This is a genomic window from Methylomonas rivi, from assembly GCF_024505165.1.
In the GTDB taxonomy this organism is placed as follows: Bacteria; Pseudomonadota; Gammaproteobacteria; order Methylococcales; family Methylomonadaceae; genus Methylomonas; species Methylomonas rivi.
Genome location: NZ_JANIBK010000024.1, coordinates 1 through 41,236, shown reverse-complemented (window position 1 = coordinate 41,236; position 41,236 = coordinate 1). Strand labels below are relative to the sequence as shown.

Below are 41,236 nucleotides of genomic sequence, written 5' to 3'. Positions count from 1 at the left end.
GGCAACAACGGCGCAATCCGCGCCAGACTGTCGGCGCCGGCTTGCGCCGTCAGCGCCGGCAAGCGGTTCAGCATTTCCCTGACCGGTTGCAGGGATGAGCCGGCCGGCAGCGTCCAACGTTGCTCCAGGCGCTGTCCGCAACCGATAAAACCGAAACTGTCGCCACACTGTAAGGCCGATTGGGCGGCGGACAGCACCAGCTCGGCGAGATTTTGGCGTTTGTCCTGCCGGCCGGCCAGAGTCATCGATGCCGACAAATCGGCAATTGCATACACGTTAAGCTTGCTGTGCTGCTGAAATACCCGCACCCGGTAGCCGCCGAACGGATCCAGCAGGCTGGCGCGCAAATCGATGCGGCGCGGATCGGGACTGGCCAGCAAGGGCTCGTGGCGCTTGAACAACTGGCCGCCGCCGGTCATTTCGCCGGGGTGGGCGCCGGGAAACACGCTGTAGCCGGGATGCGCCAGCCGGTAGTGAAAGGATTGAATGGCCTTGCTCATGGTGCTATTGGCTGACGATCAGATACAACATGATGCCGGCGGAGCTCAGATAAGCCGGCGCCAGATATTTGATCGGCGTTGCCATAATCAAGCCGACCACGCCGGAATAACTTTTGTCGTCGCGGTTATATATTGCTTCGCCGAGCAGCCATAAAAAGGAATTGACGAAGGCCAGCGCTAGTATCGGCAGCAGCCCGACATCGCTGAACAGGAAGGACTTATCCGCCAGCAGCGCCATTTTGTCGCTGGTATGCAGCCAATTGGCGATCAGGATGCCTATCATCAGCCCGCCTTCGTCGAAAGCCACCAGAAAAAAGGTGTAACTGAGGCGTCTGAACTGGTCGGTAACGATTTTGGCTTGCGGCACATGCAATGACAGATAAATCAGCGGCAAACTCAGACCGAACAACAACAGACCTATCACCGCCAGCAATATCCAGAAGTTGTAACCCACCGCGTCGTTGACGGCGTTGGTGTAATAGGCGGCGTAAGCCAGCTCGGCCTGGGCGTCCAGCGTCGTCGCCACGAAGGAGCCGACCAGGCCGACGCCGGCCCAGGTGAGGTAGGTTTCGGCGCAGTGGTTTAGGCCGGATTTGGGGATGATTTGTTTGGTTAGTTCTTTGATGTTCATAGGCTTTTATTATGTGTCGCTATCGCGACGGTTTTTTATGCCGGTTCGCGCACCGGCGGGCGCGATACTTTTCTTTGCTCCGCCAAAGAAAAGTATCCAAAAGAAAGGCGGCCCCGATGCCGCTTTGATCCTGCGCTCCGAAATGTTTAGCGGGGGTTGCTTGAAGGGGCTTCCCAGCCCCTGCAAGCAACGTGCGGCATCCTTGCCGCACCCCTTCGGGCGAATCCCGCCAAACATTCCGGTGCTCGGCGCGGCATAAGGGGAAGAAACCCCTTCTACTCCGACAGACCATTTCCACGCTGGTAACCAAGCTCCAGTTTGGGAACGAGAAAACAAGCTCAAAACATATCCCCTGTTCTTGCGCACAAACCGCCAGATCACCGGCCGAGGTTTTATCCCCTGATGCCGCGCCGCACCGGAGGGTTTGAACGGATCAGCCCGCTAGGGGCGATGCAGGGATGCATCGCGTTTTTCGCAGGGGCTGGGCCCCCCCTTCGGAAAACCCCGTTCAAAGCCTTCGGCGCGCAGGATTAACGCGGCATGGGGTGTCGTTTCTTTTGGCATTAAAAAACCGTCGCGATAGCGACACCAAACCGCAAGCCAACAATCCATAAAGCCTTCCCCCGGAAACGCCTACCGGCTTATTCCGGGCTACATACTCTAAAAATCCAACACCACCATCACGGCGCGGCAATCCCATTCAAAATCCCTTCTATCAACGCCGGCATCAATTCTTCCTTGCGGTAGCCATACATCGGATGTAGAAAAATTCTGTGCGCCATCGTCACCCGAAATACCGCCTGCATGTCTTCCGGCAGCAGCATGGCGCGGTTTTCCAGCCAAGCCCTGACCTTGGCGGCGCGGATAAAATAGCTCATGCCTCTGGGGCTGGCGCCAGCCTGTATCAATTGATCCATCTCGACATCGCTCAAACGAATGCCGTAAGCGCCGGGCCGGCTGCTGGCCTTCCATAAATCCAGCGCATAGCGGTGCAGGGTGGGGCTGGTTTGCACATGCTGTTGAATTTGCGCCGCCAGCCGGTTGAGTTGGTAATAGGCGATCAGGCCGCTGTCGATGCCGCCGATCAAGCTGTCGACATCGTGAAAGCGCGGGTTGAACATCAGTTCGTCCAGCACCGCGTCCTCGTTCGGGGTGTCGATGCTGATTTCCATCATGAAGCGGTCGCGGGCCGCGGCCGGCAGTTCGAAGGTTTCCTCGCGCTCGACCCGGTTGCGGTCGGCGAACACTTGCACATGCGGCATGGCGTAATCGCGGTTAAACGCATTGACGCTGCGCTCCGCCATGACTCTGAGCAATAGCGAATGCACTTGCGGGCGGGCGCGGTTGATTTCGTTGAAGAAGAAAATCGCCAATTCTTCGCCCTGCTTCAACAGCGGTCCCGGATCCACGCAGGGCCGACCATCGCTGTTTAAATAGGTGTAATAAATCAGGTCGGCCGGCATCAGGTCGATGGTACCTTCGATGCGCTGGTAGCGTCCGCCCAAACCTTGGGCCACGGCGCGCAGCAAGGTGGTTTTGCCGACCCCGACCTGGCCTTCCAGCAACACATGGCCGCGGGCGAAAACCGCCAGCAGCAGATCGCGCACGGCCTGTTGCTGGCCGATCACGGTTTGATTGATTTGCCGCTCGAAATGCAGGGCTTTGCCGCGCCAGTCGGTGAGTTCGGTTTCGCTTGTCATGGCTTCGGTTGCGCCGTGGTTATTATTCTGTTGTAAAAAAACTCCGGGGCAGGCCCGGAGCAAGAGTCTCAAACTTAGGTTTAGGGTTTGAAACCGCCGGTTATCCGTCACCGGCGGCATTCAACCATACGGATGCTGCGAACCCGTATGGCGTTACCGCCCTCCTTGGCGGCGCGTGGGGAGGCCGAAAAAGGTTATTCCTCGACGTCGTAAACGAACTTGCCGGTTTTAGCCAAGATCTCTGTGCGTTTGGCATTACGGGTTTCCATTTCCTTGATCGATTGCGCTTGCTTGTTCAGTTCGTTGGGATCGTGCTTGGGGTCGTATTTGCTGCCGGCCACTTTGTCCGGATAGCCGGGTTTGGGCTCCCAGCAGACGCCGGCTTCCTTGCATTTGGTGCCGTCGTAGGCGTTTGCGGTGCCGGACAGGCCCAATACCACTAATATCGCGCTTAAAAACAGTAATTTTTTCATGTTGATCTCCTGATAAATTGTTTCCTGGTTCCCACGCGCTGCGTGGGAATGCAGGGCTTGGCCGCGCCGCGGCAAATCTTCGTTCCCACGCAGCGCGTGGGAACGAGTCGAACCGGCAAAGGTCCAGGGTGCGGGATTTACTTCAACCAATCGGCCTTCTTCGGATCGCCTTTGTAGATGTGGCGGATGAAGGCCATGATGTGCAGCATGTCGTCGGTGCTGAAATTGACGTATTGCGGGCCCATCATGCCGTTGGCGCCGCCGAACAGCAGCTCGAACAAACCCTGGTCGGTGGCGTTGCGCGGATAAGTCCAGTAGTCGTCGGCCAGTCCGGGCCCCAGTTTGCCTTCGGCTTCGTGGCCGTGGCAGCCGGAACAGCCGGTCATGTACAGGCTTTCGCCTTTCTTGACGGCTGCTTCGTTACCGTTGTAGGGGTTTTTACCGGTTTGCATGAATTGCTTGAATTGCTCGGTATTGCCGCCTTTTTTGGCAAAGCTCAAATCCAGGGTTTCGCCGGTAAGGGCATGCCGCAAGGTGATGTCGGCCTGGACCGGCGCAACGGCTGCAACGGCCAGCGCGGCGACGGCGGCGCTTAAATAGTTGTTCAATCTCATTAAAATGTTTTCCTGTTTAGTTCATGGACAGGGCGGTCTCGGCTTCGTCCAGCAGCGGAATGCCTTCCGCTTCCAGCAATTCGTCGATTTCGTCCTGTTGTTTGCGGATGACGCGGTTCAACTGTTCCAACAAAGCGGTTTCGCCCTTGCGCACCCCGATGGCGGTGCTGTAATGGAAACCGACTTTCTGGCCGTCGGCGCGGTGGTTGTCGTCCGGTATCACAGTCATGGTTAAAGGTACGGCGGAGGCCTTGACATAGCGCGCCGCCGCCGGTCCCCACAGAATGGCGATTTCGGCCTTGCCCGACGCCACTTCGGTGACCAGTTTTTCTGTTTCGTACTTGATGTACTGGTTGCGCTTGGATTTAAAGCCCACCAGTTCCTGTTGGTAGTTGAACATGTCGTTGTAACGGCCGATGGCCCGCAACATGGTTTCCGCCGGGGTACCGGGAATAAAGGCGATGCGCTTGGCTTTTTGCAGCGCCGCGCTGTCCCAGTTTTGCAGATCCAGTTCGTCCTGTTCCCGGCTGATAAAGACATAGCCGGAACGGTAGTAAGGTACCGTGGTGTACAGTCTGGGATCGCCGTAATCGACGCCCATCACCACGTCGCACAAGCCTTTGTCGACATAATCGCGGATGAAATAGCGCGGATCGGTCCAGGTTACCGTTTCCAGCTTGCGGCCCAGTTGCTCGGCCAGGTATTGCGCCAGCTTGTTCTCAAAACCCTCGCCGTTTTTATTGGAGTAAGGCATCTCGTTTTCGGCGGTGCAGACTTTCAATGTCGGTTGTTCAGCTTGGGCCGTGGCAAACCCCAGGCCCAGCGCTAACGCAGTAAAAATGTGTATTTTTTTTTTCACGGATATATGTCCAGGTCGTCGGGTAGGCCGGAATAAGCCGAAGGTGTTTCCGGCTTTTTGCCGGCAACGCTATCGCTTATGCCGGCCTACGATTTGTTAGTTGCAGGGTACGCGCCGCAGACCGTTTTCGGTTTGACCCGATACGGACCCAACCCGGTTCGCGATGCGTGCCCTGCCGCCTTACCTACAGCGAGAACACCATCACGCCGCCGCCCATTTGGGTGTAGTGCGCCAATTCCTTGAACGCACCCACCGCACCCAGACCGGCAGTCGGATCGGCCAGGTCGAAGACCAAACCTACGCCAGGCCAGCCGCCGACACCGTAGTAAATCGCAACATACTGTTTGTTGTTGTGTTTATAGGTAATCGGGTGGCCGATGACGCCGGAAGGCAGTTTGAACTTCCACAACTCTTCGCCGGTTTTGGAGTGGCGGGCCTTGATGTAGCCGTCCAGGGTGCCGTAGAACACCAGGTCGCCGGCGGTAGCCATGGTGCCGCCCCAGACCGCGAATTTTTCCTGAACTTCCCATTCCATTTTGCCGGTCACGCCGTTCATCGCCTTGACTTGGCCCAAGGTGCCCTTAGGCCCGGGATACATGTTCAACGTCGCGCCAACGAAGAACTGACCTGCCCGATACGGCAGCATGAACGGTTCCCAGTCCATACAGATATGGTTGACGCCCATGAAGAACAGTTGCTTGTTCGGATCGTAGGATTCGATGCCCTGGTTGTGATAACCCATCGCCGACGGACAAATGCCGGTGGCTTGGTGGTCCATGTGGGTCGAATATTCCGGATCGCGCACCGGCAGGCCGGTTTTCAGATCGACTTTCTTGACCCAGTTGACGGTTTCGTCGATCTTGAAGGCGTTGATCAAGTCGCCGTTTTCGCGGTCCAGGGTATAGACCAAACCGTTACGGTCCGGGTGGGTCAGCAATTTACGCTTCTTGCCGTCCACCACTTGCTCGGACAAGCCCATGTAGTTGACGCCGGCATAGTCCCACTCGTCGTGCGGGGTTTTTTGATAGCCGAACTTGGCTTCGCCGCTGTTGATGTCGCGGCCCCAGATGGTCATGGTCCACTTATTGTCGCCGGGACGCATGGTTTCGTTCCAGGGCGCCGGGTTGCCGGAACCGTAGTACAGCATTTCCAGGTCGCTGTCGTAAGCGTACCAGCCCCAGTTGGTGCCGCCGCCGATCTTCCAGGCATCGCCTTCCCAGGTTTTCAGACCCAGACCGAACTGGCCGTAGTGCGGGTTGGCGCTGTTGAAGTCTTTCGACAATTTGATGTCTTCGTCTGGACCCGTGGCATAGACGCGCCAAGCTTGTTTACCGTCCTTGATGTTGTAGGCCGTGGCGTAACCGCGTACGCCCAGCTCGGCGCCGGAGGTGCCGACGATGACCTTATCCTTGGCGACGAAAGGCGCGACGGTCAGCGTCGAACCCATGGCGATGTCGGAGTTTTCCATTTTCCATAGCAGCTCGCCGGTCTTGGCGTTCAGCGCGACGACGTGGCCGTCCAACTGGTTCAGGAAGATGGTCGCCGGATAATCCTTGCCGGCCGGCGCATAGGCCAGACCGCGATTCACCACGTCGCAACAGGCCACCGCGCGGGCGGCCGGGTTTTGCTTGGGCTTGAACTGCCATAAAATCTTGTCCGGCTCGTCCAGGCTGATCGCGAACACATTGTTCGGATACGGGGTATGCACGTACATGACCCCGTCGACCACCAGCGGGCCGCCTTCGTGGCCGTTTAAAACGCCGGTCGAGAACGACCACGCCACTTTCAGGTTTTTGACGTTGTTGGCGTTGATGTCGATCATTTCGCTGAAATGGGTGGATGCATAATCCTTGGTCTGCATGACCCAGTTGGTGTTTTGCTTGGCGAGCTGCTCCAGCTCTTTGTTAGCCTGCGCCGGTTGCGCCACGCTCAGGATGCCGCCCGCCACTAATGCGGCGGTTTTCCCCACTACGCGCAAATCGAGTTGTTGCATGTTTCCTCCAGGATTTTTATTCTTTAAAAGAGGCGTGGCGCTGCCGGTTGAAATCAGTTTTTGCTAACCAGCGTTCTTGATCATAACCGCATCACGGGTAAGCAACCGGTCAGGCCACGCTGCCATAAATGGTATAGAAAGCGTATCCGGGCCCGTTACGGAAGAATCCCTCAAATCGCCGGGAAATTAGCAAGAAAAATCCCGGGGAACATTCCCGGTTGCGCCCGGCCCGCCGACAGTAAGAAACAGGAAAAGCTCCCATGGTTTAGGCGGGGAAAAATTGGCAAGATGGCGGGAGAAGAGCCGGACATTCGCCGGGTGTTTTTGCCGTTTATTTTGAATAAGGGAGCTATCGCGTGCCGGATAAAATCAATGTGTTACTGGTGGACGACCATGCCGTCGTCAGGGCCGGCTACAAGGCTTACCTGTCGCTGTCCGAGCATATAGGCCATATTTACGAAGCCGACCGCGGCGAAACCGCCTGCCAGCTTTATTCCCGGCAGTTGCCGGATGTGGTGGTGATGGATTTGTCGATGCCCGGCCTGGGCGGGCTGGAAAGTATTCGCCGCCTGCTCGGCCGGCACGGCAATTGTAAAATTCTGGTGTTCAGCATCCATAACGAATTGGTTTACGTCACTCGCGCCATCAAGGCCGGGGCCAAGGGTTACATCACCAAGAGCAATGCGCCGGAGACCCTGATTACCGCCGTCTGCACGATCGCCGAGGGCGGTACGTATGTCGACCCGGAGCTGGCCCAGCAGTTGGCGATCAACTCAGCCGTCGACCAGGACGAAACGGCTAAAATCAAAGCGCTGTCGCCGCGCGAATTCGATATTTTTTGCTTGCTGGCCACCGGCGTAACCACGCGGGAAGCGGCGGAAAACCTGTGTTTAAGCTATAAAACCGTCGGCAACCACAGCACCGCGATCAAGGAAAAGCTGGGCGTGAAAACCCTGTCCGAACTGGCCCTGTTGGCCAGCCGGCACGGCATTGTCAAAAATGCCTAAACTTGAGCATGCATGCGTAGGCCGGACCTCGACGCGCCTTATCCCAATGCAAACTTTTCCGGGAATCCGTTCCCGGCGGGTGTGTCGCGGAGTCGGCTGAACGGCCTTTAATTTTTACCGCTCGCCGCCCGTTTCGCCAAATATTTGCTAACGCCGGTGGCAGGCATGCTGTCGGTTTGTCTCGCCAGATATTTTTCCACGCCGGTTTTCTCGCTGGCTTGCTGCCTGGCAAGATATCTTTCCACGCCGGTAGAGGCGGACGCTGTTCCCAAGGTAGCGCCGGACACAACGTCCGCGCTATGTTGGCGCGAGGTTTTTTGTCGCATAAACCAAACGGCCGCCCCAGCCAAAACGGCCATCAGAAATAGAGCCAAGTTTGAATCCGATGGCGGCGGATTTTCGGCGACGGCAAGCTCCGCGCTATCGGCGGCCTTGGCTTCGCCGCCGACGGAGTTCTTTGGTGTAGGGCCGCTTGCCTCAAGCGTGGCCGCGGCGGTTGAGACAACTTCAGACATAGGGGCCGGTTGTTCGGTGGCGGTTTCGGGCACGGCCCTGGCGGGGGGCGTACTTGCCTCGGGTTCCGCATAGGAGATTTTGGGCTGGTATTCCGCCGGCTGATAGGCCTGTTCTTCGGCAAGCGCCGCAAAATGCGCTTGCAACAGGGTTATCAGGATAATTATTTTTGCTTGATGTGTTTTCATATCGCCTCCTCTAAATTCAAATAGTCAACGGCCCGAGACAGGGTCATTGTTCGGCTTTGCTTTTTAAGCCGTTCAGCGCATGGGTGAAGAATTGGTTCATGGCCTTGACCGCGGCTTCATCGTTTAACTCGGCGGGCGGCGTGTTGCCGGTGTCGCCGCGATAAAAGCGGCTTTTTAGAGTCACTACGCTGCTGTCAGGGGTATCGCCCGCGTTGACTTTCAGTTCGACCGTGTGCGAACTGGTCGGGAAAGCCTGGGGATTTTCGGTTTTTAGCCTGTAGCTGTATTCGTGTTCCTGCTCGTTGTAATAATCCAGCTCCTCCACCAGACTCTGGCCGTTTTGAAAGGTCAGGGTACGCTTGCCGCCCGATTGCAGCAGGCCGTCGCCGGTGCTTTGCTTCAAATCGGGCTGCCAATCGGCTATCGCGCCGAACTGTTTCGCAATTCCCCAGACTTTAGCCACGGGGGCGTTGATGGCGATGGCTTCCTTGGCTTTTTGCGGCGTGGGCCCATGGGCATGCGCAGACAGGCTCGAAAAAAACACCAGCAAAGATAGAATGAGATTTCGCATATCGTTTCCGCTTACAAAAAGCTGCATTATCGGCGGCTTGCTGCTTATGGCATCGGGATAAATCCACGACGTGCCGAAGGGATTTTTCACTTTTTGCGGCGTTGTTTCCCGGGCCGCCGTGGGCGTATCCCCGGCGCGCTCGGCTCAGCGTTGCAGCATGCCCAAATTGACGGCAATGTGGGCAAGTTCGGTGGTGGTGTCGACCTGGAGTTTCTTCTTGATCTGGGTGGCGTAATTGGCGACGGTTTTATGCCCAAGACATAGCTGGTCGGCGACTTTCTGCGCGGTCATGCCTTCCGCCAACAGCCTGAATACGTCGAACTCGCGCGGTGAAAATTCGGCCAGTATGGCCTGGTGGTCGTTAGAGGGTTGCGGATCCTGCTGGTTTTTCAGCAAGCCACGCTCAACAAAACATTCGCCGCGCATGATGGCGGCAATCGCTTCCGTTAAAAGCTCCGGCGCGCTATTTTTGGTGATATAACCCTTGGCGCCTGCATTCAATGCCCGGCTGACGTAGACTTGTTCGTGGTGTACGCTGAATACCAAAATCAAGGCTTCGCTATCGCGCTGCACGATGCGGCGTATGGTTTCCAGGCCGCCTATGCCGGGCATCGATAGATCCATGACCACGACATCCGGTCGGCATTCCTGATAGAGCTGAATGGCCTGTTCGCCCCGCGCAGCTTCGCCGACCACTTCGATTTTGTCGCCGCTAGACAACAGCAGGCGAAAACCAGCCCTTACCACGGCATGATCGTCCACTAATACGGCGGTTATTTTATTGTTCATGTGCAAGGAATCCCGGCGGCGCCGATTTCAGGTTGTAGCATGGGCTTAACGGTTTTATTGAGGCCGATTATCACCCGACGCGCCTTGGTTTGGCGAACGGTATTAACCAGCTCTCCGGCAATCGCCGAAATACCGGGATAGCGTCCAAATCAACCCCGTCCATTGGTATGGGCTGTTGGTTGAACCATGCAACCAAGGGAAAGCATGACATTTTCCCAACGGTTAATAAACAGGCAAAAATATCATGCCTGGCAACAATTAATTGGCCGTGGGGAAAATAAGGAACTTTTCCCGGTTTCGTCTCAAATGCGCGGCGCATTGCGTCGCGTTTTTAAGTCGATTTTGCCGGGCACGCCGGAAATAAAACCGTTTAAAAATCATGGCCGACAAGCCGGCCAAGTAACGCTGGATTTGTTGTTATTTGAATCGGGTCACATGAGGTATAACAATTCTGATAATTATCGCAAGGATTTTAAGAGGGAAATTAACCACACTATCCCCAACGTAATCAAACGAGGAGTATTAATAATGTGTGGCAAATTGGGTGTAAACGAAGTCGAAAGCATGCAAAACATGATGTCTATGGCGGTATATTTTGTGATTGCGGATACTTTCGATTTGGATGTTGATGAAGTATATCCGGATAGTGATCTGAAAATCGATTTAGGCATGACGTCACCCATTCAAAAACAGCTTGATGCGTCAATTATGGATATGTTTAACGATTTACATATCGATTTTAGCGAAGTTAAAACCGTTCAAGATGTTGTCGACCAAGTGGCTAAAGTACAAATCCACTAGATTAAGTTTGAGTCTTGGTGGCAAAAAACCGGGTAACACCGGTTTTTTTGTGTCCACGTTCCGTTCCCACGCATGTTTTCGATTACAGGAGAAAGCCGGAACACAAACCGCCTGTACCGTCTGGCCAACTCGCCCACGTTCTCCAGCATACCTTTGCCAGTCATTACGTGATGAGGGGTGGTAATCTGAAAAGCTTGCAACAATTGCTCGGTCATTCCTCCTTAACTGTAACCATGCGTTATGCTCACCTTTCCCCGAATTTTCATGATGAAGTTAGGCAGTTGAATCCGCTTTCCGGTCGTGAATTTTGATTACGTATGGAAAGAAAGTGGAAAGTTTACTTTTTCCGTTGATTGTTTAATTTTCTAAATAATTGAAAAATAAATTAAAAATGGTGCCGGCAATAGGAATCGAACCTACGACCTTCGCGTTACGAGTGCTTATTAGACGAATTGAAACAACGTGAAACTATAGTATATTCCTTAAATATCAATAGTTTCAAGTTGTTTTGTTTTGAGTGGGTATGATTAAGTTTGTTTAGGTTCGTTTGATTAGTGCGCCTAAATTTGCGCCTTGGCTACGATGTAAAAATTGACTCGATCATTTCCCTATAAGCCAGGATCATGCTTTCTTCGGGCACTCCGCCCCATACCAGCCAACGAAGTAGTTCATCCAGAATATCCATAGCATCCGAACTAAGTTTATAGTCGGATACTTTGTAGGCGTCGTGATGCGCGCCAAATGGTTGGAGATGATCAAGTCTAAGAATTGACTCGTCGGGGCCGTTGGTTAGGGGCAATTTATCCCAATGAAATTGTGAATACTCACAATGGCGAACCCTTTCTACAAATTCAGGGCTGTATCCCGAGCGTTTTACGTTTTTATCCACACCGTAAAACGGGGCGGCTAAAAATGTCGGGGCTGTAGCGTGATTTGGCTTGCCCTGAGTGAGCGTTTTATCAACAGATAGGCTTTCGACACTAAAAACTAAGCACGGTCGCTTCTTAGCTCGATAAGCCGCCCAAACTTCACTTTCATGTAGTGTCATCGCCGCAACTGGTAAGGCGGCTTTTTTTAATGGCTGACTAACCTTCAATGGAGAAACTAAAACAATCGCTGAATCATGTTCAGTAGCAGTTTTGCGTCCAATCGGCTCGAAGGTATAGGGAACCTGATCGACATGCGGAGCAAAAGAAAAAACAAGTGCTCCCCTGCATAATTTGTTGCTCTCGTTTTTTGTCCACCACGGACTTGGGGCAACAATTGACTGCAAACTATCTTCAGGGTACATCTTCACCTTTCCTTGTTGTCGATTTCCAAACATCGGTTGAAAACTCAACCGTAACCTCGCCGGGGTTAAGTTGTTCGCCGGACAGAGACTCCAACCAGGTAACACCGTCACGATAAACCTCGTCAAATCTGGGGTTTGGCACTGGATTAATTAGTCTTGGTGCGTCTGATTTACGTTGTTTATGTAGATCACGCAATGCAGCCATTTTCTGCTGCAACTGTTTTTGCTTCTTACTGGAAAGACTAGCCATCCGAAGCGTTGGGGCGCTTTCATGGCTCGTTGGGGAGTTGTCTAATTCAAGAGCAATATCTAAATATTCGTTAGGTGCAGCGGAAAGCATCGGCTTAGTTTTGTAAACAAAATCCAGCAAACTAGGAGTGTCTTTTCCATATTTGTGAACATAGCTCGTTAAATTGGTGGTGATTGTAGGGGGAAGCGTGCGCCGTTTTTCATCAAGTAGTCGGCTATCGTGCAAAGACCATCTTATCCATTCGTTTTTGTCCCCGTAATCGCTCGGAAACTCGTATTTGCTGGCATGAATGGCATTCAGCGCCGGCTCTATGCGGGCGTGAGCCGACGCAGACCAAGGGCCAAAATTGTAAAACTGCCAATCAATGCCGGTGAACGACTGCCCATTGTTACGTTTGGCATAACTCAGGTCAGCCAAATAAAGATACTTAATCAGATGCATAGGCCCCAGTTGCCGACTAAAGTTGTCATCCTCTTCGCCTGCTACCAGCAAAGAAAACTGAATGACTAAATCGACATGGTTTGTGTTAATCATTATTTTTCAGCATTTTCTTAACACTTTTATCAAAATCGCTCTCGAAATTGCGGTCTTGGATGACTCGGAATTTCTCGTATTCCTGATGCGCTAATTTTTCCGCGACTGCTCGGCTAACCTTACCGAGATTATTCAGGATTTCATAGTCGTTGAAAGCTAAAAATGCATCCAGTTTTTGAATCCAGTCGGCCATTTTCATTGGAATTTGCCGGGCCGCTTGGTTTTCCGCGTAATCCAGATACATGGTGACAATCCGTTCTAGCTCTTTGAGTTCCTTTTCCTGCAAATAGTTTTTCGCGACCGACACATCGGTTTTTAAAATTTTGCCGTTCGGGCCGTTTTTCCAAGTTTGCAAGCCCATGTTTGGATGATCGGCATTGGCGCGATTGTGGATCAACTCTGGCGCGGTTTGCCCGGTAATAGCCCATTCCAGCTTGTTTTGCACGGCTTTATAAAACCGCTGGGTTTGTTCGGCGTTTTCCAAATAGTCGCTGCTGCAATCGCGGTAAATGTCGGTAATCTTTTGATAAAAACGCCGCTCGCTGGCGCGGATTTCCCGGATTCGCTCCAGCAACTCATCGAAATAATCCTTGCCGAAACGTTTACCTTGCTTTAGTCGCTCATCATCCAGTACAAAGCCTTTGATGATGAATTCTTTCAGCGTAGCCGTGGCCCAGATACGAAATTGCGTGGCGCTATGGCTATTCACGCGATAGCCGACGGCGATAATGGCATCCAGGTTGTAGAAGTCAATTTCGCGGTTTACGTCGCGGCTGCCTTCGCGTTGAACTATTCGGAATTTCCGAATAGTTGCCGGCTCTAACAATTCGTTCGTTTTAAAGATGTTTTGCAAATGCTCGTTGATGGTTGGCACACTGACGGCGAACAACTCCGCCATCTTTTTTTGACTAAGCCAGAAGCTTTCATCTTCAAAGATGACTTCGACCTTCACCTTGCCGTGGGTGTCGGTGTAAAGCAGGATGTCATTAAATTCCATAGACATATTGATATTTACAACCCGATTACATCATCAAGCTGTTGAAAAACACCTTTCCCTTGGGCATCCTTCAACTCCGCCATCAAGAATAGACACTTGCCGCCGCTTTTTCGCGCCCACAACTCACCGACCGCCCGTTTTTCTCGGGAATCATCGTTGGTAGCGTATACCTTGCCTTTATATTCAACGACCAACATCCGGCCATCAAGCAGTTCCACGACAAAATCGGGATAAAACCAACCTTTAGCCAATGGGAAACGTAACGACGCGCCATCCCGATTGACTAAATTCCTGATCCAGTGCTTAACCTTCGGATGGCTGTCGATCAGCTTGGCGCATTCAAATTCTTCGCCGCTTTCTTTCAAATCCTCAATAACCGGATAGAAATGATTGGAAAACTGATAACGCCCCTCATACAACGGCGGGCGGGCTGGATAGTAGCCGGGCGAAAATTCGAAGACATGATCGAAGCGCGTTTCCAGACCGTCGTTATCCTCAAACAAGGCATATTGAAAACCCTTGTTGGCAGCTTGTTGCCGAAAAATTTCTATCTGCTCGCGCACCGCTCGCGCCAAGGCGTATTTACTGCGTACCAAACCGGTCAGCGGCAAACCTTGTGATTTAGTCAGATTTGCAATCAGTTTGACCAAAAAGCTACGCAACTGCGCAGGAATCAGGCCGATTTGCCTAACTTGCGGTTCCAACCAAAACAGAAGATCGTTTTCACTGAAAGCGTTTGGCACCCAATCCCAGTTATATGCCTGATTCTGATCTGCCAGACGGTATACCAGTTTTTTGCCGGCCATATCCACTTCAAAGGTATGCTCGGTTTGTACCAATTTAAAATGCGGCAGTTCCGCCGGAAAATCTAATAACGACCAATCGCCACGCCAGTGCAAAAAGGCTTCGTTATCCAATAACTGCCAGAAATTATCTTGTTTCCAACACAGTTGCGGCAAGGGCGCGAAAACCTCGCCGCGTTGCGACGGCGCACGGGCAACGGCCACACGTAAATTATGCTGTTCGATTTGGGCGCTTAGCTGTTGCTTTTGCGACCCGGTGACAGTTTTTAACAACTGCGCCTTGGTTTCCGCCGATACCTCGCCCTTGATTTCGATGGCATAGGTATTTTGCTTGGTTTCTGTTACCACCACGTTGGCGAACAAATCCGGCGATAACTCGGGCTTAGTATCCAGCTCGAGCCGCAACGCGGGTTCGGTACGGACAAATGACGCGTTCGCTCCATCAAAAATATCGTTTTGATTGGGATTGCCCTGCACTAAATTTTCGGCAACCTCCATTGCCTCAAATCCCATATCGATCAATTTGTCAGTCAATTGCTTGGCAACCACGGCAAAATCCGGCGACGCCAAATGTGCATAAGCCCGGTTTAATGCCTCACTATTGCGCCGTTTGGCATACGGCATCCGCAACACTCTGCCCAACAATTGTTCGGCATCCTTACTGGATTTAACATCCTTCACCGAACAAAATACATAGGCAAACGAGCAATCCCAACCTTCTTTCAAGGCTTCGATGGTTATGATGTAATTGATTGAGCAATCGCGGGCAAACAGATTTATGCCATCTAATCCGCGTTGATTGCCCGTGGCAATCGCAATTTCCCGTTCGTCGATCTTGAGCTGTTCGATCAAATGTGTTTTCAGCACTTCAACCGTCACCTCGCCATTTTTCGCTTCGGCCTGGTACAGCACAATAGGCCGTACATAATCGCTTTCATTTCCCGCTTCCGCAGCCAGCTTTTTACGAGTCAAATAGGCATCCCGCACCGCCGCTTGCCAGTCTTTATGCTCAGTCAACACAATCGGCAGCTTGATCATGTGTTCGGCTTTTAATTCAGAAGCCGAACAGCGATACAGCACGTTCGATGCCGATGTCGCACTAACATCCGGCGTGGCGCTAAATTCGACTATGCAAGCCGGATGCAAGCGTTTTAATGTATCAAAGGTGAGTTTAGTGCGGGCATTATGAGCCTCATCCATGATCACCAGCGGCTGATGCAAAGCCAGCAAGTTGGCAAACGACGCTTTGATTTTGCCAATGTCCTCAATGCGTAATCCGTTTTCCTGCACATCTTTTTCGCTGATTCGATCCAGCTTGTTTTCAGGATCAGTAGCACCAACAAAATGCGCTTCAAAATCCTCGTGATAGGCATACACCTTGCGCCCGCTGGTATCTTCCACCCGCAACGCGGCCAAAGTGCCGACAATCACCAGCGTTTTGCGGCCTATGTCCTGGCGGCGAATCTGCGTCACCTCACCAACATCAAACACCCGCAAACGATCCAGACCAAACTCGTTTTCCAGCGCTTGCCGATATGGATGCCCCACGGTTTTCAGCGCTTCCAAGGTTTGTTCGCGGATTGTGTTGGTGGGCACTAGCCACAACACCACCGGGTAGTCCTGTTCCAGATAGGCTTTCTGCACCACACTCACGGCATAAGACGCCAGTACGGTTTTACCGCCGCCGGTTGGCAAGCGCAGGCAGACATAAGGCAATTCGCCGAAGTCATAGTGGCGATAGGCAATTGGCGGCAAACCTTGATCAAGATAGCTTTGCTGAAATGCCTCGGCTACCGAACCGCTGCGGGCATCGGATAAGAAAGTCGACAAGGCAGACAAGGCGCGGGTTTGGTAATCCTTTAACGCAAACATTACACCGCCCTCACATCATAAGGAATCTGCTTAAAGACAATGTTTTCTACCTCCAGTCTAGCTTTTTGGAAGCGACTGGCTTCGCCGTAAATGATCTTGCGGCCATCATGGCTGGGCAAGGCATCCAGCACGGATTGTGTCAGTACATTACCGCTTTGTGGCCGACGGTCGCCCAAAATGCCGTTGTACAGCAGGTAATAAGCGGTATTGTCATGCACACCCAGCAACGGCGTATCGGCAGGCTTGGCCAGCGGCACACGGGTTTCACAAAACCAGATATGCGCAGCCAGTGCGGCAAAACGCACATTATGATGAATCGAGCCGTACTCGTCGAATATGGTTTCACCCAGCCGGAAATAATGAAAGCCACCGCCACCTTGCCAATTGACGGCTTGGGAAATGCCACCTTGCTCACCTTCGACGACTTTTTTCAGGCGCGGCTGGCAATGAGTTTGCGCATGCTCGCCCATTTCTATGCCGATGTAACGACGGCCCATTTTGTGGGCTACAGCGGCGGTTGTGCCGGAACCAAGGAAGCTGTCAAGGATTAGATCGTTGGAATTGGTTGCTACTTCAAAAATTCGTTCAATAAGACTTTCAGGTTTTGGTGTTGAAAACACGTCTTCCTGATTAAAAGCCATCACTTCTTTTTTCGATATTTGATTATCACCAACTTCTGAGCGTAACCAAATTGTTGTACAAACGATTCCGTCTTGTACTTCAGATAAAAAACGCTTTATGCGTGGAACGTTACTACCATTCTTTCCAAACCAAATACGGTTATCTTTATAAAGTTCCAAAAATCTTTCTTCAGTTGATCCCCAGCATCTGCCCTTGGTAGGCCATAACTTTCGCCCCGACGGCGTAGTAATTTCGAACAAGTTGTTGCTTTGGCCTGTTTTTGCAAATTGCGCCCCACGTTGTCCGCCAGTCAAGCTAATCGTGAAATCACCAGAAGTCCAAACACCTCGAGGGTCATTATCAGGATTAGAAAAGCGGGCATCAGCTGCTTCTGTGCGCTTTAAAAGTTTTGGGCACCAAGCGTCTTTATTTTTCGCGAAACAAATTATGTGATCATGACTATCCGAAAGCCAAACCGAGTTGGCTTGAGGGGAAGCCTTTTTCTGCCAAATAACATTTGCTACAAAATTCCCCCGCCCAAATACTTCATCCATCATCACTTTTAAATAATGCGCTTCGTTGTCGTCAATAGATACCCAGATGCTACCGTCTTCGGCTAACAATTCACGCAATAGCTCCAATCGTGGATACATCAGGCTCAACCATAGCGAATGCTCCAGATTGTCGTCGTAATGGGTAAACGCCGAGCGGGTGTTGTAAGGCGGATCGATATAAATGCACTTCACTTTGCCGGCATACAGCGGCAGCAAAGCTTTTAAAGCTTCCAGGTTGTCGCCCTGAATTAACAAGTTTTCGGCATTGGCATCGCCCGCACTCAGTTCTGGCACCGCTTCCAGCAAGCGATAAGGCACTTTCTGCACCGTGCGCACAGCATCCTGTTTGTTTAACCAGTCGAGTAAGGGCATGGGTTGGTTTTAGTCCGTTAAGGTTGATTGAGTGCTGGCGGCAAATGCGACTTGAAAGCTAATAGCGGAATCACTTCTTTTGAATATGAACAGAGGCATTCAACAAAATCCGCTTCACCGGTTTCGCTCTTTATGGCAAAACGTAGCATGCCGTCGGGCTTGGATGAAGTCAGCAGCGGTGAAGCGAGAATTTTAGATTTAACGATAGCAAAACCTAATTGATTCATCGCCAACAATAGCGCAGTTTCAAAAGTGACGACTGAATCTTGCAGTGCTGAAAATACGGTGGGAATAATCTCTTTGTTTTCCAGCACAGCTCGCAAAGCAGTCCTATCGCCTGTTATTACTATCGGATTTTCCAATTCAACGGCAGCGGCAAATAACAATTTTTCGCCGCCATTGTCACCGTGGATGTCTTCAATATTATCCAGCTTGTCCAATAATTCTTGATCTTGTGCAGCTGTCAGGACTTGTGCTTGTGCAAGAAATTGGGTTAAACGATCTAACGTTTCCTGATTGCCGCATTTACTGAGCGCTTTACCTGTTTTTTTTGGTAATAGTTGGAATTTAGCGGTTGGCGTAATAAAAAGCTGGCTCCAAGTTTGACCGAATATATCGGGCAGGACTTGCAGCAAATCACATTGCGCCAGCTTTAGAATGATGTCGTTGTCGGCTAGAACAATCAATCGGCGTTTTCCGACAAATGGGTTTGCAATAGCGCGTAGTCGTCTTCACTCAGTTCGTCAAGCTCCAAAGTGTTAAGTAAAGCTTCTCGCAAAATTTGTTGATCAGTTGGTGTGTCATTGGCAATCAGTTTTATTGCGGCAATGGCAACTGGCCAACGCTTTAGATTCAACGATTTTTCAGAGGTATGTGCGTAATTAAGAGCGATATGCGTTGGATCGATGTTGTGCTTTTCACCAAACATGACTGCCGATTTGGCAAGTTCATTCGCTCTAAGATTCCGCCCATTTGGCACACTTCGGCAGGTGGGATCACCGGTTATCAATTCCAACGCAAAACGGTTGGCTGCGCGTTCATCATCATCTTCGGCCTCGGAATCAATTTCCCGGTCAATGACCGAGCGCTCGGCAGTAACGTGACGCAACGTGATATGCCCTAATTCATGAGCTAGATCGAACAACAGGTAGCCGTGGGTGCGCTTGCCGGTTAACACAATAACCGGACGGCCATTATGTTGGAACGCCAAGCCCTCCATTTTTTTAACCTTTTTCGGTAAATGGCTTAGGTGAATTACCGGAATACCTAAATCTAAGCAATGTTGCAATAAATCCTGAAAGCTAATCCACGGTTTGTTTATTAACAATTGCTTGCGTAGTTCACCAGCATCAGGATAAAAATCAGGTAGTGGCCTTGCAGGAAAAGCTTTTAAAACAATCCGTGCCAGTGTTTGAGCCAAGGCACAAGCAATAGTTAAATCGTCGGTTTCGACATTGTCACGATGTTTGAAGCGCATGCCTTGTGGAAGGCGATAGTCAAGCTCTGCACTATCCGTCCATAAAGTTTCGGAGCGAATACCAAAACGCTGCCCCAAAATCAGGCTGGCTTGTTGCAGACCGGCAGGTGTATCGGCAATAGCGTCATCCCACCAATCAGGCAACAGAGATTCAATGTATTTTTTGTTGTAGCCGACTGTTTGTAACTTGCTGTACAGGCGCTTCATGTGCGAAGTTGCTGTCGTCATGATTCACCTCTTTTGTTTGGATTATTGAAATTTATTTCCCATGCGGCAAAGTTTTAAAGCCGAATTCGATTGCAGATTATAGCTTTTATATGCTTTGCCGACTATCTATCAGCTATTGATTTTGAGTTTTCATCAAACACCTTGTTGTTGTATTTGTTGATTAGCCATTGCCTTGACGACAGCTCGGGCAAATTCTTCAGCATTTTGGTTGCTCGAAGAGCGTGGCAATTTCAATTGCTGAATAATCTCGCCTTGCCTATGTTGTTGCACCTCGCCATAGCTGTACAAGGTGGTTAATACGTCGTCGTGGCCCAAGTTTTGGCTCCAGGATTTGAATTCTTCTGGTGTTTGGCAAAGTTGCTGCCCAAGTGTGACCAAGGTTTTGCGGAAGCTGTGCGGATTAAAATAAGCCAAATCTGCGGATTCAAAGGCTTCACGAAAAATACTGCGGATTGGCGTAGCATTGCTCCAGTGCTCAGGTTTGATACCCGAAGCAATAAAGACCCGGTCCTCGCCATTGATGACATTGGTTTTTGGAAACAAGGGGTCATCATTGCCCCACAGCAATTCTGATTTCAGGTAACTAACCCAGTCCACCACGAGTTGCTGAATCTCATCGCCGACAGGAAAGAAATAGGTGGTGAAGGTCTTGCTGAACTTCGTTTTGACCTCTCTAGCATCCTGAAAGATACAATTTGCTGTCAGATCGACATGCTTTAGCTTCATTGATGCTATCGCGCTGTCTCGGGCGCCGGTCAATAAGGTAAAGGCCAGCAATGCACGGTTACGCTGCTCGATGAGTGAGTCGCCCGGCATCGACGCGATGACATGCTTGATTTGCTCAAGGGTCGGCACGCGGGTTTGGCGCTTGGCTGTGGCGATGCGCACCTCTTTTTCCGATAAGTTGAAATATTCGGTGTCGGTATACCGCACACTGGATTTATAGCCCGGCTGCATGGCTAACCATTGGAAAAAGGCTTTCAACTGCCCAAGCGTCGAATTCATGGTCGATTTGCTCAGCGGCTTGCCGGTTTGCTGATTGCTCTGTTTGGCCAGATCAGCTTTGAAGCCAACGGCTTGCTGATAATGAAAAGCCTTAAAATCGCGGTATTTTGTGTAGGTTTCAAACCGACTGATGGCCTTGGCCACGGCATCGACTGAGCACTCGTTCTGGCGCTTGGCTTCTTTTAAAAAGATGAAGTATTGGCGCTTAATACGTTCGTTCTTGGCATTGTGTTTGGTCATGGTTTTAACTCACTATTTGAAGTCACTGTTTAGGAGGGGTTAATCGCTCTCGCTTATGTGTTTCAGTGCTTTCGTTTGTGTGATGTCCAGATGGTCGCGAATTTCGTCCAGACGGATGAAATTGACAAACTTGTTGATGATGCTGCCGCAGTCTGGACACAGTCCAATCAAACGTCCGTTATCCGCAGTGAGTGGTTCGTAATCAGCCATGTTTTCAGCCGGGCGTTGTGGTATCCGACAGCGCAGGCAGTAAATTTCATAGGGCTGACATTTACGCTTTTTGCTTACCCGTTTGTTTTGCCAATAACTGCGCAGGTCAGCTCCACTGATCAGGACAGGGCGCTTTTGGTCAATCGTCGGCAAGCCATCTTTTAACCATAATCGCACGGTATTTTTGTGGACCGAGAACAACGTGGCCGTTTCTTCTACTGTGTAGTTGCGGTGGATTTTGGCCCGGTTGGGATTTTGCAGCTTAGCCATTTAGTTTTGATCTGGTAACAAAAGGGGCATGGTTAAAGTAGGTGTGTCTTAAAACGCATCATGCAGCGACTAGCTAACGCGTTGAATTTGGTTGTCAGCGTGCCGGTTTTTAAGACACAAATTAATTCCGAGCTTTTTTCTGTATCAAAATGCAGCACACAAATGCAGTCTGCGTGCTTCAATTTGATACGGTTGGTTTGTTTTTAGCATTCCATTTCTCCCAGTCGTGGGTTGGATTTCGGTGTTCAAATGGCATCCAGGTCAAACGCCATTCGCGCGCTTTGCTGCCAGTTTTGCTATTGAATAAGGATTCGTTTTCGCAGACGATGAATCCCCGTTCATGTAGGATGTTGAACGATCTGGAAGCCGTATTGACGGCGCAACCGATTTTCTTAGCCGCTTCTCTTACGCCAAAGGCAACGGGCCTTTCGTTTCTCCATTGCATCTGTAGTAAGTCCATCAATACTTTGGCCTCGGACGGCATCGTTTCGTAGGCGTATGACTCGCGCATTGCACGAGAAACCACCATGACGCCGCCGCGCTGATCAAAATCAAGTTTGAGCTTGTTCTTTCGCTTTGCCATATTTGCTAGTCGTGATCGGCGCAATTTCCCTTCGATTTGCCCGTCGAGTTGAAGTCTTTTTGTTAAAAACCGGGAAATTTGCGCCTAGATTTACGCCTTATCGAATAAGGGCCGCGTCAGAACTGGCTTTGCATCGCATTTCTTATGCGAATCAATCCGCAAGCTGCGAATCGATGCACTCGGCCAAAACTTGGGTATTTACGAAAAGCTGTTTGCCGACCTTGCGAAAGGCTCTAGCAAGTCCGTTGTGTTGACGTTGTTTGACGACCCATTGCCAGCTTTTACGGCTGTACAAGTGGGGGAATTTATCGGGAACAGACTGGTATGGAACCAAGTCGGTTAGGGTAACTGCGGGTTGGTCTTGCATGGTATAGCCTCATGTTGTTTCACAATTTTTGGCTATTAAATCAAGGGAGAAGAATTATAACGAGGGAAGCGATCTGCTGATTTTCGCACCGGTATCACATTTAAAATAATGAATACCGGCATTAAAAACCCAATTTACTGTGTCGCTAATTTCTAGACGCTTGAAGATAACTGGAGGGCTAATGCATTAATAGTCGATTCTTGCATAAGCCATTCAGCTTTGGGTTTTATTGTTCTGCGTATTCGTTCAGTGGTATCCACTATCTCATCAGGAAAGAGGACGTTGCCTAGAACTGGTTGTGTTATTTTTATTTCGTTATATTTACTCCATATAATTAAATCTAGGTAAGGTAATATCATGTATTCAGCCCACTCTTTAAAATCAACTTCGTTAAATAGTTTTTTGGGTGCGACTAAATTTTTATCTTGCCTTACCTTTTCTAACCATTTTTTAAAGTCCGCAATTATCTGTTCATCATTCGCGTAAAGATTCACTGTGACTCGAGTGTGACTTGTCCTGTCTCTAAAATCGCTCTGTAAATATTCTTTTGTATTTTCATCAAAAAGTGATCTACGTGAATGTCTAACCAAATCTTTGTAATCCTTTATGGACAGAACAGACTGAGGTGCTGTGAATTTTAGCGTCTGAGCAATAGTGCACGCGCCTAAATTGGTTAAAGTAGAAACTGCGCTAGATGGCTGTAATCCTTCAGCCCAATATCTTTTGTTTCGCAAAGGATCAGTTATTATTCCTTGAAAATACTTATCAGCGAATGAGGCGTCAATACTACTTGAATATTCAAGGCTTGATAAAAAAAACTGTCTTTCAGAAAGGTTTTCCAGCCATTCTTTGGGGGTTAATGTCTCCATGCCATAATAGCTTTCAAGCTTAAACCAGTTAGGTAAATTTGGAGATTTTTTCATTAACACCCCATTGAACGTAAATAAATTTATAGCGGTTAGTAAAGCAAGCCTATTGCCTTCAGGTTTTGATCAAATCTGACAGGACTATTGAGGCTCGATTATAGTTTAAAGGCTTGAGCAAGCTCATTTACGATCTCCCGCTTTTGGTCTCGCCCTTGATGAATGTAGCGCATAGTCGTTTGAATACTCTTATGGCCAGCGAGTTTGGCAATCTGATTGATTTCCTTGCCGGAGTCGGACAGCGCAGAGCAGAACCCATGCCGTAGGCAGTGGAAGGTGAATTTTTCCAGTTTGACGCTACCATCTGAGTTCAAAATATCTTTTTCGGAAATGTCGGCCATTTTTAAAGCTTTGCTCCAGGCTTTGCGAAAATCCATCGGCTCTGAAGGATTGCCTCCCGCGAAGATCAGACCACTGCCGATTTCCTGTAAGCATTTCAGTTCAACCATGACTGCCGGCGGAAAATGCAATTCCTTGGCTTCACCGTTTTTGGTGTCGGCAAGATAGGTCGAATTATTTTTAAAATCGATGTCGCACCAACGTAGTTTTAACAGCTCGCCTTTACGTGCGCCGGTTGTCATAGCCATCAACACCAGGAGATAAAGTTTATCCCAATGCGATTCACGGCAAGCATTCAACAGCCGTTGGCGCTCATCCGCGCTCAAGACGCGGTCACGTTGTTTGGTATCGTTTTCGACCACGACATCACGAACAACATTGGTATCGATGTAGCCCCGACTTACTGCATATTTGAAGACGCTGGATAACACAGCCTTTTTCCGGTTAATGGTGGTGCCGCGTATTCCATCGTCGATCATGCCGTCGATATGTTCCCGGATGTCAAAAACATCCAGGTCGGTCATAAATCGGTCACCGAATATTTCGCACCAGTAGTTAACCCTAGCCATTTGGTTGCGATAATCCTTTTTGTTCCATTTGGACAAATATTCCCCGCAGACTTCGCGGAAGGTTTTGTATCGGATTCGTTTGCCGGCTTGTAGGAATAATTCAGCGCCGCCCATGTTTTCGATTTCTTGCGGTGACAATTGCAACAGCTCTTTTTTGGATAAGGCATTGATCACTTCCAATCGAGCTTGGTTACGAATCGTGAATAGATCAACACCCAATTGTGTGAAAAGTTCTTCTCCGCCCATCGCCTCGATGTCTGTGTCGGATAGGGCAAGTAATTGGGCAGCTTCCAGATTCGGAATTGTCTTGATGCTACGCTCAATCTTATCCGCCCAGGCTTGAGCAAGTTTTTCGGAAGGAAAGGTTTTGTTTTTGACGATGCCTTTCATGCGGACATCTGCTCTAAAGTTTCCGTTTGCCAAAGGTCTGATGTATGCCATCACACACCTCCAACAACGAAAATTGAAATCGAATTGGATAATTTTTTGGGGTTCATGCGCCGCCTCATTGAGCAAAGTTAAGCAGCACTGCGCCTAAATTTGCGCCTTGCTGCGGACTGTTGCTTCAACTCGACGGGCAATCTTGTTGAATGTTTTTACAAATCAACTGCTTAAATGGTGCCGGCAATAGGAATCGAACCTACGACCTTCGCGTTACGAGTGCGCTGCTCTACCTGCTGAGCTATGCCGGCTTTAGGCTTTTATTTGTAGATGGATTTAGGGTCTTTCAGGACGGGGTCTTTGGTTTGCCATTCGCCGTCTGCCAGGCTGCGGTAAAAGCAGCTTTCGCGGCCGGTATGGCAGGCAATGCCGCCTTCCTGGGCTATTTTAATCAAGATGACATCCGCATCGCAATCAAGTTGTATGTCCATGACTTTTTGCCGGTGGCCGGATTCCTCGCCCTTACGCCACAGGCGTTGGCGGGAGCGTGACCAATAAACGGCATAACCTTCGCTGACGGTAAGGGCCAGCGATTCGCGATTCATCCAGGCGAACATGACCACCCGACCTGTATCGTGCTGTTGGGCGATGACAGGCACCAAGCCGTCCTCGGTCCATTGAATTTCATTCAGCCAACTGTCGCTCACAGGCGCACCTCTATGCCGCGCGCTTGCATGTGGCGCTTGGCTTGTTCGATGGTGTATTCGCCGAAATGAAAAATACTGGCGGCCAACACTGCGTCGGCCTTGCCTTCGAGGATGCCGTCGGCCAGATGGTCCAGGTTGCCAACGCCGCCGGAGGCAATCACCGGTATGCCGACCGCTTCGCTGATGGCGCGGGTCAGAGCCAGGTCGAAGCCGGACTTGGTGCCGTCTCTGTCCATGCTGGTCAGTAAAATTTCGCCGGCACCGAAGTTCATCATCTTTACGGCCCATTCCACCGCGTCGATGCCGGTCGGTTTGCGGCCACCGTGGGTGAAGATTTCCCAGCGGTTTTCTTCGCCCTCCGGGCTGACTTTTTTGGCGTCGATGGCGACGACTATGCATTGCGAGCCGAATTTTTCCGCGGCTTCTTTGACGAATTCGGGGCGAAATACCGCCGCGCTGTTGATGCCGACTTTGTCCGCGCCGGCATTCAGCATGCGGCGAATGTCATCCAGCGTGCGGATGCCGCCGCCAACCGTCAGCGGAATGAAGACTTCGCTGGCGACCTGTTCCACCACATGCACGATGGTATCGCGGTTGTCGTGGGTGGCGGTGATGTCCAAAAAGGTGATTTCATCGGCGCCTTCCCGGTCGTAGCGGCGGGCGATTTCCACCGGGTCGCCGGCGTCGCGGATATCGACGAATTTGACGCCTTTAACCACGCGGCCGTTATCGACATCCAGGCAGGGTATTATACGTTTGGCGAGGCTCATGGGTTATGCTTGATGGTGTATTGAGCTGGCAACATTAGGCGCCCACGTCGGCATAGGATTCGGCGAGTTTTTCCGCCTCGGCAAAATCCAGAGTGCCTTCGTAAATGGCGCGGCCGGTGATGGCGCCCATGATGCCTTCGTGCGCCACTTCGCCCAGGGCGCGAATATCGTCGATATTGGTGATGCCGCCGGAGGCGATGACCGGGATGGTAATTTCGCGGGCCAGTTTGGCCGTGGCCTCGACATTGACGCCTTGCATCATGCCGTCGCGGGAAATGTCGGTGTAAATAATCGCCGAGACGCCTTGGGCCTCGAATTTTTTAGCCAAGTCTATGACGTCGTGGCGGGAAAGTTTCGACCAGCCGTCGATGGCGACTTTGCCGTCCTTGGCGTCCAGGCCGACGATGATATGGCCGGGAAATTCGATAGCGACATCGCGCACGAAGTGGGGTTCGCTGACGGCCTTGGTGCCGATGATCACGTATTCGACGCCGGCTTCCAGATAGCCCTGGATGGTGTCCTCGTCGCGGATGCCGCCGCCGATTTGCACCGGTATATCGGGATAAGCCTGCACGATGGCATGAATAACGTCGGCATTGCGCGGTTTGCCTGCAAACGCGCCGTCCAGATCGACCAAGTGCAGGCGGCGGGCGCCGGCTTCCACCCAGCGGCCGGCCACGGCGACCGGGTCGTCGGAAAATACCGTATTGTCGTCCATCCGGCCTTGGCGCAGGCGAACGCATTTCCCTTCTTTCAAATCAATTGCAGGTATCAGCAACATAGTTCAATCTCAACGGTTAAATCATTTCTCAAAAGGTTAAAAAAGCCGGTGCGCGGCGCGCTTCGGCGCACGGCATTAAGCAGCGCCGTCCCAGCGCAAGAAATTTTGTAACAATTGCAAGCCTACCTCCTGACTTTTTTCCGGGTGGAATTGCACGGCGAACATATTGTCTCGGGCCAAGGCGCAGGTGAACGGATCCGGGTAATCGCTGGTCGCGATACTGTCTTCCTCTCTATCCGGCGTAACGAAATAACTGTGCACGAAATAAAACCGGCTGTCCTGAGCAATGTTATGCCACAGGGGATGGGATTTTTGTTTGACCCGGTTCCAGCCCATGTGCGGAACTTTTAATATCCCGCCGTGCTGGTCGCGCAAGCCGTCGGTAAACCGGCGCACGTGGCCGGGAAACAGATTCAAGCAGCCGATGCCGCCGTTTTCTTCGCTGTCGGTCAACAAAGCCTGCATGCCCAGGCAGACGCCCAGGAACGGCTTTTCGCGCGCCGCTTGCATGATCGGCTCGACCAAATTCAATGCGCGTAAAGATTGCATGCAATCGCGTATGGCGCCCACGCCGGGGAAAACCACCCGGTCGGCATCCTGAATCACTTTGGCGTCGGCGCTGATCTGCACCTGGGTTTGCGGGTCGGCATGCTGAAGCGCTTTGGCGATGGAGTGCAAATTACCCATTCCGTAATCGATAACGGCAACTGATGACATAAAAACTAGAAAATTAGGAAGAAAAACAGCTAAAGGGGATTATAGACTACCTTTGGTTGAAGGCATGATGCCCGCCATGCGCGGGTCCGGGCTGATGGCCATGCGCACGGCGCGGCCAAAGGCCTTGAAAACGGTTTCGGCAATATGATGGGCATTACCGCCTTTCAGGTTATCGATATGCAGGGTGACGCCGGCATGGTTGACGAAGCCCTGGAAAAATTCCTTGAACAAGTCGACGTCGAAACCGCCGATAAAGGCGCGTTTAAATTCTACTTCGTAAAACAAACCCGGCCGGCCGGAAAAATCCACCGCCACCCGCGACAGGGACTCGTCCAGCGGGCAATAAGCATGGCCGTAGCGGTAGATGCCTTTTTTATCGCCCAGGGCCTTGGCAAACGCCTGTCCCAGCGTAATGCCGATGTCTTCCACGCTGTGATGGGCATCGATGTGCAGGTCGCCGTTCGATACGATGTCCATATCGATCAAGCCGTGCCGGGCTATCTGGTCCAGCATGTGATCCAGAAAAGGCAGCCCGGTGCGAAAAGTAGCCGTGCCGTTGCCGTCCAGATTGACGGCAATCTTGATCTGGGTTTCGAGCGTATTACGTTCGACCTGTGCGGTACGTGGGTTCATGCTGGCTGCGAATGGGTTATTTCGGCGCTAGTTTACGTGATTGTGACCACTACGCCAAACTCTTGCTGGCAATTTCATAAACATCCTTCGAAAGCGCTTCGGTGGCGACGATGCGATGCAGCTGCTGCTTCATCAATTCCTGGCGCTTGCCGTCGTAGCGGCGCCATTGCGCCAAACCGGTCACCATGCGGGAAGCGATTTGCGGATTCAAGGTATTCAGAGCCAAAACCTGGTCGGCCAGAAAGCGGTAACCTTCGCCGTTTTTGGCGTGGAAGTGCAGCGGATTGGCTTGGCTGAAGGCGCCGATCAAGGCCCGTACCCGGTTGGGTGTGTGCATATCGAATGCCGGATGTTGCATCAAACGTTGTACGGTGGCAAAAGTGTCGGGCATGTGGCTGGAGGCCTGCAAGGCAAACCATTTGTCGATAACCAGGGCTTCGCGTTGCCATTGTTGGTAAAAACGGTCCAGACACTCGGCTTTGTCCGGGTGGTGGCTGTTGACGATAGCCGACAAGGCCGCTATTTGGTCGGTCATGTTGCGGGCTTGTTCGAATTGCGCTTTAGCCAGCGCGTAGCTGGCGCCGGATTCCAGTTGGTTGAGATAGCTCAGGCAGGCGTTTTTCAAGCGCCGTCTGCCGATGGCATCGGCACTGAACTTACCGGATTCGTCCCGGTGGTGGATACGGTAAACCCGTTCGAAGTCGTCCAGCAAATCATGGGCCAGGGTGGTTTTGACGAATTCGCGGGCATGATGAATGGCATCCACGTCGATTACCGGCATTTGCCCGGCCAGATAGCTCTCGTCCGGCAGCGCCAGCAGCAAGGCCTGATAGGACAAATCGTCGCCTTCCTCGGCCAACAGGCCATTGAAAGCTTTTACCACCAAGGCATTCAGATGCAGCGGCCGTTGCTGGTGTAAATCTTCGATCAAATCGAAAATCACTTTTACCGCCAGTTGTTGGCCGGCTTCCCAGCGGTTGAAGGTGTCGCTGTCGTGTTGCAGTAAAAACGCCAGCTCTTCCAGGCTGCGCGGCATGTTTAAATTCACCGGCGCGGAGAAGCCGCGTAACAGGGAAACCACCGGCTGCCGCGCCAGTTTGTCAAACACAAAGGTTTGCTCGGATTGGGTCAAGTTTAGCGTGATTTCCTCATGCTGCCTGCCGTCGAGGACGATGGGCGCCGGCGAGCCGTCCGGAGCCAGCAAGCCCAGTTTGACCGGAATATGCAGCGGGGCCTTCTCCGGCTGGTTGGGGGTGGGCGGGCAGCTCTGTTGCATGGTTAAACGCAGTTGTTGGGCCTGGGTATCGAATTGCTGGCTGACAGTCAGTACCGGCGTGCCGGCTTGCGAGTACCAGCGGCGGAATTGGTTCAGTTCGACGCCATTGGCGGCTTCCATGGCGTTGATAAAGTCTTCGCAGGTAACGGCTTGGCCGTCGTGGCGGGCGAAATAGAGGTCGCAGCCTTTGCGAAAACCCGCCGCGCCCAGCAAGGTATGCAGCATGCGCACCACTTCCGCGCCTTTTTCGTAGACGGTCAGGGTGTAAAAGTTGTTGATTTCGATGTAGGCTTCCGGGCGGATCGGATGCGCCAAAGGCCCCGCATCCTCGGCAAACTGGCGGGTTCTTAGGGCATTGACGTCTTCGATGCGTTTCACCGCTGCCGAAGTGCGGTCGCCGGTGAATTGCTGATCGCGGAAAACGGTAAAACCTTCCTTCAAACTCAGCTGGAACCAGTCGCGGCAGGTGATGCGGTTGCCCGACCAGTTGTGGAAATATTCGTGGCCGATCACGCCTTCGATATGTTCGTAGTCGCTGTCGGTGGCGGTGTCGGGCCGGGCCAGCACGAATTTGGTGTTGAACACGTTCAACCCCTTGTTTTCCATCGCGCCCATATTGAAATGATCGACGGCGACGATCATGTACAAATCCAGATCGTATTCCAATCCGTAGGTTTCCTCGTCCCAGCGCATGGCATTTTTCAAAGACTGCATGGCGTGGGTACATTTGTCGACATTGTGTTGTTCGACAAAAATTTCCAGCGCAATTTGGCGCCCGCTCATGGTGGTGAAGTTGTCCGCCACGCATGCCAGCTGTCCGGCCACCAGGGCAAACAAGTAACAAGGCTTGGCGAAAGGGTCTTCCCAGCCGACCCAATGCCGGTTGTGTTCCAGCTCGCCTTGGCCGATTTTATTGCCGTTGGACAGTAAAACCGGATACTGGCTTTTATCGGCGGTTAATGTGGTTTTAAAACGGGTCATCACGTCCGGCCTGTCCAGAAACCAGGTGATTTTTCTGAAACCCTGCGCCTCGCATTGAGTGCATAGCATGCTGCCGGACAGGTATAGGCCTTCCAGGGCAGTGTTGGCCTTGGGGTTGATACGGTTCTCGATATTGACGACGAAGGGCCGGTCTTGCGGCACGCGATGGAGAGTCATCGCCTCCGGGGTAATCGCAAAATCGGCCTCCGCCAGCGGCTTGCCGTCCAGGCTAATGTTTACCAGCTCCAAGTCTTCTCCGGCCAGTATCAAGGACATGCCTGGATCGGTGCTTTGCGGATTGCGGCGCATGCACAGACGGGATTCGACCAGGGTATTTTGCTCGTCCAAATCGAAATTCAATTCGACACTGTCGATCAGGTATTCCGGCGGGGTGTAATCTTTCAGGTAAACGGTTTGAGGGGTGGCGTCGCGCATGGTTTATCGCTCGGTTTGAGGGGCGGGTTTGGGTTTGTAGGAGATCAGCCAATAAGTAAGTCCCAGCGCAACGATGACCGCCGCAATGGCGACAATGTAGGGCCAGTCCAGATCCTTGAAATCCAACATAATGACTTTTCGCGCTACCGCCATCAAGGCGGTGGCGATTACCATCCTGATAGGCAGTGCATCGTATTTGAGGTAGACGGTGATATTGATAAAAATTTCCACGGCGATCAATACCGATAGAAAAGAGCCGAAGATCGCCAAAATGTCGGTGACGGTCAGCAACATAAAGGGTGGCGTCATCAGCCGTTGGTAGATGACATAAAACACATCGGCCACGCCCCACAGGATGACTAGAGTCATCAGGACCGCCAGCACCTTTATTGCAAAATGAATCACATAATGCAGAACTTTAATCAAGCCGTCTTCCGCGACTGGCGGTAATTTTTCCTCGACATTATCCGGGTCGCGTAAATTGCGGTTGGCAGGTGGGCGGGAAGGCGTGGCGGTTGTCGGGCGAATGGGCGGCTTATCCATGAGTTGAACTCCGGTGATGTTGAAACGCGACATGGGCCAGCAGCCCCCATGCCAGTAAAAAAGCCAGTCCGCCCAGCGGGGTGATCATGCCCAGCCAGCCGATTTTCAGAATCGCCAGTAAATACAAACTGCCGGAAAATAGGACGATACCCGCCACCAGGGACCAGCCGGCCCAAGTCAGGCATGGTTGCCGCGGGAGAGCGGCTATCAGTGCCAGTAGCAGCGCATGCCACATTTGGTAGCTTACCGCGGTTTTGTAGATGTCCAAATAGTGTTCCGACAGGACGTTTTTCAAGCCATGGGCGCCGAAAGCGCCCATGGCCACCCCCAAAAAGCCGGCCACGGCGGCAAATAACATGAAACGCGCTTGCATCATTTCTCCAACAGGCGCGGCATCAATTGCACCAGATTGCAGGGGCGGGTGCGGAAGTCCAGTTGATCCTTGATCAGGTTTTCCCAGGCGGTACGGCAGGCCCCGGAAGAACCCGGTACGCAAAAAATGTAAGTGCCGTTGGCCACGCCGGCCAACGCCCGAGATTGCATGGTCGAGCTTTTAATGTCCTGGTAGGAAATCATCCGGAAAACTTCGCCGAATCCATCCAGCATTTTGTCCAGTAGCGGCGTAACGGCTTCCGGGGTGCCGTCGCGGCCGGTGACGCCGGTGCCGCCGGTGCTGATGATGGCGTGAACGGCTGGGTCGGCAATCCATTGGCTGACAACGGCCCGAATCCGATAGATGTCGTCGGGCACTATTTTTTTATCGTGCAGGCGATGGCCGGCTTCCGTCAGGCCGGAGACCAGGGTCTGGCCGGAGGAGTCGTTCGCCTCGGTACGGCTGTCCGATACGGTCAACACGGCCAGATTTAAAGGCAAAAATTCTCGAGCTTCAGTCATCGGCGTCTCCTGAAAATGGTCTTGCATTCTAAGTAACCCCTAAGCGGCAGGCAAGCGGCGATTCAAGATTGTTTCCGGGATTGAACAATGCGCCGGCCTTGGCGGGCGCAAGGCGTTCCGAGCGATTGGCCGTCATACGGTTGTCATTGAGTCAAATGCCTTGATGTAAAGTCTGAGTGCGTGGGATATGACGTAATTATTTCCGGGTATTTTTAGTGTGGGGCGCGATTTGTACTTTAGGGCAGTATTTTACCGGGATTAAGATTGGTACTATACACGGTGGTGCGTGAAATGCCGTAAGTGTTGTCTTAATTTTGTTTCAAAACACTTATATTTCTGTCATCAATGCGTAATATGCCTCATGTATAAGTCATATCGCATTTTTAATGCGCTATATGACGTAATTATTTCACAGACAATTTCATTCAGGGAGAAAACGGATGAGAGCAAGCGTTAATCGGTTTATGGCTATCGGCTTACTGGCTTTTTCCAATCTGGCTTCCGCCAGCATTTGGGAGCCGACGGCCAATGTAGTCAATTTCTTTAGTTTCCCGGCGTTTGCGGTCGGCCCGGTTAGCTGGTCGCCAACCAGTACCTTAGGCATTTTCGAGGATACCGAAACCGCTTTCACGACTACACCCATTGCCCAGTTCAGCAACGGTGCGAATATCTCGTTTAGCCAAACTCAAGGCAGCCAGGACTGGACCATCACGGTGGCTTCGCTAGTTAACGGCGCAACCGTTTCGTCTGCCGGCATTCTGACGGCTTCCAACCGCTTTCAAGTGGCCTGGCTTTCCAGTGCGGGTACCGCCAATGAAAAATGGGTGGTGCAAACCGGTAGCACTTCCAACCCTTGGACACCGAATTTTTGGCAGTTGCTTTTTACAGACACGTCATTGCTCAGCAATAACGTCTCCATTGCCTACGCTACTAACATAAAACCCTATGAGGGTTTGGATGCGGGCGGTCCGATTAGCGGCGTGCCCGTGCCGCCGGCGGCGTTGAGCTTTTTGACAGGGATAGTCGGTTTTTTAACCTTGCGTAAACGCCGTACCGTTTAACCTGATCCTCCGTTGAGATTCCACTCCTGGTTTCAAGCGCCGCTTGGTCGTATGGAGACGGGTGGGATCAACCCCGGAGGCTTTGTTTTTAAAGTCGCGGCTTGCTACAGCATCAACTTTTCCATAACGTGCGCTCTGGCTTGAGTCGGTTGTAGGTTGAGACCGGCATTTTCAGCCAGTTGGTGGAAATTATCGGAACGTTCGGACATAAATGCCGCGGCCAGCATCAATTCCAATTCTACTCGCGGCACTTGTCTCATGAAGCGGCTCACCAGTTCCGAATCCACGCCGTCACCCCCAAACTCGCCCAGGGCCAGCGAACGGGAAAAACCGTAGAACTGGCGAATACGGTTTTCGCACAATTGGGCATGGCGGGCCCGATAGGCCGGATTTTGCAAGGATTCCGCGATGGCCAAGGCGGTGATGCAGGCGTTGTAAAAGGCGTTCAGCACGCCGTGGGAATATATAGGATCGACAAACGAGGCGGCATCGCCGATACAGTAGAAATTTTCCCCACACAATTTACTGGAGTAATAGGAATAGTCCGGCCGTTGGCTGAACGAGCTTTCCAGGTATTCGGCCCCATCCAGCAGCCGGTCCAAATAAGGGGCGGATTTCAGCGTGTGCAGAAAATAGCCTTCGCGTTGATTTTTATCCATGGCGCGAGCCCGGTCGGTGTTGATGACCAAGCCGACGCTGGCAACTTGGCGCATGGCAATATGCCAGATCCAGCCGTCTTCAAACGACGTAACAAAGGTGACCGGCCGGACTTTAACGACCTCGCGGGCCGCATAACTGCGGCCATCGGCGCCGACATAGCGGGCGTTTTTGAAATGCCCCCACAAGGATAAAAAACGCATGCTCGAATCGATCAGGCGTTTGGATTTGAACTGTCCCGCCAGCACGGCGGACGAACCGCTGGCATCGATCACAAACCGGCAGCAAATCGCGCCTTCGCAGGTGTCGCCGCCGCGTTTGTCCAGATAATTGACTTCCGGCTGCTCCAATTCCAATCTAGCTTCCCGCACGGTTACCTGTTGAAAGACCTGCGCGCCTTGCCGTTCGGCGTGTTTTATCAACAATTCATCGAAAATGTCCCGTTCTACATGCAGAGCGGGGCGGGTGAAGCCGAACTCGGCAAAGGCGATCCTATGGATTTTGCCGTTCCACACCGTAATGCCGCCGGCCTTGGCGACAAAGCCTTGCTGTTCCATCAGCGGCGCGGCGCCGGTCAGCTCGGCATATTTCCAGACATGGGGAATCAGGCTTTCCCCCACTTGCGGGCGCGGGTGTTGGGCTTTTTCCAGCAACACCACATTTATGCCTTGCTTGGCCAACAAGGCCGCCACGCTGGAACCGGCCGGGCCGCCGCCGATTACCAGCACATCGCAACGCCGTGGAATACCGTTGCTAGTCGACAATATTTTCCACCTTGTCGTTTTTGAAATGTACGACGAAGCGGTCGAAACGATGCTTCCAGTAGACCCAGTCGTTGCCGTTTAGCGAGGGTGTTTCATTTTGCGGCGGATAACCGATGGCTGCCAAAACCGCCTTGCGGCTCATGCCTTTTTTGACCTGTCCGGCCAGAATGGCGTCTTTTTCGGCCGCGGAAAACTGGTTCATATCGACTTTGCCGGTGCCGGCGATTTTTGTAAAGGCGGTTTGCATGTCGTCTATCGTGTGCTTGGGGACATTCTCAATGCTCAGCGGCTGGCCGCTTTCCACTAATCTGAGTTCGGCTTGGCCGCTGTTGATGGCCTGCAGGCTAACGGCGGTATTGATCGGAATCAAGATGCCTTTGCGGTAGTTGGTGGTGCGGAAATTGTTTTTTTCCTGAAACAGGCTGAACTGGGTGTAATAGATCTGCCCCGGTTGTACGCCTGGAGCCAGTTGATCCGGTTTCAGTTCTTTTTTACAACCTGTCAGTAAAACGGTCAGGCCTAGCAAGGCCAGTAAGAAAGTTTTTCTGTGCATTGGCATATCCTCATGGATGGATTATGAAAGTGCTGGCGGGCGATCCAGATAACGTTTAGACCGGTACATAGAATAATACACGCAAGAAAAACCCAGGAACAGCGCGATTGCAGCCAGGCCCAGTTGCGGAGTCAGCGGAATCAGGATCAGGGACGACAGCAATTCCAGCCCAATCAAGCCCAATAAGGTATAAACGACCGCCACTCTGGACATGCGCGAACACACGTAAACACCCAACGGCGCGCCCATGACGACGATAGGGATAGCGGCCAGCCAATATTCCGTTACCGGCGGTACGAAACGGTCCGACCAATAAATCATCGCGAAAGCCGACCAGGAAGTCAGCACCATCATGACGATGACCGTCGGTGTCGCGGCTTTCTCGCAGAGCCGAAACCATAACACCAATACCGAAAATACAATGATTTCCAGGCCGCTGCCCAGCAAGCCGCTGATCAGGCCGCCCAGCATGCCGAAGCCCAGCAAGGTTAGCTTTTCCGGACCGCCGAAAGCAGGCAGGCTATCATGCCGGTCGCGGTCCGGATCGCGATTATGCCACCACAGCGCCAAGGCAAAGCTGCTTTGAATGACGGTAAACACCATTCTTACCGCGCTGGCGGGTAACTGCTCGGCTATCTGGAAACCCAGCCACAGCATGGGCACCGATCCCACTACCACCCAAAACACTGCCCGCCATTCCACCCGGATGCGTAACAGCAAAATGGTCAGCAAGGCAGAGCCCATGCCTACGCTCTGCGTGGCCAGCGAAAACAGTTTGGCTTGCATGGCGGGAATGGCCAGTATTTTGGTGAATACCGGAAAAGCCACCGCGCCGCCGGCTTCGCTGGTGGCGCCGGCGACAAACGAACCGAAAGCCATGGTCAATGAAATAGGCCAATGCTTGGCGATGGCCCAAAAAGGCGGCGAATCGGGCAAAAAATACCACGCAAACCAGGCCAGCGGCGGGATCAGTAGCGTGAGTTTTTTATTAAGACGCATCGGGTTTGATCCCGAGTTTGTCCAGAAAGACGGCCGGCGAGGCGAAACTCATTTCGCCGCTGGCGCTATCGACCGCTGCCTGCACGGTGTGACCCTTAGCCAGCACTTCGCCGGATTCGGCATCGGTAATGCGGTATTTGATTTTCATGCGGTATTCCCATTCCACCAATTCGGCCGAAACCTTGATGCGTTGATCGAATCTGGCCGGCCGTACATAGCGCAATTGAATGTCGACGATCGGCCAGACGTAGCCCGTGGCGCGCATGGCCATATAGCCGTAGTCGATTTTGTCCAGCATCGCGCAGCGGGCGATTTCGATGTATTTGCAATAGTGGCCGTGCCAGGCAATGCCCAGCATGTCGATATCGAAGAAGGGCACGGTTAATTCCACTTCGGCGCGGATCATGGCGAGTCGTTCTCCTGTTGCCGATTATTGCCCCCGGTTTCGGCCGGGGTCTGCCAATACGGATAAAAATTAAACCACTGCAAGGGGGCGATACGGCAATGGGTTTCCAATTGTTCGGCATAACGCCTTGCCAATGTTTTCAACATATCGCGGCGTTGCGGCTCGGCGCGTGGAATGCGGATGGTGTCGGCAAAAGGTTGCAGATCGATTGTATAGCGGCCCTGGCTGGCGTAACAAAACAAGGTAAACACCGGGCAACGCAGCAGCGAGGCCAGCAAATAAGGGCCCTGAGGAAAAGCGGCGTCCGCGCCCAAGAATGGAACGGTTATGGTGCGGCCGCCTTGTACGGGTACTCTGTCGCCCACCATCACCAAAAATTCGCCGCCTTCGATTTTTTCCTGCAGTTCGATAGCGATGGCCGGGTTCAGTTCGGTAACCTGAATCAGTTTGATGGTGGCGCTGCCGGTAGTGCCGCCCAGCAAGCGGTTGAATTTTTCGGCATGGCGGGTGTGCACCAGAATGTTCAGACGGATGTGGCCGCGCAGATTGGCGATGGCCTGGCAAATTTCCAGATTGCCGATATGGCCGCTGACCAGCATGGCGCCGCGTTTTTGTTCCAGTAGCTCCAGCAAAAGCGGCCGGTTGGGAAAGTCGATCCGGCCGGCATCGATATAGCCCATCCAGGCGATGATTTTATCCAGCAGGGTCTCGCCGAAACCGAGGAAATGCCGGTAACTTTGCCACCAGCCGCTGCCGATGCGCAAATCGGGGAAATAGCGGTTCAGGCGGCGCAAATAATCCCGCGAGGCGTCGCGGGCGATGGCGCCGGTGAAAAAGTAAAAACTGACCACCGGCATTAAAATCAATCGAAACGCCCAACGGCCGAAAATCCGGTAAATCCACACCAGGGCTTTGATCCCCCACACCAGGCTGGTTTCTTCCAGCGCGGCCCAATGTTTGGGCGGGTTATCCGACATCATGGCCAATGCCGCGCCACGAGTTGCGGCAGGCGCGCCAACATACCGAAAAACAAGCGGGCATGGGTCAGGCTGATACGCAGGTTGTCTTCCCAACCGCGAAAATGCGAAACGCCGTCTTGCGGATATCCCACTTTTGTGGGTATGGAAACGATGCGCAAACCCTGCCAATACAGACGAACCAGAATCTCCACATCGAAGGCCATGCGATCTTCAAGGACCGTGTTGCTAATCAAGCGGGCGCAAGCATCCAGCGGATACACCCGGTAGCCGCACATCGAATCCCGAATTTGTAGGGATAAGGTGTTGATGACCACCCAGATTTGTGTCAGATAGCGGGCGTAATAGCGCAGCTTGGGAATGGAGGCGTCGAAAATCGGCTGGCCCAACACAACCGCTTGCGGGTCTGCTTCGGCCGCAGCGAGAAATTGCGGTAAATCGCTCAGGTCGTGCTGGCCGTCGGCGTCGATTTGCACGGCATGGGAATAGCCCAAGTCATGGGCATGCAGCATGCCGGCCTTGACGGCGCCGCCCTTGCCGCGATTTTCGTCCAGGCGCACAGCTTGCACCCATGGGTATTGCACGGCCAAATCGCGTATCACGTCGGCGCAGGAAGACCGGCTGCCGTCGTCGATCAAAATGCAGGTTAAGTTGTATACGGCCAAGCGCGCCACGATGCCGGGCAACGGTTGCTCGTGATTATAAACCGGGATCAGGATGCAAGGCTTAAACGGAAGCGTCATGGAAGTAAATCCTGCCGGAGCTGTATTCTCGGGTTTCGGAGTGGTATCGAAACTCCAATTTACAAGCTCGCGGCGGATAACGCAAACTCAGATCAAAGTGCTGTTCCGGCAGCAGCAGTTCCTTGAACTTCACGGCTTCCATATGGCTAAACACCGCTTGCAAGCCTAAATACCGTTGGGCGTAATGCACGGCCCATTGGATTTGCACCACCCCGGGCACGATAGGGACTTGCTCGAAGTGTCCGGCAAAATAAGCCAAATCCCGCGGGATGCATAAAGACAGAATAATCCCCTCGCTGCTTGGGTGGCTGCCGATGAGCTCAGGGTACAGCACCGGGTTTTGTTCGAGCGGAGCGGAAGGGTTCAATAGCTTGCCTTCACTTTACGGCGAACCAGCATTTCGCCGGCCATTAACAGACCCATCAAGATATAAAACAGGCAGCCGTTGTACAAGCTCCACAGCCAGGGATCGCCGTACCAGAGGGTGGCCAGGGAAATGCCGGCGTTGCAAAGGAAAAACACACTCCAGACCAGGGTGACTTTGCGAGTGTACGCCACGCCTTTAGGCGGCAGATCCGGGTCTTCCAGCCGGGCCAGCCGCTCTACTGCGCTAGGCGGGTAGACCAAGCTGTAGGCAAAAACCGCAAAAAACGCCAGACTCACCAATACCGGGTAGCTGAGTAGCCAGCGGGTTTCGTTAAATAAGGCGATGGCCAATAAAAATACCAGACAGGCAGGCGCCAGCATCGCCGTAATGCCGGCCGGTTTTGGGCCTGGTTTTCGGGCCAACAGGCGCAGCAGAAAAACCGCCGCTAAAGCCAGCGCGATTGCGCGGGGCTGAAAATAATCCAACGAATACCAGACCAGAAACGGGTAGCCGAGCGTGGCGGCCCAGGCCAAGCCGTTTAGGCCGATGCGCAGCATGGCGGCAATTCCGTTAGCGTTGCGGCTTTGGCTGCCGATAGGTTTTGCCGCGGCGACAGCCGTTTGCGGTTGGGCATGGACAATTAAGCAGAGGTAATGCGATGCACCGTATCGACGACATCCTGTATGGTGCGGGCGTTTTTGAAGTCTTCCGGGTTAATGCGCTTGCCGGTCAATTCCCGCAGCCGGACCATCAAATCCACGGCATCGATGCTGTCGATGTCCAGATCCGTGCTCAAGTTTGCGGTCGGGACGATGTCGGCGGGCGACAGCTCGAACATGTCCGCCATGATTGCTTGCAAGAATATAAAAACATCTTCTTGGGTTTTCATACTGATTTATTTTCCTGTTGCGATGCCACAAAACCGGCCAGATTTTTCACCGAGGCGAAATGCTCGGCCAATCCGGTTGCATGAGTATCGATATGAATATTGTATTTTTTTTTCAAGGCGACGCCCAGTTCCAATGCATCGATGGAATCCAGGCCCAAGCCTGCGCCGAAAAGCGGCGTATCGGAAGCAATCTCAACCGGAGTGATGTTTTCGAGTTCGAAAATGTCGATAATTAAACGTTTAAGCTCGGCTTCAAGATTTTCCATGCTGTGCCAATTGCTCGATAAAATACGCTTCCAATTGCCGGGTCAACCGCCTTGTCGATTGCGAGCGGCAGCTGTCCCCGGAAACTGGCGTTAACCGTATATGATCCCCTACATGCAGGCTTAAAGTAAACCTCTTTTCAGGTATCCGATACCATTTTTCCCGCTTGGTCAGGGTGGTTGGATGGCAGCCGATGGCGACCGGCAAAAGTTTGGCCTGGGCTTGTAGAGCGATGGCGGCGGCGCCGCGTTGAAATTTGACGGGTTTGCCGGGCGTGGTGCGGGTACCTTCCGGAAAAATGATCAGCGAGCCGCCCGCGTTCAGTTCTTCCGCGCAGCGCGCCACCAGCATTTCCGGATCCTCGGCATAGATATAGCCCATGGCGCGGATGGGAATGCGCATGAACGGATTGCGGATCAATGCGGGTTTCACAATACAGGTGGCATTGGGGATTTGCGAAATCAGAAACACGATGTCCAGCAAGCAAGGGTGATTGGCGATAACCAGATTGCCGTCGGCGGCAAGCAGCTCCCGCCGGCCCCGCACTTGGTAATTCAGAATACCGATCAGATGCATGAAATCCATGTAAACCCGGAAAATACCTTGCATCAGCCTGCGGGTGCGGCGTTTTTTAGTTTCCCCCCGGCCCAGGAAGGGCTCGAATACAGGAAACAACAACCCCCAAACCAGGATGCCCATGGCGCCGAACAGAAAAAAACTCAACCCGGTGCCGAACAAACGCCAGCAGTAATCAAGGCGCTCAAGCATAGTCTAAATTCCAGTGCCAGCACGAGCGTTCCAGCCGGCAGCTGCCGTGACGGCGATTGCTTAGCATGGCCGGCAACAGGCCGGCTTCGTCGTCACTGTTCGCGGTATTGTCCGCCGCTTCTCGGAACAGATTCAGTTGCGGGCCGGTTTGGCCGGCTTGGCTCAAAACCATGGCTAAGGCCCAAGTTTGGCCGGAGGGTGCGGAATCGCTTAGCCAAGCTTCCGGTAGGGGTTGTTCGTACCAGACGGCCAATACTTGCGGGGCTTCCAGCAACAAGCCGGCGGCTTCCAAAAAAGGAGTGAAAAAGCCTTCGCCGCCGCCGGCCAAGGCGACATAAGGCTGGAAGCTTTCGCTGTGCAAACTGTGCAGGCCGCCGATGGCATTGTGAACCGAGAGGCTGAAGCGGCTGGGCGACACGCTGCCCTCGGCGGCTAAACCCGACAATATGTCGAAATAATACTGACTTTCGCCGTGGCGGGAAAAAAATACCGCCGGCATGTCGCCCCGGGCCCGCCGGCAATGCCA

General features: G+C 52.4%; 48 protein-coding genes and 1 tRNA gene. 4 read left to right on the top strand and 45 right to left on the bottom strand.

Annotation, left to right across the window (positions count from 1 at the left end):
* From NP596_RS06875 to NP596_RS06845, 7 genes are all read right to left on the bottom strand, one after another.
* On the bottom strand, nucleotides 1–500 hold a 500-nt coding region (locus tag NP596_RS06875), incomplete at its 3' end, for a DUF58 domain-containing protein (RefSeq protein WP_371927912.1).
* 4 nt (nucleotides 501–504) lie between these two features.
* The gene (locus tag NP596_RS06870; protein ID WP_256614554.1) at nucleotides 505–1,131 is read right to left on the bottom strand and encodes an MxaP protein; all 627 of its coding nucleotides are present in this window, start codon (nucleotides 1,129–1,131) and stop codon (nucleotides 505–507) included.
* Nucleotides 1,132–1,811: 680 nt separating this feature from the next.
* Entirely contained in the window at nucleotides 1,812–2,831 is a 1,020-nt protein-coding gene (locus NP596_RS06865) for an AAA family ATPase (RefSeq protein WP_256614553.1), read from the bottom strand.
* 194 nt (nucleotides 2,832–3,025) lie between these two features.
* Nucleotides 3,026–3,304, bottom strand: a complete 279-nt coding sequence (locus NP596_RS06860; RefSeq protein ID WP_256614552.1) for a methanol dehydrogenase [cytochrome c] subunit — start codon at nucleotides 3,302–3,304, stop codon at nucleotides 3,026–3,028.
* Between the two features lie 137 nt (nucleotides 3,305–3,441).
* Nucleotides 3,442–3,918, bottom strand: coding sequence for a cytochrome c(L), periplasmic (gene moxG, locus NP596_RS06855; RefSeq protein WP_256614551.1), 477 nt, complete (start codon nucleotides 3,916–3,918; stop codon nucleotides 3,442–3,444).
* 16 nt (nucleotides 3,919–3,934) lie between these two features.
* On the bottom strand, nucleotides 3,935–4,777 hold the full coding sequence (gene moxJ, locus NP596_RS06850; protein WP_256614550.1) for a methanol oxidation system protein MoxJ: 843 nt from the start codon (nucleotides 4,775–4,777) through the stop codon (nucleotides 3,935–3,937).
* Between the two features lie 184 nt (nucleotides 4,778–4,961).
* Nucleotides 4,962–6,770: a methanol/ethanol family PQQ-dependent dehydrogenase gene (locus NP596_RS06845; RefSeq protein WP_256614549.1), complete on the bottom strand. Its 1,809-nt coding sequence runs from the start codon at nucleotides 6,768–6,770 to the stop codon at nucleotides 4,962–4,964.
* Nucleotides 6,771–7,126: 356 nt separating this feature from the next.
* On the opposite strand from NP596_RS06845, the gene NP596_RS06840 reads away from it, so the two are divergent.
* A complete protein-coding gene (locus NP596_RS06840) occupies nucleotides 7,127–7,777 on the top strand; it encodes a response regulator (protein ID WP_256614548.1) in 651 nt (216 codons plus the stop codon).
* Nucleotides 7,778–7,884: 107 nt separating this feature from the next.
* Here the strand turns inward: NP596_RS06840 and NP596_RS06835 are convergent, their stop codons facing one another.
* The 3 genes from NP596_RS06835 to NP596_RS06825 form a co-directional block, all read right to left on the bottom strand.
* Complete coding sequence (locus NP596_RS06835; RefSeq protein ID WP_256614547.1) at nucleotides 7,885–8,478, bottom strand: hypothetical protein; 594 nt, start codon at nucleotides 8,476–8,478, stop codon at nucleotides 7,885–7,887.
* A gap of 43 nt (nucleotides 8,479–8,521) precedes the next feature.
* Complete coding sequence (locus NP596_RS06830; RefSeq protein ID WP_256614546.1) at nucleotides 8,522–9,049, bottom strand: SRPBCC family protein; 528 nt, start codon at nucleotides 9,047–9,049, stop codon at nucleotides 8,522–8,524.
* Between the two features lie 144 nt (nucleotides 9,050–9,193).
* A complete protein-coding gene (locus NP596_RS06825; protein ID WP_256614544.1) occupies nucleotides 9,194–9,838 on the bottom strand; it encodes a response regulator transcription factor in 645 nt (214 codons plus the stop codon).
* A 204-nt stretch (nucleotides 9,839–10,042) separates the two neighbouring features.
* Here NP596_RS06825 and NP596_RS06820 point away from each other — a divergent pair, with 204 nt between their 5' ends.
* Both NP596_RS06820 and NP596_RS06815 read left to right on the top strand, forming a co-directional pair.
* Complete coding sequence (locus NP596_RS06820) at nucleotides 10,043–10,639, top strand: acyl carrier protein (protein ID WP_256614543.1); 597 nt, start codon at nucleotides 10,043–10,045, stop codon at nucleotides 10,637–10,639.
* 17 nt (nucleotides 10,640–10,656) lie between these two features.
* A complete protein-coding gene (locus NP596_RS06815) occupies nucleotides 10,657–10,950 on the top strand; it encodes a tyrosine-type recombinase/integrase (protein WP_256614540.1) in 294 nt (97 codons plus the stop codon).
* Nucleotides 10,951–11,216: 266 nt separating this feature from the next.
* On the opposite strand, the gene NP596_RS06810 is transcribed toward NP596_RS06815, so the two are convergent.
* From NP596_RS06810 to moaB, 23 genes are all read right to left on the bottom strand, one after another.
* Nucleotides 11,217–11,930: a hypothetical protein gene (locus tag NP596_RS06810; protein WP_256614539.1), complete on the bottom strand. Its 714-nt coding sequence runs from the start codon at nucleotides 11,928–11,930 to the stop codon at nucleotides 11,217–11,219.
* Complete coding sequence (locus tag NP596_RS06805; protein WP_256614538.1) at nucleotides 11,920–12,714, bottom strand: Panacea domain-containing protein; 795 nt, start codon at nucleotides 12,712–12,714, stop codon at nucleotides 11,920–11,922. The genes NP596_RS06810 and NP596_RS06805 overlap by 11 nt, the downstream gene beginning before the upstream one ends.
* The gene (locus NP596_RS06800; RefSeq protein ID WP_256614537.1) at nucleotides 12,707–13,711 is read right to left on the bottom strand and encodes a virulence RhuM family protein; all 1,005 of its coding nucleotides are present in this window, start codon (nucleotides 13,709–13,711) and stop codon (nucleotides 12,707–12,709) included. Before NP596_RS06800 ends, NP596_RS06805 begins: the two co-directional genes overlap by 8 nt.
* A gap of 14 nt (nucleotides 13,712–13,725) precedes the next feature.
* Nucleotides 13,726–16,386, bottom strand: coding sequence for a DEAD/DEAH box helicase (locus NP596_RS06795; RefSeq protein ID WP_256614535.1), 2,661 nt, complete (start codon nucleotides 16,384–16,386; stop codon nucleotides 13,726–13,728).
* Complete coding sequence (locus tag NP596_RS06790) at nucleotides 16,386–17,933, bottom strand: site-specific DNA-methyltransferase (protein ID WP_256614534.1); 1,548 nt, start codon at nucleotides 17,931–17,933, stop codon at nucleotides 16,386–16,388. Before NP596_RS06790 ends, NP596_RS06795 begins: the two co-directional genes overlap by 1 nt.
* Before the next feature lie 17 nt (nucleotides 17,934–17,950).
* Nucleotides 17,951–18,619 (bottom strand): hypothetical protein, encoded by a 669-nt coding sequence (locus NP596_RS06785; protein WP_256614532.1) that lies wholly within the window; start codon nucleotides 18,617–18,619, stop codon nucleotides 17,951–17,953.
* Complete coding sequence (locus NP596_RS06780; RefSeq protein ID WP_256614531.1) at nucleotides 18,616–19,638, bottom strand: ImmA/IrrE family metallo-endopeptidase; 1,023 nt, start codon at nucleotides 19,636–19,638, stop codon at nucleotides 18,616–18,618. Before NP596_RS06780 ends, NP596_RS06785 begins: the two co-directional genes overlap by 4 nt.
* Before the next feature lie 132 nt (nucleotides 19,639–19,770).
* The gene (locus tag NP596_RS06775) at nucleotides 19,771–20,883 is read right to left on the bottom strand and encodes a tyrosine-type recombinase/integrase (RefSeq protein ID WP_256614530.1); all 1,113 of its coding nucleotides are present in this window, start codon (nucleotides 20,881–20,883) and stop codon (nucleotides 19,771–19,773) included.
* Nucleotides 20,884–20,922: 39 nt separating this feature from the next.
* Nucleotides 20,923–21,363, bottom strand: a complete 441-nt coding sequence (locus tag NP596_RS06770; RefSeq protein ID WP_256614529.1) for a helix-turn-helix domain-containing protein — start codon at nucleotides 21,361–21,363, stop codon at nucleotides 20,923–20,925.
* A 178-nt stretch (nucleotides 21,364–21,541) separates the two neighbouring features.
* A complete protein-coding gene (locus NP596_RS06765) occupies nucleotides 21,542–21,946 on the bottom strand; it encodes a GntR family transcriptional regulator (protein ID WP_256614528.1) in 405 nt (134 codons plus the stop codon).
* A 151-nt stretch (nucleotides 21,947–22,097) separates the two neighbouring features.
* Nucleotides 22,098–22,313 (bottom strand): hypothetical protein, encoded by a 216-nt coding sequence (locus NP596_RS06760; RefSeq protein WP_256614527.1) that lies wholly within the window; start codon nucleotides 22,311–22,313, stop codon nucleotides 22,098–22,100.
* 152 nt (nucleotides 22,314–22,465) lie between these two features.
* A complete protein-coding gene (locus NP596_RS06755) occupies nucleotides 22,466–23,236 on the bottom strand; it encodes a DUF6387 family protein (protein ID WP_256614526.1) in 771 nt (256 codons plus the stop codon).
* A 98-nt stretch (nucleotides 23,237–23,334) separates the two neighbouring features.
* Nucleotides 23,335–24,534 carry a tyrosine-type recombinase/integrase gene (locus NP596_RS06750; protein ID WP_256614525.1) on the bottom strand — a complete coding sequence of 400 codons (1,200 nt, stop codon included), beginning with the start codon at nucleotides 24,532–24,534 and terminating at the stop codon, nucleotides 23,335–23,337.
* Between the two features lie 226 nt (nucleotides 24,535–24,760).
* A tRNA-Thr gene (locus NP596_RS06745) sits at nucleotides 24,761–24,836 on the bottom strand.
* 9 nt (nucleotides 24,837–24,845) lie between these two features.
* On the bottom strand, nucleotides 24,846–25,232 hold the full coding sequence (gene hisI, locus NP596_RS06740; RefSeq protein WP_256614524.1) for a phosphoribosyl-AMP cyclohydrolase: 387 nt from the start codon (nucleotides 25,230–25,232) through the stop codon (nucleotides 24,846–24,848).
* Entirely contained in the window at nucleotides 25,229–26,002 is a 774-nt protein-coding gene (gene hisF, locus NP596_RS06735; RefSeq protein ID WP_256614523.1) for an imidazole glycerol phosphate synthase subunit HisF, read from the bottom strand. The genes hisI and hisF overlap by 4 nt, the downstream gene beginning before the upstream one ends.
* Before the next feature lie 34 nt (nucleotides 26,003–26,036).
* Entirely contained in the window at nucleotides 26,037–26,783 is a 747-nt protein-coding gene (gene hisA / locus NP596_RS06730) for a 1-(5-phosphoribosyl)-5-[(5-phosphoribosylamino)methylideneamino]imidazole-4-carboxamide isomerase (RefSeq protein WP_256614522.1), read from the bottom strand.
* 75 nt (nucleotides 26,784–26,858) lie between these two features.
* Entirely contained in the window at nucleotides 26,859–27,500 is a 642-nt protein-coding gene (gene hisH, locus NP596_RS06725; protein ID WP_256614521.1) for an imidazole glycerol phosphate synthase subunit HisH, read from the bottom strand.
* Nucleotides 27,501–27,539: 39 nt separating this feature from the next.
* A complete protein-coding gene (gene hisB / locus NP596_RS06720) occupies nucleotides 27,540–28,133 on the bottom strand; it encodes an imidazoleglycerol-phosphate dehydratase HisB (protein ID WP_256614520.1) in 594 nt (197 codons plus the stop codon).
* A 49-nt stretch (nucleotides 28,134–28,182) separates the two neighbouring features.
* The gene (gene pepN / locus NP596_RS06715) at nucleotides 28,183–30,825 is read right to left on the bottom strand and encodes an aminopeptidase N (protein WP_256614519.1); all 2,643 of its coding nucleotides are present in this window, start codon (nucleotides 30,823–30,825) and stop codon (nucleotides 28,183–28,185) included.
* A gap of 3 nt (nucleotides 30,826–30,828) precedes the next feature.
* On the bottom strand, nucleotides 30,829–31,368 hold the full coding sequence (locus NP596_RS06710) for a phosphate-starvation-inducible PsiE family protein (protein WP_256614518.1): 540 nt from the start codon (nucleotides 31,366–31,368) through the stop codon (nucleotides 30,829–30,831).
* Nucleotides 31,361–31,741, bottom strand: a complete 381-nt coding sequence (locus NP596_RS06705; RefSeq protein ID WP_256614517.1) for a DUF423 domain-containing protein — start codon at nucleotides 31,739–31,741, stop codon at nucleotides 31,361–31,363. Before NP596_RS06705 ends, NP596_RS06710 begins: the two co-directional genes overlap by 8 nt.
* Nucleotides 31,741–32,262 carry a molybdenum cofactor biosynthesis protein B gene (moaB, locus tag NP596_RS06700; protein ID WP_256614516.1) on the bottom strand — a complete coding sequence of 174 codons (522 nt, stop codon included), beginning with the start codon at nucleotides 32,260–32,262 and terminating at the stop codon, nucleotides 31,741–31,743. The genes NP596_RS06705 and moaB overlap by 1 nt, the downstream gene beginning before the upstream one ends.
* 440 nt (nucleotides 32,263–32,702) lie before the next feature.
* Here moaB and NP596_RS06695 point away from each other — a divergent pair, with 440 nt between their 5' ends.
* Nucleotides 32,703–33,323, top strand: a complete 621-nt coding sequence (locus tag NP596_RS06695; protein WP_256614515.1) for a hypothetical protein — start codon at nucleotides 32,703–32,705, stop codon at nucleotides 33,321–33,323.
* A 104-nt stretch (nucleotides 33,324–33,427) separates the two neighbouring features.
* Here NP596_RS06695 and NP596_RS06690 read toward each other — a convergent pair whose 3' ends face one another.
* The 12 genes from NP596_RS06690 to NP596_RS06635 form a co-directional block, all read right to left on the bottom strand.
* Nucleotides 33,428–34,744, bottom strand: coding sequence for an NAD(P)/FAD-dependent oxidoreductase (locus NP596_RS06690; RefSeq protein ID WP_256614514.1), 1,317 nt, complete (start codon nucleotides 34,742–34,744; stop codon nucleotides 33,428–33,430).
* Nucleotides 34,734–35,297, bottom strand: a complete 564-nt coding sequence (locus NP596_RS06685; protein WP_256614513.1) for a hypothetical protein — start codon at nucleotides 35,295–35,297, stop codon at nucleotides 34,734–34,736. The genes NP596_RS06690 and NP596_RS06685 overlap by 11 nt, the downstream gene beginning before the upstream one ends.
* Before the next feature lie 21 nt (nucleotides 35,298–35,318).
* Nucleotides 35,319–36,296 carry a sulfite exporter TauE/SafE family protein gene (locus tag NP596_RS06680; protein WP_256614512.1) on the bottom strand — a complete coding sequence of 326 codons (978 nt, stop codon included), beginning with the start codon at nucleotides 36,294–36,296 and terminating at the stop codon, nucleotides 35,319–35,321.
* Nucleotides 36,286–36,702 carry an acyl-CoA thioesterase gene (locus NP596_RS06675; RefSeq protein WP_305891702.1) on the bottom strand — a complete coding sequence of 139 codons (417 nt, stop codon included), beginning with the start codon at nucleotides 36,700–36,702 and terminating at the stop codon, nucleotides 36,286–36,288. The genes NP596_RS06680 and NP596_RS06675 overlap by 11 nt, the downstream gene beginning before the upstream one ends.
* Nucleotides 36,699–37,682, bottom strand: a complete 984-nt coding sequence (locus tag NP596_RS06670; protein ID WP_256614511.1) for a lysophospholipid acyltransferase family protein — start codon at nucleotides 37,680–37,682, stop codon at nucleotides 36,699–36,701. Before NP596_RS06670 ends, NP596_RS06675 begins: the two co-directional genes overlap by 4 nt.
* On the bottom strand, nucleotides 37,679–38,422 hold the full coding sequence (locus NP596_RS06665) for a glycosyltransferase family 2 protein (protein ID WP_256614510.1): 744 nt from the start codon (nucleotides 38,420–38,422) through the stop codon (nucleotides 37,679–37,681). The genes NP596_RS06670 and NP596_RS06665 overlap by 4 nt, the downstream gene beginning before the upstream one ends.
* Nucleotides 38,406–38,789, bottom strand: a complete 384-nt coding sequence (locus NP596_RS06660) for an ApeI family dehydratase (protein WP_256614509.1) — start codon at nucleotides 38,787–38,789, stop codon at nucleotides 38,406–38,408. Before NP596_RS06660 ends, NP596_RS06665 begins: the two co-directional genes overlap by 17 nt.
* Nucleotides 38,786–39,346, bottom strand: a complete 561-nt coding sequence (locus NP596_RS06655; RefSeq protein ID WP_256614508.1) for a COG4648 family protein — start codon at nucleotides 39,344–39,346, stop codon at nucleotides 38,786–38,788. The genes NP596_RS06660 and NP596_RS06655 overlap by 4 nt, the downstream gene beginning before the upstream one ends.
* Before the next feature lie 83 nt (nucleotides 39,347–39,429).
* Complete coding sequence (locus NP596_RS06650) at nucleotides 39,430–39,678, bottom strand: acyl carrier protein (protein ID WP_256614507.1); 249 nt, start codon at nucleotides 39,676–39,678, stop codon at nucleotides 39,430–39,432.
* On the bottom strand, nucleotides 39,675–39,944 hold the full coding sequence (locus NP596_RS06645) for a phosphopantetheine-binding protein (protein WP_256614505.1): 270 nt from the start codon (nucleotides 39,942–39,944) through the stop codon (nucleotides 39,675–39,677). The genes NP596_RS06650 and NP596_RS06645 overlap by 4 nt, the downstream gene beginning before the upstream one ends.
* Nucleotides 39,931–40,710: a lysophospholipid acyltransferase family protein gene (locus tag NP596_RS06640; protein WP_256614504.1), complete on the bottom strand. Its 780-nt coding sequence runs from the start codon at nucleotides 40,708–40,710 to the stop codon at nucleotides 39,931–39,933. The genes NP596_RS06645 and NP596_RS06640 overlap by 14 nt, the downstream gene beginning before the upstream one ends.
* The coding region (locus NP596_RS06635) for a beta-ketoacyl synthase chain length factor (protein ID WP_256614503.1) at nucleotides 40,703–41,236 on the bottom strand (534 nt) is incomplete at its 5' end. The genes NP596_RS06640 and NP596_RS06635, both read right to left, overlap by 8 nt.

What these genes read in the sequence shown, in the direction of transcription:
- NP596_RS06790 (WP_256614534.1), bottom strand. Translation starts at nt 17,933, where the DNA reads ATGCCCTTACTCGACTGGTTAAACAAACAGGATGCTGTGCGCACGGTG.
- NP596_RS06675 (WP_305891702.1), bottom strand. Translation starts at nt 36,702, where the DNA reads ATGATCCGCGCCGAAGTGGAATTAACCGTGCCCTTCTTCGATATCGAC.
- NP596_RS06835 (WP_256614547.1), bottom strand. Translation starts at nt 8,478, where the DNA reads ATGAAAACACATCAAGCAAAAATAATTATCCTGATAACCCTGTTGCAA.
- hisA (WP_256614522.1), bottom strand. Translation starts at nt 26,783, where the DNA reads ATGTTGCTGATACCTGCAATTGATTTGAAAGAAGGGAAATGCGTTCGC.
- NP596_RS06825 (WP_256614544.1), bottom strand. Translation starts at nt 9,838, where the DNA reads ATGAACAATAAAATAACCGCCGTATTAGTGGACGATCATGCCGTGGTA.
- NP596_RS06870 (WP_256614554.1), bottom strand. Translation starts at nt 1,131, where the DNA reads ATGAACATCAAAGAACTAACCAAACAAATCATCCCCAAATCCGGCCTA.
- NP596_RS06760 (WP_256614527.1), bottom strand. Translation starts at nt 22,313, where the DNA reads ATGCAAGACCAACCCGCAGTTACCCTAACCGACTTGGTTCCATACCAG.
- NP596_RS06770 (WP_256614529.1), bottom strand. Translation starts at nt 21,363, where the DNA reads ATGGCTAAGCTGCAAAATCCCAACCGGGCCAAAATCCACCGCAACTAC.
- NP596_RS06795 (WP_256614535.1), bottom strand. Translation starts at nt 16,386, where the DNA reads ATGTTTGCGTTAAAGGATTACCAAACCCGCGCCTTGTCTGCCTTGTCG.
- NP596_RS06810 (WP_256614539.1), bottom strand. Translation starts at nt 11,930, where the DNA reads ATGTACCCTGAAGATAGTTTGCAGTCAATTGTTGCCCCAAGTCCGTGG.
- NP596_RS06645 (WP_256614505.1), bottom strand. Translation starts at nt 39,944, where the DNA reads ATGGAAAATCTTGAAGCCGAGCTTAAACGTTTAATTATCGACATTTTC.
- NP596_RS06865 (WP_256614553.1), bottom strand. Translation starts at nt 2,831, where the DNA reads ATGACAAGCGAAACCGAACTCACCGACTGGCGCGGCAAAGCCCTGCAT.
- moxG (WP_256614551.1), bottom strand. Translation starts at nt 3,918, where the DNA reads ATGAGATTGAACAACTATTTAAGCGCCGCCGTCGCCGCGCTGGCCGTT.
- NP596_RS06695 (WP_256614515.1), top strand. Translation starts at nt 32,703, where the DNA reads ATGAGAGCAAGCGTTAATCGGTTTATGGCTATCGGCTTACTGGCTTTT.
- NP596_RS06845 (WP_256614549.1), bottom strand. Translation starts at nt 6,770, where the DNA reads ATGCAACAACTCGATTTGCGCGTAGTGGGGAAAACCGCCGCATTAGTG.
- NP596_RS06860 (WP_256614552.1), bottom strand. Translation starts at nt 3,304, where the DNA reads ATGAAAAAATTACTGTTTTTAAGCGCGATATTAGTGGTATTGGGCCTG.
- NP596_RS06780 (WP_256614531.1), bottom strand. Translation starts at nt 19,638, where the DNA reads ATGACGACAGCAACTTCGCACATGAAGCGCCTGTACAGCAAGTTACAA.
- NP596_RS06800 (WP_256614537.1), bottom strand. Translation starts at nt 13,711, where the DNA reads ATGGAATTTAATGACATCCTGCTTTACACCGACACCCACGGCAAGGTG.
- moaB (WP_256614516.1), bottom strand. Translation starts at nt 32,262, where the DNA reads ATGACTGAAGCTCGAGAATTTTTGCCTTTAAATCTGGCCGTGTTGACC.
- NP596_RS06685 (WP_256614513.1), bottom strand. Translation starts at nt 35,297, where the DNA reads ATGCACAGAAAAACTTTCTTACTGGCCTTGCTAGGCCTGACCGTTTTA.
- hisB (WP_256614520.1), bottom strand. Translation starts at nt 28,133, where the DNA reads ATGAACCCACGTACCGCACAGGTCGAACGTAATACGCTCGAAACCCAG.
- hisH (WP_256614521.1), bottom strand. Translation starts at nt 27,500, where the DNA reads ATGTCATCAGTTGCCGTTATCGATTACGGAATGGGTAATTTGCACTCC.
- NP596_RS06650 (WP_256614507.1), bottom strand. Translation starts at nt 39,678, where the DNA reads ATGAAAACCCAAGAAGATGTTTTTATATTCTTGCAAGCAATCATGGCG.
- pepN (WP_256614519.1), bottom strand. Translation starts at nt 30,825, where the DNA reads ATGCGCGACGCCACCCCTCAAACCGTTTACCTGAAAGATTACACCCCG.
- NP596_RS06750 (WP_256614525.1), bottom strand. Translation starts at nt 24,534, where the DNA reads ATGAAAGGCATCGTCAAAAACAAAACCTTTCCTTCCGAAAAACTTGCT.
- NP596_RS06830 (WP_256614546.1), bottom strand. Translation starts at nt 9,049, where the DNA reads ATGCGAAATCTCATTCTATCTTTGCTGGTGTTTTTTTCGAGCCTGTCT.
- NP596_RS06765 (WP_256614528.1), bottom strand. Translation starts at nt 21,946, where the DNA reads ATGGCAAAGCGAAAGAACAAGCTCAAACTTGATTTTGATCAGCGCGGC.
- NP596_RS06805 (WP_256614538.1), bottom strand. Translation starts at nt 12,714, where the DNA reads ATGATTAACACAAACCATGTCGATTTAGTCATTCAGTTTTCTTTGCTG.
- NP596_RS06655 (WP_256614508.1), bottom strand. Translation starts at nt 39,346, where the DNA reads ATGCTGCGCATCGGCCTAAACGGCTTGGCCTGGGCCGCCACGCTCGGC.
- NP596_RS06680 (WP_256614512.1), bottom strand. Translation starts at nt 36,296, where the DNA reads ATGCGTCTTAATAAAAAACTCACGCTACTGATCCCGCCGCTGGCCTGG.
- NP596_RS06705 (WP_256614517.1), bottom strand. Translation starts at nt 31,741, where the DNA reads ATGCAAGCGCGTTTCATGTTATTTGCCGCCGTGGCCGGCTTTTTGGGG.
- NP596_RS06820 (WP_256614543.1), top strand. Translation starts at nt 10,043, where the DNA reads ATGACATTTTCCCAACGGTTAATAAACAGGCAAAAATATCATGCCTGG.
- NP596_RS06775 (WP_256614530.1), bottom strand. Translation starts at nt 20,883, where the DNA reads ATGACCAAACACAATGCCAAGAACGAACGTATTAAGCGCCAATACTTC.
- NP596_RS06710 (WP_256614518.1), bottom strand. Translation starts at nt 31,368, where the DNA reads ATGGATAAGCCGCCCATTCGCCCGACAACCGCCACGCCTTCCCGCCCA.
- NP596_RS06670 (WP_256614511.1), bottom strand. Translation starts at nt 37,682, where the DNA reads ATGATGTCGGATAACCCGCCCAAACATTGGGCCGCGCTGGAAGAAACC.
- NP596_RS06640 (WP_256614504.1), bottom strand. Translation starts at nt 40,710, where the DNA reads ATGCTTGAGCGCCTTGATTACTGCTGGCGTTTGTTCGGCACCGGGTTG.
- NP596_RS06665 (WP_256614510.1), bottom strand. Translation starts at nt 38,422, where the DNA reads ATGACGCTTCCGTTTAAGCCTTGCATCCTGATCCCGGTTTATAATCAC.
- hisF (WP_256614523.1), bottom strand. Translation starts at nt 26,002, where the DNA reads ATGAGCCTCGCCAAACGTATAATACCCTGCCTGGATGTCGATAACGGC.
- NP596_RS06755 (WP_256614526.1), bottom strand. Translation starts at nt 23,236, where the DNA reads ATGAAAAAATCTCCAAATTTACCTAACTGGTTTAAGCTTGAAAGCTAT.